The sequence below is a fragment of the Antribacter sp. NEAU-D49 genome (assembly GCF_057158775.1).
This window is the reverse complement of sequence record NZ_JBXTSN010000008.1, coordinates 27,009-82,793: the sequence shown is the minus strand read 5'-3', so window position 1 is coordinate 82,793 and position 55,785 is coordinate 27,009. Positions and strand designations below refer to the sequence as shown.

General features: G+C 72.0%; 59 protein-coding genes, 1 pseudogene and 1 riboswitch (2 of these 61 running past the window's edge). Of the genes and pseudogenes, 20 read left to right on the top strand and 40 right to left on the bottom strand.

From position 1 onward, the window contains the following. A pseudogene (locus tag AC060K_RS08650) lies at nt 1-34 on the top strand (MerR family DNA-binding transcriptional regulator); its annotated part reaches 119 nt to the left of the window's first position; the annotation flags it as partial. Here the strand turns inward: AC060K_RS08650 and AC060K_RS08645 are convergent. Both AC060K_RS08645 and AC060K_RS08640 read right to left on the bottom strand, forming a co-directional pair. After that, a protein-coding gene (locus AC060K_RS08645; protein WP_483765021.1) for a hypothetical protein crosses the window boundary here: on the bottom strand, nt 1-222 show its 5' portion. It extends 3 nt beyond the left edge of the window; 222 of the gene's 225 nt are visible here — the first part of the coding sequence; its start codon is at nt 220-222; its stop codon lies off the left edge, out of view. The pseudogene AC060K_RS08650 and the gene AC060K_RS08645 sit on opposite strands and share 37 nt — an antisense overlap. Next, nucleotides 201-554: a hypothetical protein gene (locus tag AC060K_RS08640; protein ID WP_483765020.1), complete on the bottom strand. Its 354-nt coding sequence runs from the start codon at nt 552-554 to the stop codon at nt 201-203. Before AC060K_RS08640 ends, AC060K_RS08645 begins: the two co-directional genes overlap by 22 nt. Here AC060K_RS08640 and AC060K_RS08635 point away from each other — a divergent pair. Further along, nucleotides 444-938 (top strand): PP2C family protein-serine/threonine phosphatase, encoded by a 495-nt coding sequence (locus AC060K_RS08635; protein ID WP_483765099.1) that lies wholly within the window; start codon nt 444-446, stop codon nt 936-938. The two genes, AC060K_RS08640 and AC060K_RS08635, sit on opposite strands and share 111 nt — an antisense overlap. Nucleotides 939-1,028: 90 nt before the next feature. Here AC060K_RS08635 and AC060K_RS08630 read toward each other — a convergent pair whose 3' ends face one another. Next, entirely contained in the window at nt 1,029-1,505 is a 477-nt protein-coding gene (locus AC060K_RS08630; RefSeq protein ID WP_483765019.1) for a GNAT family N-acetyltransferase, read from the bottom strand. 66 nt (nt 1,506-1,571) lie between these two features. Between AC060K_RS08630 and AC060K_RS08625 the strand changes: the two genes are divergently transcribed. The 3 genes from AC060K_RS08625 (at nt 1,572) to AC060K_RS08615 (ending at nt 4,598) form a co-directional block, all read left to right on the top strand. Further along, nucleotides 1,572-2,027, top strand: a complete 456-nt coding sequence (locus AC060K_RS08625) for a DUF2867 domain-containing protein (protein ID WP_483765018.1) — start codon at nt 1,572-1,574, stop codon at nt 2,025-2,027. Nucleotides 2,028-2,126: 99 nt separating this feature from the next. Further along, nucleotides 2,127-3,518: an NAD-dependent malic enzyme gene (locus AC060K_RS08620; RefSeq protein ID WP_483765017.1), complete on the top strand. Its 1,392-nt coding sequence runs from the start codon at nt 2,127-2,129 to the stop codon at nt 3,516-3,518. Nucleotides 3,519-3,578: 60 nt separating this feature from the next. Continuing rightward, nucleotides 3,579-4,598, top strand: a complete 1,020-nt coding sequence (locus tag AC060K_RS08615) for an LLM class flavin-dependent oxidoreductase (protein ID WP_483765016.1) — start codon at nt 3,579-3,581, stop codon at nt 4,596-4,598. 51 nt (nt 4,599-4,649) lie between these two features. On the opposite strand, the gene chrA is transcribed toward AC060K_RS08615, so the two are convergent. The 3 genes from chrA to AC060K_RS08600 all read right to left on the bottom strand — a co-directional run bounded on the left by chrA (nt 4,650) and on the right by AC060K_RS08600 (nt 6,965). Then, nucleotides 4,650-6,011, bottom strand: a complete 1,362-nt coding sequence (gene chrA, locus AC060K_RS08610) for a chromate efflux transporter (protein WP_483765015.1) — start codon at nt 6,009-6,011, stop codon at nt 4,650-4,652. A gap of 61 nt (nt 6,012-6,072) precedes the next feature. Beyond that, nucleotides 6,073-6,258 (bottom strand): hypothetical protein, encoded by a 186-nt coding sequence (locus tag AC060K_RS08605; protein WP_483765014.1) that lies wholly within the window; start codon nt 6,256-6,258, stop codon nt 6,073-6,075. Nucleotides 6,259-6,314: 56 nt separating this feature from the next. Further along, the gene (locus AC060K_RS08600; protein ID WP_483765013.1) at nt 6,315-6,965 is read right to left on the bottom strand and encodes an AAA family ATPase; all 651 of its coding nucleotides are present in this window, start codon (nt 6,963-6,965) and stop codon (nt 6,315-6,317) included. Between the two features lie 197 nt (nt 6,966-7,162). Here AC060K_RS08600 and AC060K_RS08595 point away from each other — a divergent pair, with 197 nt between their 5' ends. From AC060K_RS08595 to AC060K_RS08580, 4 genes are all read left to right on the top strand, one after another. Next, nucleotides 7,163-7,603, top strand: coding sequence for a helix-turn-helix transcriptional regulator (locus tag AC060K_RS08595; RefSeq protein ID WP_483765012.1), 441 nt, complete (start codon nt 7,163-7,165; stop codon nt 7,601-7,603). A gap of 10 nt (nt 7,604-7,613) precedes the next feature. Then, nucleotides 7,614-8,021 (top strand): VOC family protein, encoded by a 408-nt coding sequence (locus tag AC060K_RS08590; RefSeq protein ID WP_483765011.1) that lies wholly within the window; start codon nt 7,614-7,616, stop codon nt 8,019-8,021. Nucleotides 8,022-8,084: 63 nt separating this feature from the next. Then, the gene (locus tag AC060K_RS08585; RefSeq protein ID WP_483765010.1) at nt 8,085-10,472 is read left to right on the top strand and encodes an ATP-binding cassette domain-containing protein; all 2,388 of its coding nucleotides are present in this window, start codon (nt 8,085-8,087) and stop codon (nt 10,470-10,472) included. Nucleotides 10,473-10,491: 19 nt separating this feature from the next. Continuing rightward, nucleotides 10,492-10,932, top strand: a complete 441-nt coding sequence (locus AC060K_RS08580; RefSeq protein ID WP_483765009.1) for an SRPBCC family protein — start codon at nt 10,492-10,494, stop codon at nt 10,930-10,932. Nucleotides 10,933-11,018: 86 nt separating this feature from the next. On the opposite strand, the gene AC060K_RS08575 is transcribed toward AC060K_RS08580, so the two are convergent. Together AC060K_RS08575 and AC060K_RS08570 are read right to left on the bottom strand one after the other, a co-directional pair. Further along, nucleotides 11,019-11,405, bottom strand: a complete 387-nt coding sequence (locus tag AC060K_RS08575) for a DUF1304 domain-containing protein (protein WP_483765008.1) — start codon at nt 11,403-11,405, stop codon at nt 11,019-11,021. Further along, entirely contained in the window at nt 11,402-11,629 is a 228-nt protein-coding gene (locus AC060K_RS08570; RefSeq protein WP_483765007.1) for a hypothetical protein, read from the bottom strand. Before AC060K_RS08570 ends, AC060K_RS08575 begins: the two co-directional genes overlap by 4 nt. Before the next feature lie 260 nt (nt 11,630-11,889). On the opposite strand from AC060K_RS08570, the gene AC060K_RS08565 reads away from it, so the two are divergent. Both AC060K_RS08565 and AC060K_RS08560 read left to right on the top strand, forming a co-directional pair. After that, nucleotides 11,890-13,053 carry a tyrosine-type recombinase/integrase gene (locus AC060K_RS08565; protein WP_483765006.1) on the top strand — a complete coding sequence of 388 codons (1,164 nt, stop codon included), beginning with the start codon at nt 11,890-11,892 and terminating at the stop codon, nt 13,051-13,053. A 5-nt stretch (nt 13,054-13,058) separates the two neighbouring features. Continuing rightward, a complete protein-coding gene (locus AC060K_RS08560; protein WP_483765005.1) occupies nt 13,059-14,339 on the top strand; it encodes a phospholipase D-like domain-containing protein in 1,281 nt (426 codons plus the stop codon). Between the two features lie 31 nt (nt 14,340-14,370). Here the strand turns inward: AC060K_RS08560 and AC060K_RS08555 are convergent, their stop codons facing one another. The 9 genes from AC060K_RS08555 to clsA form a co-directional block, all read right to left on the bottom strand. Continuing rightward, the gene (locus tag AC060K_RS08555) at nt 14,371-15,039 is read right to left on the bottom strand and encodes an MBL fold metallo-hydrolase (protein ID WP_483765004.1); all 669 of its coding nucleotides are present in this window, start codon (nt 15,037-15,039) and stop codon (nt 14,371-14,373) included. 62 nt (nt 15,040-15,101) lie between these two features. Then, complete coding sequence (locus AC060K_RS08550; RefSeq protein ID WP_125775910.1) at nt 15,102-15,692, bottom strand: MerR family transcriptional regulator; 591 nt, start codon at nt 15,690-15,692, stop codon at nt 15,102-15,104. 149 nt (nt 15,693-15,841) lie between these two features. Continuing rightward, nucleotides 15,842-16,348 (bottom strand): bifunctional nuclease family protein, encoded by a 507-nt coding sequence (locus AC060K_RS08545; RefSeq protein WP_483765098.1) that lies wholly within the window; start codon nt 16,346-16,348, stop codon nt 15,842-15,844. 101 nt (nt 16,349-16,449) lie between these two features. Continuing rightward, nucleotides 16,450-17,211 (bottom strand): transcriptional regulator FtsR, encoded by a 762-nt coding sequence (ftsR, locus tag AC060K_RS08540; protein ID WP_483765003.1) that lies wholly within the window; start codon nt 17,209-17,211, stop codon nt 16,450-16,452. Further along, on the bottom strand, nt 17,208-17,687 hold the full coding sequence (locus tag AC060K_RS08535; RefSeq protein WP_483765002.1) for an FHA domain-containing protein: 480 nt from the start codon (nt 17,685-17,687) through the stop codon (nt 17,208-17,210). The genes ftsR and AC060K_RS08535 overlap by 4 nt, the downstream gene beginning before the upstream one ends. A 125-nt stretch (nt 17,688-17,812) precedes the next feature. Continuing rightward, nucleotides 17,813-18,676: a DUF881 domain-containing protein gene (locus AC060K_RS08530; protein ID WP_483765001.1), complete on the bottom strand. Its 864-nt coding sequence runs from the start codon at nt 18,674-18,676 to the stop codon at nt 17,813-17,815. 2 nt (nt 18,677-18,678) lie between these two features. Then, nucleotides 18,679-19,011: a small basic family protein gene (locus AC060K_RS08525; RefSeq protein WP_125775901.1), complete on the bottom strand. Its 333-nt coding sequence runs from the start codon at nt 19,009-19,011 to the stop codon at nt 18,679-18,681. Beyond that, on the bottom strand, nt 19,008-19,967 hold the full coding sequence (locus AC060K_RS08520; protein WP_483765000.1) for a DUF881 domain-containing protein: 960 nt from the start codon (nt 19,965-19,967) through the stop codon (nt 19,008-19,010). The genes AC060K_RS08525 and AC060K_RS08520 overlap by 4 nt, the downstream gene beginning before the upstream one ends. Before the next feature lie 7 nt (nt 19,968-19,974). After that, nucleotides 19,975-20,550: a cardiolipin synthase ClsA gene (gene clsA, locus AC060K_RS08515; protein WP_483764999.1), complete on the bottom strand. Its 576-nt coding sequence runs from the start codon at nt 20,548-20,550 to the stop codon at nt 19,975-19,977. A gap of 374 nt (nt 20,551-20,924) precedes the next feature. On the opposite strand from clsA, the gene AC060K_RS08510 reads away from it, so the two are divergent. After that, entirely contained in the window at nt 20,925-22,826 is a 1,902-nt protein-coding gene (locus tag AC060K_RS08510; RefSeq protein ID WP_483764998.1) for a DEAD/DEAH box helicase, read from the top strand. A gap of 107 nt (nt 22,827-22,933) precedes the next feature. Here the strand turns inward: AC060K_RS08510 and AC060K_RS08505 are convergent, their stop codons facing one another. From AC060K_RS08505 to AC060K_RS08460, 10 genes are all read right to left on the bottom strand, one after another. Then, nucleotides 22,934-23,389, bottom strand: a complete 456-nt coding sequence (locus AC060K_RS08505; protein WP_483764997.1) for a PH domain-containing protein — start codon at nt 23,387-23,389, stop codon at nt 22,934-22,936. Between the two features lie 17 nt (nt 23,390-23,406). Continuing rightward, nucleotides 23,407-24,255: an ATP phosphoribosyltransferase gene (gene hisG, locus AC060K_RS08500; RefSeq protein WP_483764996.1), complete on the bottom strand. Its 849-nt coding sequence runs from the start codon at nt 24,253-24,255 to the stop codon at nt 23,407-23,409. Nucleotides 24,256-24,308: 53 nt separating this feature from the next. Continuing rightward, nucleotides 24,309-24,572 carry a phosphoribosyl-ATP diphosphatase gene (locus AC060K_RS08495; RefSeq protein ID WP_125775897.1) on the bottom strand — a complete coding sequence of 88 codons (264 nt, stop codon included), beginning with the start codon at nt 24,570-24,572 and terminating at the stop codon, nt 24,309-24,311. A 56-nt stretch (nt 24,573-24,628) separates the two neighbouring features. Then, nucleotides 24,629-25,126: a 6,7-dimethyl-8-ribityllumazine synthase gene (gene ribH, locus AC060K_RS08490; protein ID WP_483764995.1), complete on the bottom strand. Its 498-nt coding sequence runs from the start codon at nt 25,124-25,126 to the stop codon at nt 24,629-24,631. After that, nucleotides 25,123-26,454 carry a 3,4-dihydroxy-2-butanone-4-phosphate synthase gene (ribB, locus tag AC060K_RS08485; protein WP_483764994.1) on the bottom strand — a complete coding sequence of 444 codons (1,332 nt, stop codon included), beginning with the start codon at nt 26,452-26,454 and terminating at the stop codon, nt 25,123-25,125. Before ribB ends, ribH begins: the two co-directional genes overlap by 4 nt. Then, entirely contained in the window at nt 26,451-27,092 is a 642-nt protein-coding gene (locus AC060K_RS08480) for a riboflavin synthase (protein WP_483764993.1), read from the bottom strand. The genes ribB and AC060K_RS08480 overlap by 4 nt, the downstream gene beginning before the upstream one ends. A gap of 203 nt (nt 27,093-27,295) precedes the next feature. Further along, a riboswitch (FMN riboswitch) is annotated at nt 27,296-27,421 on the bottom strand. A 195-nt stretch (nt 27,422-27,616) separates the two neighbouring features. Next, the gene (locus tag AC060K_RS08475; RefSeq protein ID WP_483764992.1) at nt 27,617-28,117 is read right to left on the bottom strand and encodes a hypothetical protein; all 501 of its coding nucleotides are present in this window, start codon (nt 28,115-28,117) and stop codon (nt 27,617-27,619) included. Nucleotides 28,118-28,205: 88 nt separating this feature from the next. Next, on the bottom strand, nt 28,206-28,838 hold the full coding sequence (locus tag AC060K_RS08470) for a DUF2306 domain-containing protein (protein WP_483764991.1): 633 nt from the start codon (nt 28,836-28,838) through the stop codon (nt 28,206-28,208). A 70-nt stretch (nt 28,839-28,908) separates the two neighbouring features. After that, nucleotides 28,909-29,583 carry a response regulator transcription factor gene (locus AC060K_RS08465; RefSeq protein ID WP_483764990.1) on the bottom strand — a complete coding sequence of 225 codons (675 nt, stop codon included), beginning with the start codon at nt 29,581-29,583 and terminating at the stop codon, nt 28,909-28,911. Beyond that, nucleotides 29,580-30,800, bottom strand: a complete 1,221-nt coding sequence (locus tag AC060K_RS08460; protein ID WP_483764989.1) for a sensor histidine kinase — start codon at nt 30,798-30,800, stop codon at nt 29,580-29,582. Before AC060K_RS08460 ends, AC060K_RS08465 begins: the two co-directional genes overlap by 4 nt. Before the next feature lie 404 nt (nt 30,801-31,204). On the opposite strand from AC060K_RS08460, the gene AC060K_RS08455 reads away from it, so the two are divergent. Next, nucleotides 31,205-32,824 carry an HNH endonuclease signature motif containing protein gene (locus AC060K_RS08455; protein ID WP_483764988.1) on the top strand — a complete coding sequence of 540 codons (1,620 nt, stop codon included), beginning with the start codon at nt 31,205-31,207 and terminating at the stop codon, nt 32,822-32,824. Nucleotides 32,825-33,019: 195 nt separating this feature from the next. Here AC060K_RS08455 and AC060K_RS08450 read toward each other — a convergent pair whose 3' ends face one another. Further along, entirely contained in the window at nt 33,020-33,184 is a 165-nt protein-coding gene (locus tag AC060K_RS08450) for a hypothetical protein (protein ID WP_483764987.1), read from the bottom strand. A gap of 456 nt (nt 33,185-33,640) precedes the next feature. Here AC060K_RS08450 and AC060K_RS08445 point away from each other — a divergent pair, with 456 nt between their 5' ends. Further along, on the top strand, nt 33,641-34,114 hold the full coding sequence (locus AC060K_RS08445) for a M15 family metallopeptidase (RefSeq protein WP_483764986.1): 474 nt from the start codon (nt 33,641-33,643) through the stop codon (nt 34,112-34,114). A 52-nt stretch (nt 34,115-34,166) separates the two neighbouring features. Here AC060K_RS08445 and AC060K_RS08440 read toward each other — a convergent pair whose 3' ends face one another. The 9 genes from AC060K_RS08440 to AC060K_RS08400 form a co-directional block, all read right to left on the bottom strand. Beyond that, the gene (locus tag AC060K_RS08440; RefSeq protein ID WP_483764985.1) at nt 34,167-35,423 is read right to left on the bottom strand and encodes an ABC transporter permease; all 1,257 of its coding nucleotides are present in this window, start codon (nt 35,421-35,423) and stop codon (nt 34,167-34,169) included. Next, nucleotides 35,420-36,358: an ABC transporter ATP-binding protein gene (locus AC060K_RS08435; protein ID WP_483764984.1), complete on the bottom strand. Its 939-nt coding sequence runs from the start codon at nt 36,356-36,358 to the stop codon at nt 35,420-35,422. Before AC060K_RS08435 ends, AC060K_RS08440 begins: the two co-directional genes overlap by 4 nt. A 96-nt stretch (nt 36,359-36,454) precedes the next feature. Then, nucleotides 36,455-37,189: a response regulator gene (locus tag AC060K_RS08430; RefSeq protein ID WP_483764983.1), complete on the bottom strand. Its 735-nt coding sequence runs from the start codon at nt 37,187-37,189 to the stop codon at nt 36,455-36,457. Beyond that, on the bottom strand, nt 37,186-38,661 hold the full coding sequence (locus AC060K_RS08425) for a sensor histidine kinase (protein ID WP_483764982.1): 1,476 nt from the start codon (nt 38,659-38,661) through the stop codon (nt 37,186-37,188). The genes AC060K_RS08430 and AC060K_RS08425 overlap by 4 nt, the downstream gene beginning before the upstream one ends. Nucleotides 38,662-38,757: 96 nt before the next feature. Further along, entirely contained in the window at nt 38,758-39,576 is an 819-nt protein-coding gene (locus AC060K_RS08420) for an MBL fold metallo-hydrolase (RefSeq protein WP_483764981.1), read from the bottom strand. 40 nt (nt 39,577-39,616) lie between these two features. After that, a complete protein-coding gene (locus AC060K_RS08415; RefSeq protein WP_483764980.1) occupies nt 39,617-39,805 on the bottom strand; it encodes a YbdD/YjiX family protein in 189 nt (62 codons plus the stop codon). Next, complete coding sequence (locus AC060K_RS08410) at nt 39,802-42,063, bottom strand: carbon starvation CstA family protein (RefSeq protein ID WP_483764979.1); 2,262 nt, start codon at nt 42,061-42,063, stop codon at nt 39,802-39,804. The genes AC060K_RS08415 and AC060K_RS08410 overlap by 4 nt, the downstream gene beginning before the upstream one ends. 145 nt (nt 42,064-42,208) lie before the next feature. Continuing rightward, on the bottom strand, nt 42,209-43,255 hold the full coding sequence (locus AC060K_RS08405) for a S8 family serine peptidase (protein ID WP_483765097.1): 1,047 nt from the start codon (nt 43,253-43,255) through the stop codon (nt 42,209-42,211). Further along, the gene (locus AC060K_RS08400; RefSeq protein ID WP_483764978.1) at nt 43,162-44,412 is read right to left on the bottom strand and encodes a hypothetical protein; all 1,251 of its coding nucleotides are present in this window, start codon (nt 44,410-44,412) and stop codon (nt 43,162-43,164) included. The genes AC060K_RS08405 and AC060K_RS08400 overlap by 94 nt, the downstream gene beginning before the upstream one ends. 139 nt (nt 44,413-44,551) lie before the next feature. On the opposite strand from AC060K_RS08400, the gene AC060K_RS08395 reads away from it, so the two are divergent. Continuing rightward, on the top strand, nt 44,552-45,397 hold the full coding sequence (locus tag AC060K_RS08395; RefSeq protein ID WP_483765096.1) for a CPBP family glutamic-type intramembrane protease: 846 nt from the start codon (nt 44,552-44,554) through the stop codon (nt 45,395-45,397). Between the two features lie 3 nt (nt 45,398-45,400). Here AC060K_RS08395 and AC060K_RS08390 read toward each other — a convergent pair whose 3' ends face one another. Further along, entirely contained in the window at nt 45,401-46,153 is a 753-nt protein-coding gene (locus AC060K_RS08390; protein ID WP_483764977.1) for a DUF305 domain-containing protein, read from the bottom strand. A 102-nt stretch (nt 46,154-46,255) separates the two neighbouring features. Continuing rightward, nucleotides 46,256-47,716, bottom strand: a complete 1,461-nt coding sequence (locus AC060K_RS08385) for an LVIVD repeat-containing protein (RefSeq protein ID WP_483764976.1) — start codon at nt 47,714-47,716, stop codon at nt 46,256-46,258. Between the two features lie 130 nt (nt 47,717-47,846). Here AC060K_RS08385 and AC060K_RS08380 point away from each other — a divergent pair, with 130 nt between their 5' ends. Beyond that, nucleotides 47,847-48,551: a DUF305 domain-containing protein gene (locus AC060K_RS08380; protein ID WP_483764975.1), complete on the top strand. Its 705-nt coding sequence runs from the start codon at nt 47,847-47,849 to the stop codon at nt 48,549-48,551. A 93-nt stretch (nt 48,552-48,644) separates the two neighbouring features. On the opposite strand, the gene AC060K_RS08375 is transcribed toward AC060K_RS08380, so the two are convergent. Next, on the bottom strand, nt 48,645-50,402 hold the full coding sequence (locus tag AC060K_RS08375; RefSeq protein WP_483764974.1) for a hypothetical protein: 1,758 nt from the start codon (nt 50,400-50,402) through the stop codon (nt 48,645-48,647). A gap of 273 nt (nt 50,403-50,675) precedes the next feature. On the opposite strand from AC060K_RS08375, the gene AC060K_RS08370 reads away from it, so the two are divergent. The 4 genes from AC060K_RS08370 (at nt 50,676) to AC060K_RS08355 (ending at nt 55,683) form a co-directional block, all read left to right on the top strand. After that, a complete protein-coding gene (locus tag AC060K_RS08370) occupies nt 50,676-50,945 on the top strand; it encodes a DUF7218 family protein (protein ID WP_483764973.1) in 270 nt (89 codons plus the stop codon). A 334-nt stretch (nt 50,946-51,279) separates the two neighbouring features. Continuing rightward, nucleotides 51,280-53,715 (top strand): transglycosylase domain-containing protein, encoded by a 2,436-nt coding sequence (locus AC060K_RS08365; protein ID WP_483764972.1) that lies wholly within the window; start codon nt 51,280-51,282, stop codon nt 53,713-53,715. A 184-nt stretch (nt 53,716-53,899) separates the two neighbouring features. Continuing rightward, complete coding sequence (locus AC060K_RS08360) at nt 53,900-54,607, top strand: PadR family transcriptional regulator (protein WP_483764971.1); 708 nt, start codon at nt 53,900-53,902, stop codon at nt 54,605-54,607. After that, a complete protein-coding gene (locus AC060K_RS08355; protein WP_483764970.1) occupies nt 54,604-55,683 on the top strand; it encodes an inositol-3-phosphate synthase in 1,080 nt (359 codons plus the stop codon). The genes AC060K_RS08360 and AC060K_RS08355 overlap by 4 nt, the downstream gene beginning before the upstream one ends. The last annotated feature ends 102 nt before the right edge of the window (nt 55,684-55,785 follow it).

The following is a 55,785-nucleotide window of genomic DNA, read 5'->3' as shown; positions in this document are numbered from 1 at the left end:
CCGCTGGTACACGCCCACCCAGCTCGGGCGGGCGGTCCTGGTGGCAAGGCTGCGCCTGGTCGGCATGCCGCTGTCGCGCATCCGCGCCGTCGCGGACCTGCCACCCGGCGCCGCCGCCCGCGAGGTCGAGGCGTACTGGCGCCAGACGGAGGCAGACCTGGCCTCCCGGCGCGCCGTGGTGTCCACCCTCGTCACCGACCTCAGATCGAGGGAGACCACCATGACCACCCCCTACCCAGTCCCTCCGGCTGCGCTCGGCCGTCCGGCTCGGCCAGGGCACCCGCCCCGCCCAGCAGGACGCCGCCTTCGCCGGCACCACGATCCTGGCCGTCGCAGACGGCTTCGGGCCCGACGAAGGCCCGGCTCACCTGGCGCTCGCGGGTCTCGCGGCGCTGGACGCGTCCGCCCGGGACGACCGCACTCCCGGAGCAGGCCTCGACGAGCTGCTCGACGACGCCGTCCGGGCACTCGCGGAGCGTCCCGACGGCACCGACCCGGAGGGCACGACCCTCACCGCCGCGTACCTCGACGGCAACCGCCTGCACACCGCCCACGTGGGCGACTCACGTCTCTGGCTCGTCCGGGACGGGCTCACGCTCCTGACGGCCGACCACACGATGGTCGCCGGGCTCGTCGCGGAGGGCCGGCTCACGGCCGAGGAGGCGCGGTCGCACCCGCACCGGGCGCTCCTGAACCGCGTCCTGGACCGCCGTGGCGCCGAGGCCGACCGCCTCGTCACCGAGGTCCGACCGGGGGACCGCCTGGTCCTGACGACCGACGGCGTCCACGCGGTGCTCGACCCGGCCACCCTCCAGCCGCTGCTGGTGCAGGCGGGCGACCCGGACGCCGTCGGGCAGCGGGTGGCCGACGCCGTGGAAGCCGCGGGAGCGCCCGACAACTACGCGGTCGTGGTGGCGGACCTGGCCGAGGCCTCCTGACCAGCGGCAGCCGGAAGGCCGCCGACCAGGTAGCTGTTCCCCATCTCGCGCGCAGACGGGGAACAGCTACCTGGTCGGCGAGGAGCCCCCTCAGCCCAGCGGGCGCGTCATGAACACGCTGTGCGGGTCCTCCAGGTAGTCGCCGAACGGCCCGCACTCGGTGAACCCGTACCGCGCGTACAGCCGCCGCGCCGGCGCGAAGAAGTCCTGCGACCCCGTCTCCAGGCTCACCCGCCCGTACCCCCGCGCCACCGCCTCCGCCAGGAGCACCTCCAGCACCGCCGACGCCACCCCACGACCCCGGGCGCCCGCGGCCGTCCGCATCGACTTGATCTCCGCCTCCGGCGCCCCGCCGTCGGCCGACGGCAGCTCCTTCAGCGCACCGCAGCCCAGGACCGTGCCGTCGTCGTCCCGCGCCGTCCAGAACGTGATGCCCGGCGCGAGCAGCGCCGAGTGGTCCAGCGCGTGCACGCTCTCCGGCGGGGACGTGGCGTACATGTCCGCGAGGTGCTCGTCGAGGAGGGCGGCGACGTCGTCGCGCACAGGGGAGTCGAGAGAGATCCGCACCCGCGCATTCTCCCGCCCGGTGCCGGCCCCCTGTTCCCGGCGCCCACGGACCGGCACACTCGACCCATGAGGTCCCTCGCGATCGACGCGTGCCCCGACCCGGACGTCATCGACGTCCAGGCGCTGCCCCTCCCGCCCGGCCTGCCCGACGACCCCGCCTGGTGGCTCCGCCAGCTCTTCGCCTTCGAGTCCACCCCCGCCCCCGTCAAGGCGCTCATGGGCGTGCGGCAGCTCGTCGCCGGGATCGTCGGCGCCCACACCGACCGCAGCGGCCCCCAGGTCTTCGCCCAGGACGCCGCCGACCACCGCGAGGTCATGGCTCACGAGAGCGACACCCACCTCGACTTCTGGGCCGGCATCGCCACCGACGACGGCCTGCTCCAGGTGACCACCGTCGTCACGCTCCACGGCTGGCGCGGACGGCTCTACTGGGCCCCCGTCGGAGCCCTCCACGGCCCCATCCTGCGCTCCATGATGCGCCGCACCATCGCCCGGGCCGCCGCCGATACCGCACACCGCTGAACCACAGCTCCACAACCTCACCTGGCGCTCGCGGGCCGGGAGCGGTACTACTGGTCCGCCCGCACGGCCGCGGGTCCCGCAGACGCCCAGGAGTTCCGCATGTCCATGCCCAGCCCGAGCTACACCATCACGCTGCGAGTCGAGGTGCCGGCGTCGCAGAGCGCGACGAGCACGGTCGTGTCGGCGGTGTCCGACACCGGTGCCCAGGTGATGGGCGTGGACATCGCGCACTCGACGTCGCACGGGCTGGTCATGGACGTCACCTGCGACACGGTCGACGCGGAGCACGGCGAGCGGGTGGTCGAGGCGGTCAACGCCATCGAGGGCGCCCGGGTCCACAAGTGGAGCGACTCGACGTTCCTGATGCACCTCGGCGGCAAGATCGAGGTGACGACGAAGGTGCCGCTCAAGACGCGCCGTGACCTGTCGCGTGCGTACACGCCGGGGGTGGCACGGGTGTGCCTGGCGATCGCGGAGAACCCGGAGGACGCGCGCCGCCTGACGATCAAGCGCAACACGGTGGCCGTGGTGACCGACGGGACGGCCGTGCTGGGGCTGGGTGACATCGGCCCGGCGGCGGCCCTGCCCGTGATGGAGGGCAAGGCGGCGCTGTTCAAGGAGTTCGGTGGCGTGGACGCGTGGCCGGTGTGCCTGGACACGAAGGACACGGAGGAGATCATCCGGATCGTGAAGGCGCTGGCGCCCGTGTACGGCGGGGTGAACCTCGAGGACATCTCGGCGCCGCGCTGCTTCGAGATCGAGGCGCGGCTGCGGGAGGAGCTCGACATCCCGGTGTTCCACGACGACCAGCACGGCACGGCGATCGTGGTGCTGGCCGCGCTGATCAACGCGCTGAAGGTGGTGGGCAAGTCGCTCGACGAGGTGCGGATCGTCGTGTCGGGCGTGGGCGCGGCAGGGAACGCGATCATCCGGCTGCTCAAGGCGCAGGGCGCGCGGCACATCGTGGCCTTCGGGCGGGACGGGGCGCTGCACCGCGGCCGCCCGACGGACGACCCCCACCGCGGCTGGATCATCGACAACACCAACGAGGACGGCTTCTCGGGCTCGCTGCAGGACGGGCTGAAGGGCGCTGACGTGTTCGTCGGGGTGTCGTCGGGCGACATCCTCACGGGGGACGACGTGGCGCAGATGGCCGACGGTGCGATCGTGTTCGCGCTGGCGAACCCCACGCCGGAGGTGGACCCGCGGGCGGCCGCGCAGACCGCCGCCGTGGTCGCGACGGGCCGCAGCGACCACCCGAACCAGATCAACAACGTGCTGGCGTTCCCGGGCCTGTTCCGGGGGCTGCTCGACACGGGCGCGACGGACATCACCACGGAGCTGCTGCGCGTGGCCGCGGTGGCGATCGCGGACGTGGTCGGGCCGGACGAGCTGAACAGCGCCTACATCATCCCGGGGGTCTTCGACCACCGGGTCGCCGAGGCGGTCGCGGACGCGGTGCGGGAGCAGGCGCGGCTCGCCCAGGTGTGAGCGGCGGGTGCGAGCGCCCCGGTGTGAGCGCCGGCCGGGTACCGGGTGTTGAATCGTGGTGTGAAACGGATCGGGTTCCTGTCCTTCGGCCACTGGACGCCGTCGCCTGCCTCGCAGGTGCGCACGGCGTCGGACGCGCTGCTGCAGTCGATCGAGCTGGCCGTGGCGGCCGAGGAGCTGGGCGCTGACGGCGCCTACTTCCGCGTGCACCACTTCGCCCGGCAGCTCGCGTCGCCGTTCCCGCTGCTCGCGGCGGTGGCGGCGCGCACGAGCCGCATCGAGATCGGTACCGGCGTGATCGACATGCGCTATGAGAACCCGCTGTACATGGCGGAGGACGCCGGTGCCGCCGACCTGATCTCGGGCGGGCGCCTGCAGCTCGGCATCAGCCGGGGGTCACCCGAGCAGGTCGTGGAGGGCTACCGGTACTTCGGGTACGAGCCGGCGGAGGGGCAGTCCGACGCCGACCTGGCGCGCGACCACACCGCCGTGCTCCTCAAGGTGCTCGAGGGGGAGGGCTTCGCGGAGCCGAACCCGCGCCCCATGTTCCCCAACCCGCCGGGCCTGCTGCGCGTCGAGCCGTGGTCCGAGGGGCTGCGCGACCGCATCTGGTGGGGCGCCGGGACGCGGGCGACGGCGGAGTGGACCGCCCAGCAGGGCATGAACCTGATGAGCTCGACCCTCCTGACGGAGGACACGGGGGTGCCGTTCCACCAGCTCCAGGCGGAGCAGATCCAGCGGTTCCGCGACGCGTGGAAGGCGGCGGGCCACGAGCGGGAGCCGCGCGTCTCGGTCAGCCGGTCCATCTTCCCCATCACGGACGAACGGGACCGAGCGTACTTCGGCCGCGAGGCAGGCGACTCCGACCAGGTCGGCATCATCGACGGGGTCCGCGCCCGGTTCGGCAAGACGTACGCGGGCGAACCGGACCAGGTGGTCCGTGAGCTCGCGCAGGACGAGGCGGTCGCCGCCGCCGACACCGTGCTGCTGACGGTGCCGAACCAGCTCGGCGTGGACTACAACGCGCACGTGCTGGAGAACGTCGTCAAGCACGTCGCACCCGAGCTCGGCTGGCGGTAGCGGCGGGACCGGCGGCCCGGCTCAGGACTGGGCCGCCGGTCCGCCGGGCGGTCAGGGCAGCAGCAGGTACAGCGCCGCCCCGACCGCCCCGCACACGCCGAGCGTGGGCAGCACGCCCCAGCGCCGCCAGAACACGAGCGCGCAGCCGAGGGCGGCGACGAGCAGCGCGGCGGGGGAGAGGGTCGCCAGATCCGGCACGTCGAGCCGGAACGGCCCCCATGTGACCCGGTCGACCTCCCCGAACAGGGTGTGCAGCGTGAAGTACAGGGCCAGGTTCGCGATGACACCGACCACGGCCGCGGTGATGCCGCTCAGCGCCGCCGACAACGACCGGTTCCCGCGCAGCCGCTCCACGTACGGCGCGCCCACGAGGATGAACAGGAACGACGGCACGAACGTCACCCACGTGGTCAGCAGCGCGCCCAGCACGGCGGACACCCACGGGTCGAGGTCGCCCGGCGCGCGGAACGCCCCCAGGAACGCCACGAACTGCAGCACCATGATCAGCGGCCCCGGGGTGGTCTCCGCCAGCGCGAGGCCCCGCACCATCTCCGGCGCCGTCACCCACCCGTACACGCCCACGGCCTGCTGCGCCACGAACGCCAGCACCGCGTACGCGCCGCCGAACGTCACCAGCGCCGTGCCCGAGAAGAACACGCCCTGGTCCACGAGCACCGAGTCCCGCCCCAGCCAGAGAGCCGCCAGCGCCACCGGCGCCAGCCACACCACCACGCCGGCCACCGCCGTCAGCAGCGCCCGGCGGGCCGACGGCGAACGGTGGTGCAGGGCGTCATCCGCGATGAGGGGCGGCGGGCCGTCGTCGGCCGCCTCACGCGTGGCGCCGGTGGCGGCGGAACCCGCAGGCGCCCGGCGCCCCACGAGCCACCCCACCACGCCCGCCGCGACCACCACCACAGGAAACGGCACAGCGAACAGGGCCAACGCCGCGAACGACCCTACCGCGATCCACACGTGGACCCGACGCACCAGAGCCTTGCCGCTCAGGCGGATCACCGCCTGCAGCACGATCGCCACCACCGCAGGAGCGATCCCCGCGAACACCGCGGCCACCGCCGCCGTCTCACCGAACGCCACGTACACCGCCGACAGGACAAGCAGCGCCACCACACCCGGCAGCACGAACAACGAACCCGCGATCAGCGCCCCGCGCGTGCCGTTCAGGAGCCACCCCACATAGGTGGCCAGCTGCTGCGCCTCCGGCCCCGGCAGCAGGGTGCAGTACGACAGAGCGAACAGGAACCGCTGCCGCCCGATCCACCGCTTCTCGTCGACCAGCATCCGCTGCATCACAGCGATCTGGCCCGCCGGGCCACCGAACGTCTGCAAGGACACCGCGAACCAGACCTTCGTCGCGGCACCCAGGGAGATCGCCTCGCCAGGACGTGTCGTCATGCGCACAGTGTGCCGTCCCGGGCGTGGGGCGCGCGCCAGGCGCCCGCCCCACGCCAACAGGTCATCCCAACGTGACGGTCAGGTCCTCCACGACCTGTGCCAGAACCACGGCCACCACGACGAGAAGTCCCAGGATGCTGCCGGTCGCCACCAGGAGCGGCGTCCAGCGCGGCGTCCGCGCCACGGCATCGACCCGACGGGCCGACGTCTCCGCAGCGCTGTCCTCGAACCAGCTCGTGTTACCCATAACCGCTACCACGCACCACACACCAGGAACGTTGCGCCCGATGCGCGATCGTGACCTCACCTCACCCGATCCTCACCCACCGCAACCAGCCCACCCACCAGCTCCCGCACCCGCGGAAGAGCAGACCGCCGCTCCACCACGTGCACGCCCGCCCACCCGCCCACCGGGCCGCCACCCGCCACGCCCGCCAGACCCTCCCGCTGCTCCGACCACCGCTCCCAGTGCCTCGCGAACGACTGCGGGTCCACCACCCGGCCCCGCTCCAGCTGCCCCGCGAGCGCCGCCTCCATCGGCACGTCGATCACCACCAGCACCGGCCGCCACCCCCGCGCCCCCGCCACCCGCGCCAGCACCTCACGCCGCCGCGGCCGCGTCGCCGGATCGTGCACCATCAGCACCCGGCGCTCGCGGCCCGGGCCCCGCACCACCTCCCAGGCCGTCCGCACCGCGTGCATCGAGTGCACCAGGAACCGGTACGACCGGTACGGCACCCATCCCGGCAGCACCGCGGCGAACCACCGCCGGTGCGCGTCCGGGTCGACGACGACCGCCGCCCCCGCACCCGGCTCGTCGGCGATCCGTGCCAGGAGCGTGCTCTTCCCCGCGCCTGGCACGCCACCGACCAGCACGAACAGCGCCCCGGCCGCAGGGGAGCCCTCCTCGGCCACGACAGCGGGCAGCGCCTCAGAGGCGGTGTGTGCGAGCATCCGGTTCCTTCCCTCGGTGTTCCTGGACGAGCAGCATGGCGGGCCCACCTCCGCGCGCACGGGGAGCGGCCTGGGGATCCGCTGTGCGACACGACGACGCCCGAGCCGACGATCCGCTCGTTGCTGACATAACGGGCAAGTGCACGTTCTCGTTCCCGGCCCGCGAACCAGGGGACCCCCTGTGGCACCATCAAGAAGTGACCAGCAGAGACGCACCACAACACTTCCGCGACCTCGCCCTCCTCCGACGAGTCCGCGACCGCATCGACCGCGAGTACGCCCGACCCCTCGACGTCGAAGCCCTCGCCCGCGACATCCACGTCTCCGCCGGCCACCTCAGCCGCCAGTTCAAGGCCGCCTACGGCGAGTCGCCCTACAGCTACCTCATGACCCGCCGCATCGAACGCGCCATGACCCTCCTCCGCCGCGGCGATCTCAGCGTCACCGACGTCTGCTTCGAGGTCGGCTGCTCCTCCCTCGGCACCTTCAGCACCCGCTTCACCGAGCTCGTCGGCGTCCCACCCAGCACCTACAAGCGCGACCAGGCGCTCGCGGCGGCCGGCATCCCGCCGTGCGAGGCGAAGAAGGTCACTCGACCGGTCAGGAATCGAGAAGCACCCGCGGCGAGCCCGGCCTAGCGTTGCGGCCATGGACATCACGCTGCACCACACGTTTCTCCCGCACGACGACGCCGAGGCGGCCCTGGCCTTCTACCGTGACGTGATCGGCTTCGAGGTCCGCAACGACGTGGGCTACGGCGGCATGCGCTGGATCACGGTGGGCCCGGCCGGAGGAGCGGGTACGTCGATCGTGCTGCACCCGCCGGCGGCCGACCCGGGCATCACGGAGGAGGAGCGCCGCACCGTCACGGAGATGATGGCGAAGGGCACGTACGCGAGCGTGGTGCTCTCGACCGACGACCTCGACGGCACCTTCGACCGGATCCAGGCCGCGGGGGCCGACGTCGTCCAGGAGCCGATCGACCAGGACTACGGCGTGCGCGACTGCGCCTTCCGCGACCCTGCGGGCAACATGGTCCGCATCCAGCAGCGGTAGGGCGCGGGAGCGCCGACCGCCATGTGCGTCCGAGGATTCATGCCACCACCCGAGGGATACAGAATGAGCAACGCCACGAGCACCGAGACACCGACGGCCCACGTCGCCGACACCCATGACCTGATCCGTGTGCAGGGCGCGCGGGAGAACAACCTGAAGGACGTCGACGTCGAGATCCCGAAGCGCCGTCTGACGGTGTTCACGGGGGTCTCGGGCTCGGGCAAGAGCTCCCTGGTGTTCGACACGGTCGCCGCGGAGTCGCAGCGGATGATCAACGAGACGTACAGCACGTTCGTCCAGGGCTTCATGCCGACGCTGGCCCGGCCCGACGTCGACCTGCTCGACGGGCTCACCACGGCGATCATCGTGAACCAGGAGCGGATGGGCGCCAACCCCCGCTCGACCGTGGGCACGGTGACGGACGCGAACGCGATGCTCCGCATGCTGTTCAGCCGGCTGGGGCAGCCCCACGTGGGCCCGCCCACAGCGTTCTCGTTCAACATCCCGACGAGCAAGGCGAGCGGGGTGATGAGCACGGAGAAGGGCGGCCGCGTCGAGAAGGCGGTGGTGCGCGACGTCGTCTACCTCGGCGGTATGTGCCCCCGGTGCGAGGGCCGCGGGTCCATCTCCGAGATCGACCTGACGGAAGTGTTCGACGACTCGAAGTCGCTCGTCGAGGGCGCCATCAAGGTGCCCGGGTACACGGCCGACGGCTGGATGGTGCGGGGCTTCGCGGAGTCGGGGTTCCTGGACCCGGACAAGCCGATCCGCGACTACACGAAGAAGGAGCTCGACGACTTCCTGTACAAGGCGCCGACCAAGGTCAAGGTCCAGAACATGAACCTGACCTACGAGGGTCTGATCCCCAAGATCCAGAAGTCGATGTTCGCCAAGGACCTCGACGCGCTCCAGCCGCACATCCGCGCGTTCGTGGAGCGGGCAGCCACGTTCGGCACCTGCCCGGAGTGCGACGGGACGCGCCTGTCGGAGGCGGCGCGCTCGTCGAAGATCGACGGGAAGTCGATCGCGGACGTCTGCGCCATGCAGATCACCGACCTCGCCGAGTGGGTGCGCGGCCTGGACCTGCCCGCCGCGAAGCCGCTGCTCAAGGGGCTGGGGGAGAGCCTCGACTCGTTCGTGGAGCTCGGCCTGGGGTACCTCAGCCTGGACCGCCCGTCCGGCACGCTGTCGGGCGGCGAGTCCCAGCGCATCAAGATGCTGCGGCACCTCGGGTCCTCGCTCACGGACGTCACCTACGTGTTCGACGAGCCGACGATCGGCCTGCACCCGCACGACATCGCCCGCATGAACGACCTGCTCCTACGGCTGCGCGACAAGGGCAACACGGTCCTGGTGGTGGAGCACAAGCCGGAGACCATCGCCATCGCCGACCACGTCGTCGACCTCGGTCCCGGCGCCGGCACGGGCGGCGGCACCATCTGCTTCGAGGGCACCGTCGACGGGCTGCGCGCGAGCGACACGGTCACGGGACGCCACCTCGACGACCGTGCCACGCTCAAGGAGACCGTGCGCACGCCGTCGGGCGCGCTCGAGGTCCGCGGCGCGAGCACGCACAACCTGCAGAGCGTCGACGTCGACATCCCGCTCGGCGTCCTCGTCGTGGTGACCGGCGTGGCCGGCTCCGGCAAGAGCTCCCTGATCCACGGGTCCGTGGCACCGCGCGACGAGGTCATCACCATCGACCAGAGCGCCATCCGGGGCTCCCGGCGCAGCAACCCCGCCACGTACACCGGGCTGCTCGAGCCCATCCGCAAGGCGTTCGCGAAGGCGAACGGGGTCAAGCCCGCGCTCTTCTCGGCCAACTCGGAGGGCGCCTGCCCGTCGTGCAACGGCAACGGCCTGATCTACACCGAGCTGGGCTTCATGGAGACCGTCTCCACGCCGTGCGAGGAGTGTGGCGGCAAGCGGTTCCAGGCGGCGGTCCTGGAGTACCACCTCGGCGGCAAGGACATCAGCGAGGTCCTCGAGATGCCCGTGACCGAGGCCGAGGCGTTCTTCGCGGCCGGCGAGTCCCGCATCCCGGCCGCGCACGCGATCCTGCAGCGCCTGGCCGACGTCGGCCTCGGGTACCTCTCCCTGGGGCAGCCGCTCACGACCCTGTCGGGCGGTGAGCGGCAGCGCCTGAAGCTCGCCTCCCAGATGGGGGAGAAGGGCGACGTCTACGTGCTCGACGAGCCGACGACCGGGCTGCACCTCGCCGACGTCGCGCAGCTGCTGGGGCTCCTCGACCGGCTGGTCGACTCGGGCAAGTCGGTCATCGTGATCGAGCACCACCAGGCGGTCATGGCGCACGCCGACTGGATCATCGACCTGGGTCCGGGAGCCGGCCACGACGGCGGTCGCATCGTCTTCGAGGGCACGCCCGCCGACCTGGTCGCAGGGCGCTCCACGCTGACGGGTGAGCACCTCGCCCAGTACGTCGGCGCCTGACGACCCGGGGCGCCGCACCGTGCGAACCTTCGTGGTCACCGTCGCGGCGCCCCCGGCCCGGCTCTTCGAGTACCTCGGCGATCCGCGTCACCGCGCGCAGTGGCAGTCGAGCCTCCGCTCGGTGCGCCTGCTCGACGACGGCCCGCCGCGCCTGGGCACCCGGTGGGCCGACCGGATGGCGGTCGGCGGAGAGTCCTATATGGAGATTGTCCGGTTTGATCCGCCAAGTGAGGATGGGGGAGCGGGCACCTGGGCGGAGGTCGCTCGGTGGCGTGGGCTCGTGGCGGAGCTCGCCCTGACCTTCGATCCCGTGCCGGGCGACCTGTCCCGCACGGCCCTCGGTGTAGCGGTCGACGTGCAGGGCCGCCCGCGCTGGCTGGCCGCGGTGCTACGGATCCTGGCACCGGCAGCGATCCGTGCGGACCTGCGTCGGGCAGCGCGGGTGGTTGCAGGCCTCTGACGATCCGCACTGGCGGCCGACACCGATAATGTACATTATGTCATTACGGCCGTGGGAACGGCCTGGTGGAGCCGGCGACCCCTCTCCTACAGCAGCAGCCCGATCGCCAGCACGACGACCGCGAGGAGCGGCGGCGTGAGCTGCGTCAGCGCTGCGCGCGCCTTGTCCCGCGACGACAGCAGCAGGACGAGCCCGGCCGCCACCATGGAGCCCGTACCGGTGAAGACCAGCGTCGCGCCCACAGTGTTGTTTCCCAGAGCGACGAAGACGATGCCGATCACCGTGACGACCGCCAGGAACAGGTTGTAGAACCCCTGGTTGTACGCGAGCTCGCGCGTCGCGGCAGCCTCCTCGCGGCTCGTGCCGAAGGTCGTGCGCGCTCGCGGGCTCGTCCAGGCCAGCGACTCCAGCACGAAGATGTACACGTGCAGCAGGGCCGCGAGCCCGGCGAGCACGAGCCCGGCGACGATCACGACGCCTTCCTCTCGGGCTTGTCCCGCGTCGTCAGGTACAGGCCGGTGACCGCCAGCACCACGGCGATGCCGAACACCGACCAGTTCGTCGGGATCCCCACTACGCTCCGCGCGGTCCCGTCATCCCCGGCGAGCAGCGGCGCCGTCAGGACGATCACCACCAGGTTGACTCCCCAGACCAGCAGCCACCTGGCCCGGACCTTCCTCGAACCCGCCTGGCCCATGCTCGTTCCCTCCGTCGAGACCCCACGCCCCCGCCGGTCCTGATGCTCCCAGGTCACGGTGCCCGACGGCGGCACTCGCCACGGCATGTCGCCGCACCACTCGCCGGTCGAACGCCTGTTCTATACCATGGTGTATAGCGCAACACACCGGTACAACCGGGATCTTCTGCACGACACCTCCCGGCATGTCGACGGCGTGTCAGTGGCTCGGCATAGTGTCTGCGCAGGTCAGCGCACGTGCCATAGACGAGGAGGTTCCCATGGTCGCTCCCCCACGCCTGGACCGCATCACGGTCACCGAGGCATCCCGCCGCTACCTCGCGTCCGTCGAGGTCGAGACCGTCCGGGGCGTCCTCTCCCCCGCCACAGCCCGGAGCTACACGCGCGACGTCACGGAGTTCGTCCGCCTCGCCGGCGGCGACCGCGTCCTCGACGACGTCACGGGCGCGGACGTGGACCACCTCCTCGTCCGCTACCAGTCCGCGCCCGACGCCCGCTACTCCGATCCCGGGCGCAAGACGGGCCCCGGCCGGTCCACCGCCACCGTCAACAGGTTCCGGCAGTCCCTCACCCGCTTCTTCTCGCACGCCGTCCGCGAGTGCTGGGTCCAGGCCGACCCGATGCAGTGGGCCTCCCCGCCGGCGAAGGTCCGCGGCGGCCTGCGCACAGCCCGGACCGCCCTCTCCGCCGGAGCGGCCCGCTCCCTGCTCGAGGCGGCCACGACCGAGGTGACCGGGACCGCCCAGGGCGACCGGCCGGCGTCGGGCAACCGCGGGACCCGGCCCGACCAGGACCTCGCCCTGCGCGACCGCCTCGTCGTCGCGCTGCTCCTCGTGCTCGGGCCCCGCGTGTCCGAGCTCGCCCGGGCCGACGTCGCAGACGTCGCCCGCGAGCCCGACCACACACGCTGGCGCATCCACGGAAAGGGGGGCCACGTCCGCACCGTCACCCTCAGCCCGCCGCTCGCCCGAGCACTCGACGACTATCTCGAGCACCTGCGACCCGTGCTCGCCTCCCGCCGGCCCCACGACACCGACGCCCAGCGCGCCCTCCTGCTGTCCTGGCGCGGCCGACGCATCGACACCCAGGCCGTCCGCGACCTCCTCCGCCGAGCCGTCGACAAGATGCCCCCCGCCTACCGTCGCGAAGCCACCCCCCACGCCCTGCGCCACACCACCGCGACCCTCCTCGTCGCCGACGGGTGGGACGTCAAGGTCGTCGCCGAGCTCCTCGGCCACGCGTCCATCGCCACCACCGGCGTCTACCTCGACCGCATCGAGGGCGAGCTCACCGCAGCCATCCGCTCCCACCCCCTGAGCGGCGCGCTCGACTCCCCCCTCGGCGCCCAACCCCGAGAACCCCGGAAAACACCCCCAGAAGCACCCTTACCTGCCCGACCGGCCCCCGCTCAGCGGGTACCGTGAGTCCCGTGCAGACGCGACTGATCCCCGGTCTCACCCTCAACGTGCCACCTGAGACCCTCAGATCCCTCCGGACCCTGGCCACCCGGACAGCGATCGTCGCCGCGGCAGCACCCCTCGCCGCCGCCGTCGCGCTGACCGTCGTCGACAAGGTGCGACGGCGTCTCCACCCGCTCACCGCGAGCTTCCCCACGGAGAAGCCCCTCACCGAGCAGGTCGGCGACACCGAGACCACCGTCTACACCTACGGGGCCGACCTCTACGCCGCCATGCTCGAGGCCGTCCGCGGCGCACGCCACACCGTCATGCTCGAGACGTACATCTGGAAGGACGACGAGGTCGGGCAGGAGTTCAAGCAAGCCCTCGTCGACGCCGCCAACCGCGGCGTCCACGTCTACGTCACCTACGACGGCTTCGCGAACCTCGTGGTCCCCTTCTCGTTCTTCCGGTTCCCGCCCAACCTCCACGTGCTCCGCTTCCCCGCGATGCGACCCGGCCTCCTCATGCTCGACGTCCGCCGCTCCGGCCGAGACCACCGCAAGATCCTCGTCGTCGACGACGAGATCGGCTTCGTCGGCGGGTACAACCTCGGCAGCCTCTACGCCACCCAGTGGCGAGACACCCACCTGCGCCTCCGCGGGCCCGCCGTCTGGGAGCTGCGCAACGCCTTCGTCGACTTCTGGAACCGGCACCGCACCGCCAAGCTGCCCGTCCTGCGCGACCACGGCTCCCACGACTGGCTCCCCCACCTCAAGGCCGCCCGCAACGCCCCCTCCGAGCTCGTCTTCCCGATCCGCGGCCTCTACCTCGACGCCATCGACCGGGCCGTCTCCCACGTCTCCATCACGCAGGCCTACTTCATCCCCGACCACGACATCCTCGCGGCGCTCCTCGCCGCCTCCCGGCGAGGGGTGGACGTCCGCGTCGTCGTCCCCGAACGCTCCAACCACGTCGTCGCCGACTGGCTTGCCCGAGGCCACTACGCCACCCTCCTGCGCGGTGGCGTGCGGATCTTCCTCTACGAGGGCGCCATGGTCCACGCCAAGACCGCCACGATCGACGGCCGCTGGACCACCGTCGGCACCGCGAACATCGACCGCCTCAGCCTCACCGGCAACTACGAGGTCAACCTCGAGATCATCGACCCCGCTCTCGCCGCCCGCATGGAGGACATCTTCCGTATGGACCTCTCCAACGCGCGCGAGCTCACGCTCGACGAGTGGGAGCGGCGCTCGCGGCTGGCCAAGGTAGGAGAGGCGCTCATCGCGCCGCTGCGCCCGCTCCTCTGACCCGCCCCCTGCGACCCACAGCGTCCAGGCGTCAGGAGTGCCAGGTCTCACCGCGGGCGAGGCGGACGTAGGCGTGCGTCCCGCCGAGGCGGTTCGTGTCGAGCCAGCGCGCCACGAGCGTGTGCCCCGCCTCGGAGAGCAGGGCGTCGTGCACGGGGACGACCACGCGGGCAGGGGTCTCGCGGGTGAGGTCGATGGCCTCTGCGAGCCGGAGCCACGGTCCCGACACGGGGGTGAGCAGCACGTCGAGGCCACCGTCGACCGGTGCCGGGACGTCGAACGAGTCGCCCGGGTGGTAGACGCTCGTGCCGCCGCGCTGCACGAGGTAGGTGACGTTGACCGCGCGGGGCACGTCGGGGTGGATCTCGGCGTGCTGCCCGCCGCCGGCCGTCACCGTCGCATCGCCGACGCGGAACACCTGCCCGGGCGTGGCCTCGTGCACCCGGTCGGCGGCGGCGCCCGCGCGGAGGAGGACCTCGCGGGCGGGTCCGGTGGCCCACACCTCCAGCCCGGGCGACTGGCCCAGCGCTGCGACCACAGGTGCGGCATCGACGTGGTCGGGGTGGTCGTGGGTGAGGAGGACGGCGGTCGCACCGGCGAGGGCTGCGGCGGAGTCAGCCAGGGTACCGGGGTCGACGACGATGCGCGTGCCCTCGTCGGTGAGGGTGACGCAGGCGTGTCCGTAGAAGGTGAGCTGCACGGTCCCAGGCTAACCCCGGCCCTCCCGGCTCGGCGGTGGGCCGGGCCAGGGGTCGGTGATGCTCAGACGGCCGCGCGGGCCTTGGTGCGGCGCCGCTCAGCGAGCTCGTCGCCCTCGACCTCGGGGACGTCGTCACCGTCGAGGGACTCGGTGGGCATCTCGGCGAGGGTGCCCTCGATCTCGCGCCAGACCCGGCCGACGGCGATGCCGAACACGCCCTGCCCGCCCTGGACCAGGTCCACGACCTCGTCGGGCGACGTGCACTCGTACACGCTCGCGCCGTCGGACATCAGCGTGATCTGTGCCAGGTCGTCCACGCCGCGCTCCCGCAGGTGCGTCACCGCGCTGCGGATCTGCTGGAGGGAGACGCCGGTGTCGAGGAGGCGCTTGACGACCTTGAGGACGAGGATGTCCCGGAAGCTGTAGAGCCGGTGCGTGCCCGAGCCGGTGGCCGGCTTGATGCTCGGCTCGACGAGACCCGTGCGCGCCCAGTAGTCGAGCTGCCGGTACGTGATGCCCGCGACGCGGCACGCTGTGGTGCCGCGGTAGCCCGTCGACGAGTCCTGCTCCGTCAGGTCCTCACCGAAGAGGAGACCCTGGGCGCCGTGCGGGACCGCACCGTGCTCGGCTCTGACCTCACCGCTGGTGTTCACTGTGCCTCCTGGGGTGTCGTGTCCACGCTAGGTGCCGTCCCCGGGGAGGTCAACGACGCTGCCCCTGAACGGCTCCCGGCGTGTCGCGCCGTGGCGCGGCCTTGCACCGCCGTCTCCCTCAACTTCGTGCCGAACCTTCACCCTCAACCTCAGGTCGAGGTTGAACCTTCCCCGCCCTCCTGGCCGGTGTGCCCCGAGAAGTCCTCCGGGGTGACGTGGTCGAGGAAGTCGCGGAACTTCTCGACCTCCCGCTGCTGGTCGACGTCGACCACCTCGACGCCCGCCAGGGCGACGATCTCCGCCGAGCAGAGCACGGGGCTGTCGGTCCGCACGGCCAGCGCGATCGCGTCGGAGGCGCGCGAGTCGAGCCGCACGCCGTTGCTGAGCACGAGCTCGGCGAAGTAGATGCCGCCCTCGAGAGCGACGATCTCGACCCGCTGCAGCTCGACGCCGACCGCGGACAGCAGGTCGCGCAGCAGGTCGTGGGTCATGGGGCGGGGCGTGTTGAGGCCTGCCTGCGCCATCGCGATGGCGCTCGCCTCGCGCGACCCGATGACGATCGGCACCGCCAGGTCGGCGGCAGCGTCGAGCAGCAGGACCACGATCTCGCGGTCCCGCTGCTGCTGGCGTACACCGAGCACCTCCATGGGCACCATCGGCACGTCGTCCGGGGTCACTTCTTCACGGTACGACGCGCGCGGGTGCACGGCGCGCCCACGGCTCAGGATCGGCAGGGAGCGGCCGCGGAGGGCAGGGCTCAGGCGAGCTCGTCGACGCCCTGGCGCACCCAGGCGGCGTGCAGCCGGGTGAACAGCTCGCCGATCTCGGAGGCCATGGTCGCGGCCTGTCCGCGGGCCGCGGACGACTGCTGGCTGCGCCAGGGGGCGACGACCTGGTCGACGAGGGCGACCTGCCGGTCGGCCGCCGTGCGGAAGGTCCGCAGGTGACGTGGCTCGATGCCGTACTCGGCGAGGGCCCCCGCGATCCGGACCACGTCGACGGACCCGGGCGCGAGCCGGTCGCCGCCCTCGGTCTGGAGCACGCCCGCGCGCACGAGGTCCTCGACGAAGGCCGGCTCGACGCCGGTGACGTCGGCGACCGACGCGACAGTCCAGCGGCGGCGGGCGGGCGCGGCGGCACCACCGGCGGCGAGCCGCGGCGCGGGGTGCTCGGACTCCTCCCCCGCGTCCATCGCGGCGAGCCGTTCCTTGATGACCTTGAGCGGCAGGTACGAGTCACGCTGCTCGGTCAGCACGAAGCGCAGCCGCTCGACGTCGGCGGGGCTGTACTGGCGGTAGCCGGAGGGCGTGCGGACGGGGTCGATGAGGCCCTGCTCCTCGAGGAAGCGCAGCTTCGAGTGGCTGATCGACCCGAACTCCGCGCCCAGGACGCGCAGCACGTCGCTGATCCGCATGGTGGCCTGACGGGAGATGCCCCGGGGCCAGGGCTCGACCGCCGGCTCCAGGCCCGCGTCGAGCTCGTGCCGGCTGCCGCGGTCGCGCGCGGCGCCTGTGGTCACGACGCCGGCGTCCCCGCGCCCCACTGGACCGGCGCCTGCGGGCTCGCGTGGAACGTCAGCCGGAACTTGCCGATCTGCACCTCGTCCCCCGTGGTGAGCTTCGCCGCGTCGATGCGCGTGCGGTTCACGTAGGTGCCGTTCAGCGATCCGATGTCGCGCACGGCGAACGTGTCGCCGTCACGGACGAACTCCGCGTGCTTGCGAGACACCGTCACGTCGTCGAGGAAGATGTCCGCCTGCTCGCTGCGACCCGCGACCGAGCGGTCGGAGTCGAGGAGGAACCGTGCACCGAAACCGGGACCGCGCTGCACGATGAGCAGCGCGGAGTGGCGGGGCAGCGCGGCGACCGCCGCGGCCTCCTCCGGGCTCAGCGCGGTGCGGGGCGCCTGGTCGTCCGACGTGGGGAAGGCGATACGTCCCAGGTTGGCCGTCGTGTCGGCGCTGACCGGATGAGGGTGGGCGCTGGGGTCCGTCATCTGGTCTCCTCGGTTGGTTTCATCACTGCTGGGGGTCCACTCAACCTACCCCGACGCAGCGGTGTGCGTGAAGCGCACGGGGGAAAACTACCCACGTCAGAGCCCGTTCGCATGCCGGTCTCAGGTCAGCCGCCCGATCCGTCCTGGAGCGCGGGGCGCGCGTACTCGGGCTCCTCCGGCTGCCTCACGGCGTCGACCTCGACGTGGTCGAGCTGGGTGGTCGTGGTGCGGGCGCCCGCCGTCCGCAGGCTGGGCAGCGCACCGCCGGGGATCTCCAGCGCCCGGTCGATCGTCTCCGGGTCACCGATGACCATCCACCGGTACGGACGGGTGAGCACCTCACCGTCGAGCACGATCTCGCCGTCGGCGACCTCGAAGTAGGAGCTCGTGACGATCCGCACGTCGTTGAGCTCCATGGCCTCGGCCCCTGCGTTGCGCAGCTCCTCCAGCATGTTGAACATCTGCGACGCCTTCAGCTGGCCGCGCTGCGCCTCCACGTCGACCTGGACCCCGGGGCCCTCCGCCGGGAGCCGGCCCGACAGGATGCCTTCCTGCTCGGCCCGCTGCTGCGCCAGCTCCAGGGCGGCCTGGTCCTGCCCGCCCTCCGACTGGAGGTCGGCCCGCGCCTCCTCCAGCGTCGCCACCTCCGCGTCGAGCTGCTCCGCCCGCTGCGTCACCTCGTCGAGGAGCCGTACCAGCTCGTCCTGGCGGAGCGACGACAGCTGGTCCGTGCCCGACTGCCGCACCTGGACCGCGAGAGCGAACCCCAGCGCCAGGCACAGCACCCCGGCGAGAAGCTCCGACCGCGTACCGCGCGGGCGGAGCATTCCCCACAGGACACGCCACGACCGGGGCTGCGGCTCCGGCTCGGGTGCCGGCTCCGCTGCCGGCTCCGCTGCCGGCGCCTCCGCGGCCACGTTCTCGCCGATCTCCTCGACGTCGTCGGCCGGCGTCTCGTCCGGCCGGTCACCCGGCTGCGTCGTCGTCATCGTCACGCCTTGAAGATGTGCCGGCGGATCGAGGCCGCGTTCGAGAAGATCCGGATACCCAGGACCACGACGACCGCCGTCGAGAGCTGGCTCCCCACCCCCAGCTGGTCACCCAGGAACACGATGAACGCCGCCACCAGGATGTTCGACAGGAACGACACGAGGAACACCTTGTCGTCGAACACCCCGTCGAACCGGGCACGCAGGCCACCGAACAACGCGTCGAGCGCGGCGACCACCGCGATCGGCAGGTACGGCTGCAGCACCACCGGCACCGTGGGCTGCAGCACCAGCCCGGCGATCACCCCGATGGCGAGGCCTACGACTGCGATCATCCCTGCTCCTCCTGGCCTGCTCCGGTGGGCGACGGCGTCGCCGACGGCCCGGTCGTGGTCATGGTCGTCGTGGTCGATGGTGAGGCGGATGCCGACGCCGAGACGTCCGGGCTCGGGGTGGTGCTGCCGGCGGCCTGCGCCACCCGCAAGGGCCGCGTCCCCGCCCCCGGCAGCTCCAGCGCGCTCTGCGTGATGACGCTCTGCTTGATGCCGTACCGGGACCCCAGCATCTGCAGATACCCCGTCGCGCTCGAGCGCGCGAACTCCACCTGCAGGTGGTCCGGGTCCCCGACCGCCTCGATCACGTACGTGGGACCGTTCAGCGGCTGCAGGTCCACCAGAATGGCCTGGCCGGCGTTCCGGATCGCCGACAGCGCCGTCAACCGCTGCCCGTTCACCGCGATCGCCTCCGCCCCCGCCGCCCACAACGCGTTCACGACCTCCTGGACGTCCACGTCACGCACCTGCGCGTCCGGGTCGACGTCCTCCTGGTCGACGAGACCGCCACCACCGTCCGTCAGAGACACCACCAGGCCCGGACCGCGCACCGGGGCCGAACCGTTCACGATCCGGTCCAGCCGGGCACGCTCCCCCACCCGCGACGGCACCCCCACCGCCTGCTGCAGCGCGTCGACCTCCTCGCCCAGCGCCACCGACCGCACCCTCAGCGCCTCGGCCTCCGCCGTACGATCGGTGATCTGCTCCGCCAGCAGCTCCCGGGCCTCCTCGACCTCCGTCCGCGGCGCTCGCAGCTCTCGCGTCGCGGTCGCCGTCACCAGGCCCAGCACCGCCGCCAGGACGAACAAGGCCGCCAGGTACGGCCTGCTGCGCGAGCGGCCCCCACCCGCCGCACGACGCGCCGCCGCCTCCGCGTACCCCGGGTCCAGCGGACGCTCCATCACCTCCGTGATGAGCGTCATCGAGGCGTCAGGGCGCACCCGCCACTGCGTCGTCACGTCCGCCTCACCCCGCCGCAACCGCGATCCGGCGCGTCTGCGACACGTACTGCAGGCCCGCCAGCCAGTACAGGCCCACGCCCCACCACGTGAACGCCCAGCCCACCACGTGCGCCACCTGACCCACCACGCCCGGCACCTCCGCCAGGAGCAGCAGCGGGAACGCGTACAGCAGCGCGAACGTCGCCGCCTTGCCCACCAGGCTCACGTTCAGCGTCCCGTACCCGTGCCGCGCCAGCACCGGCACCGTGCACGCCAGCATCACGTCACGCACCACGACCACCACGACCAGCCACAGCGGCACCACGTCACGCCACGCCAGGCCCAGCAAGGTCACGAAGATGAAGAGGCGGTCCGCCGCAGGGTCGAGCATCTGCCCCAGCCGGCTCACCTGGTGCAGACGGCGCGCCAGCACACCGTCCAGCCAGTCGGACGCCCCCGACACCGCCAGCACCACCAGCGCCCACACGTCCTGCCCGGCGACGATCAGCACCGCGAACACCGGCACCAGCGCCAGACGCAGCAGACTGATCACGTTGGGCACCGTCAGGACCCGGGAGCTGACCTCCTGTCCTGTGGACACGCACACCGCCTCACGTCGCTCTTCCGTGCGCGCCATACTACGGCGGACCCGTTGCGTATCCGCACGGCGCGCCGCCGTCCACGACACGCGCACACCACACCCACACACCACGGCGTAGCAGGTCACGACACGCACCGCAGTGCTGCACGTCACCCCGGCCCGGCCTGTCCCCCAGGCGCTCGCGGCCGTAGGATGGGCGGCAACCCCTTGTGGAGTTCGTCGTCTTCCCGCGTGTTCGTGCGTGAAAAGCCCGCAGCATCAAGTCTGCGGGGCAGGTGTGTTCGGGAGCGTACGACCGGTAGGGCCGGCCTGGAGATCACCGGGCGGTGCCACCTGGACTCCCAAACGCCTCCGACGAAACGGTGCACCTCTTCATGCCCAGCAACACCCCTGTCCAGACGTCTGCCACCGCCACCCTCGAGCCGACCGCCCCCGTGGCGGCCACCTCCCCGGTCGCGCCCGACGCCGTGACGTTCGCCGACCTCGGCCTGCCGGCCCCGCTCCTCGCGGCCGTGACCGACCTCGGCTTCACCATCCCCTCCGCGATCCAGGAGCAGGCGGTCCCCGCCCTGCTCGCCGGGCGCGACATCACGGGCGTCGCCCAGACCGGCACCGGCAAGACCGCCGCGTTCGGCCTGCCGCTGCTCGCCGCTGTCGACCCGTCGCTGCGTCAGGTCCAGGCCCTCGTCCTGACCCCGACCCGCGAGCTCGCGATCCAGGTCGCCGAGGCGATCGAGTCGTTCGCGACGCACCTGCCGGGCGTCCGCGTCCTGTCGGTCTACGGCGGCTCCCCCTACATCCCGCAGCAGCGCGCGCTCCGTGAGGGCGTCCAGGTCGTCGTCGGCACCCCCGGCCGCGTCAAGGACCACCTGGAGCGCGGCGCGCTGATCCTGGACGACATCCGCTTCCTCGTGCTCGACGAGGCCGACGAGATGCTCCGCATGGGCTTCGCCGAGGACGTCGAGGAGATCTTCGGCCAGGCGCCCCGCAAGCGTCAGGTCGCGCTGTTCTCCGCGACGATGCCGCCCGCGATCCGCCGCGTCGCCGACCAGCACCTGGTCGACCCGGTGGGGATTGCTGTGGACCGCCAGTCGTCGACCGTCACCTCAGTCCGCCAGACGTACGCGATCGTGCCGTTCCGGCACAAGATCGGTGCGCTGACGCGTGTCCTGGCCACCTCCGACGCCGACGCCGCGATCGTGTTCACGCGGACCCGTGGCGCGGCCGAGGACGTGGGCTCGGCCCTGGTCGAGAAGGGCATCTCCGCCGCCACCATCTCCGGTGACGTGGCGCAGAAGGAGCGCGAGAAGATCGTCGAGCGCCTCCGCGCCGGCAACCTCGACGTGCTCGTCGCCACCGACGTCGCGGCCCGCGGCCTGGACGTCGACCGCATCGGCCTCGTCGTGAACTTCGACGTGCCGGGTGAGCCCGAGGCGTACGTGCACCGCATCGGCCGCACCGGCCGGGCCGGCCGCACCGGTGAGGCGCTGACGTTCGTCACGCCCCACGAGCGCGGCAAGCTCAAGAGCATCGAGCGCACGATCCGCGCCACGCTCGAGGAGGTGGAGATCCCCTCGCCCCGCGACGTCTCCGCCCACAAGGTCTCCCACCTGCTCGGTTCGGTCGCCGGCCGCATCGAGGCCGGTCGTCTCGACCTGTACGCCGACCTGATCCGCACGTACCTCGCGGAGAACACGGCCGGGCCCGACGACGTCATTCAGTTCGCCGCCGCCCTCGCCGCCCTCTCCGTCGGTGACGACGGCCCTCGTGCCCGCGAGGAGCAGGAGGAGTTCGAGCGTGAGCGCGCCGAGAGCCGTGCGAACGCCGCCCGCCGCGAGACCCGTGGCGCCGAGCGCCACGACCGGACCGGTGACCGTCCGCACCGCGCCGAGCGCGGCGACCGTGCCAACGGCACGCGCTACCGCATCGCTGTGGGGCACACGCACGGCGTCCAGCCCGGCGGCATCGTCGGTGCCCTCACGAACGAGGGCGGCCTGACCGGCGCCGACGTCGGCAAGATCGACATCTTCGGCACGTTCTCGATCGTGGACATCTCGGCGAACCTCGACGAGGCCACGCTGGACCGCCTGTCCCGGGCCCGCGTCGCCGGCAAGCCGCTGCGCATCACCGTCGACCGTGGCGCCCCGGCCCGTTCGAGCGGCGGCTACGCCCGCGAGTCGCGTGACAACGACCGCCCGCGCAGCCCGCGCGGCCCGTCGCACTACGAGTCGCGCTCCTCGTCGGAGCGTCGCCCGGCGCGCACCCGCTCGTACTGAGCACGTACCGCCCGCCCCGGGGCGTGACCCCGGGCTGAGCACACGACTGTGGCCGGTCCTGATCCCAGGACCGGCCACAGTCGTCTGCACGCCCGGGACGCGACGGGTCAGCGGTCCGGTTCCGCCGCCTCACCGTGCTCGGAGACGAGCTCCGCGAGGCGGCGTGCCTCGCCCATGCCGTGCTCGCCGTCGGACCGCTGGATCCCCATGACGGCGAGCACGGACCCGTCGGCGAGGTCGAGGTGGACCCAGGGGTCCCCCGACCCGAAGCGCACGGTGACGATCTCCGCCCAGGCGAGCCTCCGACGTCGGACGTAGTTGATCACCGTGAGGCCCTGCGGGTCCGGGACTGCGCGGAGCGCGCCGAAACGCCAGGCGATCACCGCGCAGAAGAGCCCGAACACGATGAACGAGGCGCGGTTGACCGGGTCGGTGCCGAGGCCCCGCGCGGACAGGGCGAGGACGGTGCTGCCGCCCACGAGAGCGACCGCCAGGGCGTACGCGACGGGCGTGGTCCACCTGCCGCGAAACACGCGGTACCGGTCCCCTGCTCCCGTCGGCACGCCCTCGCCCTCCTCGGCTAGAGCCGGCTCGCGTGGATCGAGGTGACGATGATGGCGCGCGCACCCACGTCGTACAGGGCGTCCATCACCCGGTTGGTCTGCGACCGGGGCACCATGACGCGGACGGCGGCCCACTCGCGGTCGTGCAGCGGCGAGACCGTGGGCGACTCCAGACCCGGGGTGACCGCGACGGCGGCGTCCACGAGCGACACCGGGACGTCGTAGTCCATGAGGACGTACTCGCGGGCCGTGATAACACCCTGGAGCCGGCGCGTGAGGATCTCGAGCCCGGCCGGCATCTCCGCGTCCGCCCGGCGGATGAGCACGGCCTCCGACCGGAGGATCGGCTCGCCGAACACCTCCAGCCCCGCGGCGCGGAGCGTGGTGCCCGTCTCGACCACGTCGGCGATCACGTCGGCCACCCCGAGCTGGACCGACGACTCCACGGCTCCGTCCAGGTGGACGATCGCCGCAGGCTCGACGCCCTGCTTCGCGAGGTGGTCACGCACCAGCGTGGTGTACGACGACGCCACCCGCAGCCCCGCGACCTGCTCCACCGAGGTGACCGTGCCCGCCGGCGCGGCGAACCGGAACGTGGACCGGGCGAAGCCCAGACCGAGGTGCTCCACGGCCGAGGAGCCGGAGTCGAGCATGAGGTCGCGGCCGGTGATGCCGACGTCGACCGTGCCGGTCCCGACGTACACCGCGACGTCGCGCGGGCGCAGGAAGAAGAACTCTGCGTCGTTGTCGGGGTCGGCGAGCACCAGCTCACGGGTGTCACGGCGCTGGCGGTAGCCCGCCTCACGCAGCATCTGGGCAGCGGGCTCGGACAGGGAGCCCTTGTTGGGGACAGCGATTCGCAGCACGGGGTTGATTCCTCTCAGGGGTACGTGGACGAGCGGGTGAGCGTCAGCGACGCTCACAGATGCGCGTACACGTCCTCCAGGGTCAGACCCTTCGCCAGCATGAGGACCTGCAGGTGGTACAGCAGCTGGGAGATCTCCTCGGCGGTCTCCGCGTCGCTCTGGTACTCGGCGGCCATCCACACCTCGGCGGCCTCCTCCACGACCTTCTTGCCGATCGCATGCACGCCGGCGTCCAGCTGTGCCACGGTGCCCGAGCCCTCGGGGCGGGATGCGGCCTTGTCGGACAGCTCGGCGAACAGGGAGTCGAAGGTCTTCACAGAACCAGCGTAGTCGGGACGGACGCCCGCGCCGCGGGCGTCCGCTGTGCGGGCAGTCACACGGACCGCTCCGCAACCTCCCCCGGGACCAGCTCACCCCGCAGCGTGACCGCCGTGGCCACCGCCGCCAGGGCCGCCTCCGCGCCCTTGTCCTCGCGCGACCCCTCCAGACCCGCCCGGTCCAGGGCCTGCTGGTCGTCGTCGCACGTCAGCACCCCGAATCCCACCGGAACACCCGTGCGCACGCTCACCTCCGTCAGGCCCGACGTCGCCGCCGAGCACACGTACTCGAAGTGCGGCGTACCGCCACGGATCACGACCCCCAGCGCCACCACGGCGTCTGCCCCCGCGGCCGCCGCCCGGGCCGCGGCCACCGGCAGCTCGAACGACCCCGGCACCCGCACCTCCGTCCACTCCGCCCCCGACTCCGCCAGCGCCCGCCGCGCACCCGCCAGCAGGCCGTCCATCACCTGCTCGTGCCAGCTCGCCGCGACCACCGTCACGCGCAGCCCCGTCCCGTCCACCGTGACCACCGGTGCTCCAGCTCCGCTCATCGTCCGCCTCCCAGCGCGGGCACCAGCTCCAGCAGGTGCCCCATCCGTTCCTTCTTGGTCTCCAGATACCCGCGGTTGTACGCCCCGAGCCCCACCTCCAGCCGCCGCGAGCCGACGACGTCCGCCCCCGCCTCGCGCAGCCCCCGCACCTTCTCCGGGTTGTTCGTCAGCAGGGTCACCGGACCCAGCCCGAGATCCGCCAGGATCGCCGCGGCCGCCCCATACTCCCGGGCGTCCGCCGGCAACCCCAGCGCAACGTTCGCCTCCACCGTGTCCAGGCCGCCGTCCTGCAGCGCGTACGCCGCGACCTTCTGCGCCAGCCCGATCCCCCGGCCCTCGTGGCCCCGCACGTACACCACCGCACCGCCCTCGCGGGCGACCAGCGCCAGCGACTCCCGCAGCTGCGGGCCGCAGTCGCAGCGCAGCGACCCCAAGGCGTCACCCGTGAGGCACTCCGAGTGCACCCGCACCAGCACCCCACCCGAGTTGTCAGAAGCTCCCCCGTCTATACGCCGGGGAGCTTCTGACAACCCGGACGACACGGGAACCAGCGCCACGTGCTCCACGCCCGTCACCAGGTCCCGGTAACCGATCATCCGCAGCTCCCCGTGCTCCGACGGGAGCGACGCCTCGGCGACCCGGCGCACCCGGGCGCCACGGACGTCGTCGGGCACCGGAGCCGGAGCCTCGGCCGGGGCCGGCTCCTCCGGGTCATGCACACGCCGCCACGCCACGAGGTCCGCGATCGACAGGACCACCAGCCCCTCCCGTGCGGCCAGCTCCTCCGCCTCCGGCAGACGCACCATGCCACCGTCGTCCCGGACCAGCTCCGCGATCACCCCCACCTCGCCCGCACCCGCGAGCCGAGCCAGGTCCACCGCCGCCTCCGTGTGCCCCGGACGCTCCAGCACCCCGCCCGGCACCGCGCGCAACGGCAGCACGTGCCCCGGCCGGATCAGGTCCGACGGACCCGACCCCGGATCCGCCAGCACCCGCACCGTCCGCGCCCGGTCCGACGCACTGATCCCCGTCGTCACCCCCGTCGCCGCGTCCACCGCCACCGCGTAGGCCGTCCGCCGCGGGTCCTCACTGTCCGCCACCATCAACGGCAGCCCCAGCTCGTCCGCCCGGCCGGCTGGCAACGGCGCGCACAGGTACCCCGACGAGTGCCGAACCGTCCACGCCACCCACTCGGTCGTCGCGGCGCTCGCGGCGAGGACCACGTCCACCTCGTTCTCGCGGCCGGCGTCGTCGGCGACGAGGACCGGGCGGCCCGCGCGCAGGTCGACCAGGGCCCGCTCGAGCAGGGCCTCGAAGGCGGCCGTCACGACCTGGCCCCCGCCTGGAGGAGGCGTTCCACGTACTTGGCCAGCACGTCCACCTCGACGTTGACGGTGCTGCCCGGCGCGAGAGCGCCCAGGGTCGTCGCCTCGAGGGTGGTGGGGATCAGGGAGACGCCGAAGCCGTCGTCGGTCACCCAGGTCACCGTCAGCGAGACGCCGCCGAGGGCGATCGAGCCCTTCTCCGCGACGTACCGGGTGAGCTCAGGCGGCGCGGCGAAGGCCAGGTCGTCCCAGCGTGGCCCGGGGTCCCGGGACACGAGAGTCGCGGTGCCGTCCACGTGACCCTGGACCACGTGTCCGCCGAGACGGCCGTGCGCGGGCAGCGCACGCTCGAGGTTGACCCGGGAGCCCGCGGCGAGCGTGCCCAGGGTGCTGCGGCTGAGGGTCTCCGGCATGACGTCGGCGGTGAAGCGGCCGTCATCTACCGTGCGGACCGTGAGGCAGACGCCGTCGACGGCGATCGAGTCGCCCGGCCGGGCGTCGCCCGCCACGAGCGGACCTTCGACCGTGAGGGCCGCGTCCTCCCCCGGGCCCGCGTTCGGACCGGGACTCGAACCTGGGCCGGACCCGGGGAAGCCGATCGCGGTGACGGTGCCGAGCTCTTCGACGATTCCGGTGAACATCAGGACTCCTCCGCAGGGATCGTGGGCTGCACCGCGGAGGGCCGTCCGTCAGCGCGCTCGACGAGTGCGCGTGGGGCCGGGCTGGGGTGGTCGTCATGTCGTCCTCCGGGCGTCGGTGCTCCGGGGTACGACGACGGGAGGCAGGGACGCGAAGTCCCCGCCGCACGACGCCACGGCGCGCACCGCCCAGGGCGGTGCGCGCCGCACGTGCTTCCTCCCATCCGGACTTTCACCGTCGGTCCTGGAGTTCCACCAGGTCAACCGCACCGAAGTGCGGGTCGCGGACTGTCACCGCCGGCTCGGAATTACACCGACCCCGGAGCACGTGTGCTGTGTGCTTGCCGGGCCAGGATGCCACATCCGCCGGTCCCTGAGGCCCGGGTGTGTCACGACGCACACTCGTTTGGCCCCCTCCTGGGTTTCCGGGCTGGTGGCGAGGTGGTGTGCGTTGCGGTGGGCGTGTTTCTTGGCGCTTGGCACACTATTTACTCTGAAGGGTTCGACTCCGGTCAGGACAGGGGTCCTCAGAAGGTGTGCTGGCCGCTGGGCCAGACCGTCGGCAGCCCGCCGTCCGGGGCCGGCTCCACGACGCCGTCGTACGGCGTGAGCGTGCGTACCACGTCGAAATGCGGGTCGTCCTCGACCAGGAGGATCACCTCGTCCTCGGTGTCCAGCGGGTCCCCCGAGGGGTACGTCTCGTTGCCGGCGTGGCAGGTGCGCGGCGTCGAGACGACCGTGAGCTCCTCCCCCGCCTCGACGTCGGCCATGTCTCCCTGGATGACCTCGTCGACCTCGACCACCCAGCGGTTGGCACGGACCCCCCAGAGGCGCTCGGTGCCGTCGTCGCGCACCACGCTGGCCCGGACCACCACCGTCGCACCCTCCGCGGCCTCGTCCGGCGTGTTGTAGACGGCCCAGTCGACACAGGTGGTCCCGGAGTCCAGACTGCAGCCGCCGAGCGTCAGTACCGTCCCCGCGAGGGCAGGCAGGGTCGCTGCCGCCCACTGTCCGCTGCGCCGTCGCATGGGCAGATCGTCCTCGGATCCGTGCGACACCTCAAGACTCCATGCGCGTTTCACCGGCGTGTCGCAGTATGAAATTTTGCGACATGGGTCAATGGCGCCGTCGGATGACCCACTCCGCCACCAGCACGTTGATCGCCCAGCCCCCGCCCATCACGAACGTGTTGGCAACCGGGTCGAGGCTCGTGGCGCCCGTCGTCAGCGCCACCGTGATACCGAGCACGCCCTGGGTCCCGGCGCCCATCGCGAGGGCGTAGGCCCGCATCATCCATGCCGGGTGGCTGACGAAGTCCTTCCGCACGGCAGCCAGGACGCCGAGGATGACGAACACCGCCATAGCCACACCCACCACGTACCGCATGGCGTTGACGACCTCCAGGCCGTCCGGCAGGTCGTAGGCCGCGGTCATCCAGAGGCCGCTGAGCGCGACGGCGAAACCCGCCGGCGCGAGGACCCGGCCCGCCCTGCGGTGCCAGGACCGCCGCCGCAGGGCGGGTGCGAACTGCAGCGCACCGCCCACGCCGTAGATCACGGCGGCCACGATGTGCACGACGACGGGCAGCGGGTCACCGACGAAGCGCGCGTTCTCCGGGGTGACGGCCGGGCTCGAGGCGAGGTCGCCGAGGCGGACCGCTCCCCCGAGCATCGGGATCACGGTGAGCAGGAGCAGCCCGGCGGGAACGAGCCACTCGCGGCGGGAGGTGCTGGCTGTGGTGGTGGTCATGACAGGAGCCTCGCGCGGCGGACCGTGGCGGGGCATCGGCCTATGGGCCGGTCCCCGGCGGCCGAAAGTACTAGCCGCGCCGCAGCCGGCCCGTGTCGTACGCCCAGAGCGCTATCTCCACCCGGTTCCGCACCCCGAGCTTGGTCATCAGGCGTGCCACGTGCGACTTCACGGTGCTGAGCGTGATGAAGAGCTCCTGCGCGATCTCCGTGTTGGTTCGCCCGCGCGCGACGGCCAGCAGGACCTCCTCCTCGCGCCGGGTCAGCGGTTCGAGGGGTTGCTCGGGGGGCTGTCCGCGCCCGGGCGCCCCGGGGGCGCCGTCGGCGAAGGCTCGCAGCAGGCGTGAGGTGACGCTGGGGGCGATCAGGGCGTCGCCCGCAGCCGCGGCGTGGACCGCCTGGGTGAGCAGCGCCGCCCCGGCGTCCTTGAGGAGAAACCCGCGCGCACCGGCGCGCAGCGCCGCGTACACGTACTCGTCCAGGTCGAACGTGGTGATGACGACGACGGCGAGCGGGTCGACGACGTCCGGTCCCGCCAGGCGGCGCGTCACCTCCAGCCCGTCGAGGCCGGGCATCCGCACGTCGAGGAGGCACACATCGGGCCGGAGCCTGCGGGCGAGCTCCACCGCCTCCAGGCCGTCAGCTGCCTGCGCCACGACCTCGATACCCTCCTGCGCGTCGAGGATCATCGCGAGCCCGGTCCGGACGATCTCCTGGTCGTCCGCGACCAGCACGGTCACCGTCACGTGTGGCCTACCCGGGGCAGGACAGCCTCGACCAGCCAGCCGCGGCCGTGCGGGCGAGGCTCAGCCGGATCGGCCTGGGTGGAAGCCGAGGCGGGGCCGGCCGCGAAGGTGCCACCCAGGAGGGAGACGCGCTCCCGCATCCCAGCCAGCCCGAGGCCCTCGCGGGCCTGGTGCGGAGGCGCGGTACCGTCGTCGGACACCCTCAGGCGGATGTGGGGGCCGTCCGCGGTCACGCCCACGACCACCCTTGTGGCGTCTCTCGCATGCCGCCTCGCGTTCGTGACCGACTCCTGGGCGAGGCGGTACACGGCCGCCCCGACGGCGGCAGGGAGGTCGTCGAGGCCGTCGGCGACCTGGACGTCGACCTGCGGCGGCGGCCCGCCCGCGAGCGACGCGAGCTGAGCGATCGAGGGGCCGGGCGCGAGCAGGTCGGCTCCGGCGGGTGCGTCGGTGCGGGCGGAGCCTTTAGGCTCGCCGGACTCACCGGGCGTTGCGAGCTCGTCGGCCCGCAAGATGCGCACCATCGTGCGCATCTCGGCCAGGGCCTGGGTGGCGGCGTCCTCGATGACGTGGAGCGCCTCGGTCGCGGCCTCCGGCCGCGTGGCGGACGCAGCCAGACCGGCCTGCGCCCGGACGGCCACGGCGGACATGTGGTGCCCGACGACGTCGTGCAGGTCCCGGGCGATGCGCTCCCGCTCGGCGAGCCTCGCCTGGGCGAGCTCCCGCGACCGGAGGCCCGTGCGGAACCGGGCGGCTGTCCCCGCCGAGCAGACCGCGGCGACGACGACGAGCCCGCCGACGGCGTCGGCCGGGCTGGTGAGGCCCGCCGCAGCGGTGAGGCCGAAGTTGCCGAGCAGGACCGCGCTGCCCAGGACGACCTCCCGGCCGCTTCCCCACCGGTAGAGGGCGTAGGGCAGCATGAGCATGAAGACGGTGGTGTACAGGTCGCCGTCCCGGCCCATGATCACGGACACCACGCCCGATGCTGTGAAGGCGATCGCGACGGTCCGGAGGGGATGCGTGCGACGCCAGAGAAGGAGCGGCGCGAGCAGCACGACCGTCACGACCTCGAGCCAGCGCCACGACGCGCCCGGGCGGAGCACCCCCTCGAGCACGGCGGCAGCTGGGAGCCCGCAGACCAGGACCCAGTCGCGCCAGACCCTGGAGGGTGCGCCCGGGGGACGCGGCTCGTCCCAGAGGGACCGGAGGGCGGACACGGGCTCATGCTAGGCCGCTCCCGTGACACGGGGACCGGCCGAAAGGAGGAGATCCGGCGGGGTCTCGATGGGGGCCGGGCCTCGACGGACTCCGGGCCCGCCGGGAATGGCGCTCGTGACTCGGGTTCGTGACTCGGGTTCGTGGCTCGTGGCTCGTGGCTCGTGGCAGGTGGCGTCGCTCGCCGGCGGGTTGCGCCTGCGGCGCTTGGCACACTTTTATTACCCCGACCACAAGTCCGACTGTCGCTCGTGATGGTGGTGTGCGGGTGGGAGGTCGACCACAGGTCGTGGTTTCGGGGTCTTGTGCACAGATTGGCTGGTCAGCGGGCCGTCAGAACGCTTGTTCGATAGGATGGGGAGGGTCAGGAACGGCCGGATCATGCGGGTTTCGAGGGGGTGTGGGGATGGTGATCGGAGCGATCGGTACGCGGCCCTCCGCGCCCGCCGCGGTGCCCTCGGGCGTCACCGCCATGCCCTCGGGCGTCGTCGGCGGGCACGCCACGGTGCCCCGTGCGACGCCCGCACCCGCGGGCCTGTCCTCTGCCGGGCCTGTCGCTGGGCGTTCGTTGGAGGTCGTGCTCGCGGAGCTGGAAGCGGTCGCGGATGAGTTGGTCGCGGTGGCAGGGCCCGCCGGGCTGGACGCCCTGGAGGTGGCGGGCGGGTTGGTGGTCGCGCGGCTGGTCGAGGCGGGGACCCGGGTCCGGGCCGTGACGAGCCGGTTGGACGCGTTGCGCCTGTCGTTCCTGCCCCGGGTCGAGGCCGACGGGCGGTGGGGCACCGGGTCGGGGGCCGGGGCGAGGTCGTTCGCGACCTGGCACGCGACCACCGCGAACCTGAGCGTGGCGACCGCCCGCCGGGAGGTGCGTGCCGCCCGGGTCCTGGACCAGGACCTGCCCGCCACGAGGGCCGCTGCCCTGGCCGGGACCCTCGGCCCCGACCACCTGACCATCCTGGTCAACGGGGCCCCCACCAGCCCGGCCCGCAAGGCGGCACTGGCAGCCCCCCTGCCCGGCACCGGGCCCGTGCCCGGCCCCGACGGCCCCTTCGGCCCGGACGGTCCGGCGGACGGCCCCGACGACCCGGCGGGCGGTCCGGGCGCGGACGGCGTGGAGGCGGTCTCGGGTGAGGTGTTCCTCCTGGCCCAGGCCCGCGCGTACCGGCCCGCGCAGTTCCGGCGGCTGGTGGCCCGGTTCGCGACCGTGACCGACCCGGACGCGGACGAACGCGGCTACACCACCGCCAAGGACCGTGAGCACCTGGAGCTGTCCAAGACGTTCGGCGGGTACCACCTGAGCGGGTTCCTGACCGACGAGCACGGCCTGACCCTGACAACAGCCCTGAACTCCGTCATGGGACCCCCGGCCCCCGGCACCGGCCGCACCACGACCCAGCGACGCGCCCAAGCCCTGGCAGACCTGGCCCGCATCGTCCTGGACAACGGCCACACCGGCACCGGCGCCGCAGTACGCCCCCACCTGACCGTCACCGTCTCCTGGACCGAGCTCACCACCCTGGCCACCCGCACCGGCAACACCCTCACCACAACCACACCAACCACAACCGGGACCGCCGCCACCCCGGGCGGGCTCACTGCGGGCGGGCTCACCCCCACGGGCGGGGCGGTGTTCACCGAGACCGGCACCCCCGTCCCCCCAGCCCTGCTCGCCAAGATCGCCTGCGACAGTCAGGTCACCCGGGTCGTGTTCGGCCCCGAGTCACAGGTCCTGGACGTGGGCCGCACCCGCAGAACCATCACCGGCGAGCTCCGCCGCGCCGTCATCGCCCGCGACCGGCACTGCACCTGGCCCGGCTGTGACGAACCACCCTCCCGCTGCGAAGTCCACCACGCCACCCACCACTGGGCCGCCGGCGGCCACACCAGCGTCCCCAACAGCGCCCTGCTCTGCTGGCACCACCACAACCACGTCGACACCAACCACATCACCATGACCCACCACAACGGCACCTGGAACTTCACCGACCATCACGGCAAACCCATCACCGAGCCCCGACCCTGGCAATGACTGGCGACGACTGGCGATAGCCGGTGATGACGGGCCCCGCGCTGCCGTCGGTCCCCGGCAACCCCTCCGTCAGCTCCGGCTCGGAGGCGGCATCGGCTGGGTGCGGGCGTCCTCGAGGGAGTCGCCGGACACCCGGACCGAGGCGTGCGAGTGTGCCGTGCTGTACCCGTACACGCCTCCGGGTGATCCGGCGGCTCAGCCGGCGCGACGGGCAGCCCGCTCGATGGCGAGCTCCAGGAGGGCCGCCGTCGCTCTGCGCTTGCGGTCCACGGGGTCGACGGTCAGCTCGTCGCCGGGGTTCCCGCGCGGCTCGGCCGGAGTCGCGGCGGCCGTCGCGGCGTACGCAGAGTGGTTCTCCATGTCGTCCTCCTGCTGACGGGGCGCTCGGGGTGGGCACCTCGTTGTCTCATGGTGCGATGCCGTCGTTTCCCCGGTGTTGCCGCCGTGGGACACGGACGTGACCGCTTCCCGGAGCAGGCAATCCGCGGACGCCCTGCGACGACCGCGTACCGCGCCTATCCAGGTCAGACTGACCGGGTGCCCGCCACCCGCCCCGCAAGACTCACCACTGTCCTCGCCACAGCGCTCGTCGCGACGGTGACGTGCGTCGGCTGTACGACGCCACAGAGCGGCACCGCCCCGTCCAGCGCCCCGCCGAGCAGCCCGAGCAGCCCGAGCAGCCCGGACAACCCGAGCCGCCCCGCGACGCCCGCGCCGGCGCCGCCCTCAAGCCCTCCACCGGCTCCCGCACCGTCACCTACCGCACCTGCTTTCGAGGCGACCGTCTCCACCCTGCCGCCCGAGGTGATCGACCGGATGACCGGGGTGTCCTGGCGGGAGGGCTGCCCCGTCCCGCTGGGCGACCTCCGGTACCTCACGCTCACGCACCACACGTTCGACGGCGGGACGGCGCAGGGCGAGCTAGTGGTCCATGCCGACGTCGCGGAAGGGCTGGTCGGGGTCTTCCGCGAGCTGTTCGAGGCCGGCTACCCCCTCCGGTCGGCGCGCCTGGTCGACGACTTCGGGGGGGGCGACGACGCCTCGATGGCCGCGGACAACACGTCGGCGTTCAACTGCCGCCCCGTAGCGGGCACCGGCCGGTGGAGCGAGCACGCGTACGGCCGGGCGATCGACGTCAACCCTGTGGAGAACCCGTGGGTCCGGGGCGACGCGGTGGAACCGCCGGCGGGGCGTCCCTTCGTGGGACGCCCCGCCGAACCGGGAGTGATCCTGCCCGGCGACCCCGTCGTGCAGGCCTTCGAGGCTGCCGGCTGGCACTGGGGCGGGTAGTGGGACTCGCCCCTGGACTACCAGCACTTCTCGACGACGGGCAGGTGAGCCGTCAGCCCTCCGCGGCCAGCGCCTTGCGCCAGGTGATCCTGCCGCCGGTCTGCAGCAGCGCACCCCGGTAGGCCCGCTCGCAGAGCAGCACCGCGCCCACCGTGAACAGCGCCATGACCACCAGCGACACTACGGGCTCCCACCACATCGCCTCGCCGGCGAGGACCCGGATCGGCATCGACACGATGGACGCGAGCGGCACGTACGACAGCACGACCTCCAGCACGCCGCTCGCGGAGAACGTCGCGACGTAGATGCCGATCAGGAGGAACGTGATCGGACCGGTCGTGTTCTGGAGGTCCTCCGTGCGGGAGGCGAGCGCGCCCGCCACGGCGAACAGGGCCGCGACGGCGATGAAGCCGACCGTGAAGAACGCGACGAACCAGATCAGCGTCGCCGAGATGGACGGCAGCATCGTGGAGAGGTCGGTGAACGAGACCCCGATCAGGCCCACCGCGGCGAACAAGAGGTTCTGCGCGAGGGCGATGACCGAGCTGCCGAGGATCTTGCCGGCGAGCACGTGGCGCAGGGGCACGGCTGTCGCGATGATCTCCGCGAGCCGTGACTGCTTCTCCTCGATGACGCTGCCCGCGATCATCACGCCGGACCCGAGCGTGCCCAGGTAGAACAGGAAGGCCAGGATGAAGCCCGCGAGGAACACCACCTGCGGGTCGATCGCGTTGCCGTCGAGGCGCTCCGTCTCCAGGGTGGCCCCCGCGGACAGCTCGGCGATCGTGGTCCCGGCGTCGGCCGCGTTGGCGGCGATGGTCTGCTCCTCGACGGTGGCCGTCAGCAGGGCGGACAGGTCACCCTCCGGCTCACGCCACCCGGACAGGGTCCAGCCGTCCGCGCCACTGGTCAGCCAGACGTCGGCGTCCTCCTCCTCGAGAGCGGTCCGCGCCGCGTCGGCGTCGGCCACCTCGACCGTCTTCAGGACGATCTTCCCGTCGTCGTCCTCGGCTGCCTCGCGGGCGGCGTCGAGCACGGTCGCGGCGTCGGCGTCCTGCGCCTCGACCGCCACCGTGTAGGTCTCGACCTTGCTGCCCTGCCAGGCGAAGAACCCCGTCAGGCCAGCGATCATGACCAGCGAGATCACCAGGCCGAACAGGAACGACTTGTTGAGCGCCCGCACCACGATCTCGCGGTTCATGACGATCAGCCAGGCGCCACGGTGGCCCTGCCCGACCCGTGCGGTGGGGGTGGCGCTCGCCTCGGGCGTGCCGGTCGCCTTCGGGGCCGGGCCGGTCGTGGCGGTCATGCGGTCACCTCGCGGTAGATCTGGGCCAGCGTCGGGCGGACGGGCGTGAACTCGTGGACGGGGCCGCGTCGGACGGCCTCCGTGAGGAGGAGCTGGCCGGCCGCGTCGTCGGTGAGCTCGACGAGCGCCTCGGGGCCGTCGACGTCGATCGCGTGGACTCCCGCCACGCCGCGGACCCAGCCGGCGTCACCGCCGACGACCAGGCGGTGCCGCACCGCCCCGACCCGCTGCAGGTCGGCGGGCGTGCCGGAGGCGACGACCTGCCCCTGCTTGAGGATGACGAGGCGCTCGCACAGCCGCTCCACCAGGTCGAGCTGGTGTGAGCTGAAGAGCACGGGCACGCCTCGGGACGTGTGCTCGCGCAGCAGCTCCACCATGCTCTCGACGGCTGCCGGGTCGAGGCCGCTGAACGGCTCGTCGAGGATCAGCGCCCGCGGGGAGCCCATGAGCGCGGCGATGACCTGCACGCGCTGCTGGTTGCCGAGGGAAAGCTTCTCGACGTGGTCCTTGGCTCGGCCCGCGAGGCCCAGCCGGTCGAGGTGCTCCAGCACCTCGGTCCGCGCGGCTGTGGCGGAGATCCCGCGGAGCCGCGCCAGGTAGACGAGCTGGTCGAGCACCGGCTGCTTCGGGTAGAGGCCGCGCTCCTCGGGCATGTAGCCGAACGCCCGGCGGTCCTCCTGGGTGACGGGCCGGCCGTCGAAGCGCACCTCGCCGCTGGTGATGGCCAGGACGCCCATCATCATCCGCATTGTGGTGGTCTTGCCGGCGCCGTTCCCGCCCACGAAACCCGTGAGCACGCCGGAGGGAGCAGTGAACGAGACGCGGTCGACGGCCCGCACCGGTGCGTCCGACGGGGAGCCGGCCGGCGCGCCGAAGACCCGGGTGAGGTCCACGACCTCGAGGTCGGCACCGTGCCTGCTGGGTGGTGTGGTCATGTGGCCCACGCTAGGCGGGGCGGGTGGCGGGCGGATCCGCCGCGGGGCGGAACCGCCGAGCTCCCCCTCTGGACGGAGCGACGACCTCAGCAGGGGTCAGACGAGACCGCAGCGGTGGGCGAGGACCACCGCCTGCACCCGGTCGCGCAGCTGCAGCTTGGCGAGGAGGTTCGAGACGTGCGTCTTGACCGTCGCCTCCCCGAGGAACAGCGTGGTGGCGATCTCCGCGTTGGACAGGCCGGTGCCGATCAGGACGAGCACCTCGCGCTCACGCGGCGTCAGGTCGGCGACCCGCGGGTCCACGTCGCGCGGTGACCGGGGGGCACCGGTGGCGGCCTGTCCGCCGTCGGCCACGGCGGGACCCTCGCCCGAGGCGACCAGCTGCTGGATCACGCGGCGCGTGACCTGGGGCGCGAGCAGGGCGTGCCCGGCCGCGACCGTCCGGACCGCCTCGACGAGGTGGTCCGCGTCCGAGTTCTTGAGCAGGAATCCCGAAGCGCCCGCCGCCAGGCCGTCGAAGACGTACTCGTCGTGGTCGAACGTGGTCAGGACCAGCACCTTCGCCAGGTTCTCGGCGACGATCCGGCGGGTCGCCTCGATCCCGTCCATGACAGGCATCTGCACGTCCATCAGCACCACGTCCGGGCGTAGCGACCGGGCGAGCTCGATGGCGGCACCGCCGTCGGCCGCCTCCCCCACCACCTCGATGTCGTCCTCCACCGAGAGGATGAGGGCGAACCCCGAACGGACGAGGTGCTGGTCGTCGACAAGCAGCACACGGACTGCAGGAGCAGGAGACGCGGCAGCGTGGTGAGCGTCAGTCCTGGTCACGGGCAGTCCTCAGGCAGGGGAAGGCGCACCCGGACACGGTAGCCGCCCGTGACGCGAGGACCGATCTCGGCGACCCCGCCGTGCGTCGCCACCCGCTCCCGGATCCCGAGCATCCCGAGTCCCGAGCCGGAGGTGCCCGAGCGGGCCCGGCCCGCGTCGAGCACCTCGACCTCCGCGAAACCGTGCGGGAACCGTTCTGTGCCCGCGGCGCCCGAACGCCGGTCCACCCGGACCACGACGCTCGCGCTCCTGGCCGTGGAGTGGCGCCGCACGTTGGCGAGCGCCTCCTGCGTGGTGCGGTACAGGCTGAGGCCCACGGCGGTGGGGACCGTCTTGGCCGCCTTCTCCGGCTCCTCGACGAGCCGGTACGTGACCTCCAGGCCGCCGTCGGCGTCCGCGAGGCGCGCGATGTCGTCGAGGCCCGGCTCGGGGGCGCGGCTCTCCGTCCGCGGCCGCGCGACGCCCGGGTCGCCCGGCGCCACCCCCGTCCCGACGGGGCCCTGGCCAGGGGCCGACGACGTCGCGGCGCCCGCGGGCGTCGGCGCCGGGACCGCCCAGTCCATCTCCCGCAACGTGCCGAGCAGCCCCCGCATCTGGCTGACGGCGTCCCGCGACGCCACCTCGATCGTGGCGAGGGGGGCCGCGGCTGCGTCCGGGTCCCTCGCCAGGAGCCGGCGGGCGGCGGCGGCCTGGATGCCGATGACCGACACGTGGTGCGCGACGACGTCGTGCAGCTCGCGGGCTATCCGCAGCCGCTCGGCGACGACCGCCTGCTGCTGGAGCTTGACGGTCTGCCGCTCGATCGTCTCCGCCTGCTCCGCGAGCTGCTCGCGGCGGCGCGCGGCGTGCCACATGTGCTGACCTGCCGCGAACGCCCCGCCGAAGTACGCCACGTTGGTGAGCCCCATATAGATCGTGTACGCGACGAACGGGCTGAAGAGGCCCGGCTGCGCCGGGCCCACCTCGTCGAGCCACGCGGTCAGTCCGGCGTCCACCGCGAACTGCCAGGCGAGCCACCCCAGCATCGCCAGGATCGCACCGGTGACCACCACCAGCATGGCGCGCCGGTCACGGGCCCAGGCCACGGCGGTGTACAGGGCGACGAAGTACACGACCTGCAGCGGCATCAGGGCCGGCACCATCGGCACGGTGAGGCCCACGCCGAGGAAATGGGCGTAGACGACCATCAGCACGACGAGCGGGAACCGGCGACGCCACGCGAGCGGCAGGGCGCCCGCGGCCGCCAGCAGGTAGATCAGCCAGGGAGGTTCGCCCGACTCCTCGAAGTAGCCGAAGCTACGGCCCAGCTCGGCGCCGAACACCGCCAGCGCCGTGAGGACGCCCGCCAGGTACAGGTCGTTGCGGTAGGCCCCGGGGGGCGGCACGCGCTCCCAGCCGACGTCCACGCCGAACCACTCGAGCGCGCGCTCGGTGCGGCGGGGTCGGCTGACGGGGGCGGTCGGACGGTCCACCCCGCCACCCTAGGTTCGGACGGCGGGGGACCGCCTCCCCCGGAAGACGGAGTCGCGGACCGAGACCGAGACCCACACCGAGACCCAGACCCAGGGCTACGTCAGGTGGTCGAAGTCACCACGGGTCCACGCCGCGTGCCGTTCGGCCGAGCGCAGGACCACGTCGCGGGCGTCGCGCGCGATGACGCCCTCGAAGTTGTTGTACAGGCGGTCGAAGCCGAACCGTGCCACGTGGTGGGCGACGCGCTGCGCCACGGCCCCCGACAGCGGCAGGCGGTTCGGGTACGACCGCATGAAGCTGACGGACTTCCGGTCCGGGTTCGGGAAGATCGCGTCACCCGCGAGGATGACGCCGCGGCCCTCGGCACCGTCGGCCCAGTGCACCACGGCGCTGCCCGGGAAGTGCCCGCCCGGCTGGGTCAGGGTGACCCCCGGCAGGATCTCCCGGTCCTCCTTCCAGGTCTCCACCACCGGCGCGGTGCGGGCGAGCCAGCCCGCGTCCGCCTCGCTGACCAGGACGGGGACGTCGCCGAGCCGTCGGCTCCACTCCACCTGGACGCCATACATGTGGGGGTGGCTCGCCACGATCGCCACGACGGGGCCCAGCGCCTGCACGGCGGCGACCGCCGCGTCGTCGAGGAAGCCCGTCGGGTCCCAGAGGAGGTTGCCCTCGCCGGTGCGCAGCAGCTTCGCCTGCTGCCCGATCCCCACCACGGGCGGCTGCACCGTCAGCGCCGTCAGGTTCGGCTCCAGCTCGGTGACGTCCACCCGGGCCCCCGCGGCGGCGAGCTCGTCGAGCGTGGTCCAGAGCTGACCCTCGGCCGGCACCCACTGCCGCTCGTCGGCACAGATGGCGCAGACCTGCGGCCGCTCGTCGTGCTCCACGCCGCAGGTGCGGCAGATCCAGAACGTCATGCACTCTCCTCTTCTCGCGGACCGCGGGGTGCGCGGTCCTTCAGCAGCAGCGCGCGCCCGGGTGGGCGTCCTGCTCGGCGTACCTCGCCCGCCAGTACGAGCCCACGTCGGGAACGGGTTCCCCCGGGTGGGCGCGGCGCAGGTGGGCCACGTACCGCTGGTAGTCACTCTCGCCCAGGACGCCCTTGACGTACCAGGTCAGGGCGTCCCAGGCGCGGCGAAGCGTCATACGTGCGTCCCGGTCCGGGCCGCCTCGGGGTTGTCGTCGTAGTAGGCGGCCCACTCGGCGGCGACCTCCTTCTCGGCGTCGGTCGCGACCAGCCCGGACGGTGCGAAGAGCGCCGACGGCACGGCGGGTTCCTCCGTGGTGGGCAGGCCACCCGCCCGGATCGCCTTGACCCACACCACCACCGCGGCGAGGACCACCACGACCACGAGCAGCGCGAACACGATCGACAGCGTGCCCTGGACGAACGTGTTCCGGATGACGGCGTCCATCGCCTCCGGCGTGGTGGCGGTGCCGAAACTCGTCTCGCCGGCGTCCCGGGCCTCGCGGAAGGCGGTGTGCTGTGCCCAGTACCCGATCGCCGGCACGTCGGAGAAGATCTTCTGCCACGAGGCGGTCAGCGTGACGGCGAGGTCCCAGAGCAGGGGCACGCCGGGGATCCACGCCCAACGGAGCAGGCCCTTCTTGATGAGCACCGTGGTGACGAGGGCCAGGGCCATGGCGGCGAGCAGCTGGTTGGCGATGCCGAACAGCGGGAACAGCGTGTTGATCCCGCCGAGCGGGTCGGTGACGCCCATCAGCAGGATCGCGCCCCACAGGCCGCAGACGACGACCGAGCAGACCCAGGCCCCCACGCGCCATGACGGGTCGCGGAACCGGCGCAGCGGCCCGCCGACGTTGCCGAGCGTGTCGGACAGCATGAACCGGGCCACCCGCGTGCCGGCGTCGACGGTGGTGAGGATGAACAGGGCCTCGAACATGATCGCGAAGTGGTACCAGAACGCGATCATCCCGGAGCCGCCCAGGAACGAGCCGAGGATCTGCGCCATGCCGAACGCGAGGGTCGGCGCGCCACCCGTACGGGAGACGATCGACTCCTCGTCCACGCTGTCGGCGGCGCCCTGGATGTCCGCGGCGGTGGCGGGAGGCCCGGAGAGCCCGAGCCCGTTCACGTACTCGGCGGCCGACGCTGCCTCCCCGCCCGTGAGCCCGGCGGGCGCGTTCATCGTGAAGTACAGGTGCTGGTCGATGGACACGGCGGTGACCAGCGCCATGATCGCCACGAACGACTCGGTGAGCATGCCGCCGTAGCCGATGAGCCGGAGCTGACTCTCCTTCTCCACCAGCTTGGGCGACGTGCCGGACGAGATGAGCGCATGGAACCCGGACAGCGCACCGCACGCGATGGTGATGAAGAGGAACGGGAACAGCGCACCGGCAAAGGCGGGGCCGTTGCCTTCCAGGGCGAACGACGAGACCGCGGGCGCCTGGACCGCCGGCTGGGCGACGAGCACGCCGACCGCGAGGAGCACGATGGTGCCCACCTTCATGAAGGTGGACAGGTAGTCGCGCGGAGCCAGCAGGAGCCACACCGGCAGCACCGAGGCGAGGAAGCCGTAGCCCGTGATCAGCCAGGCGAGCGTGACCTTGTCGAGCGTGAAGAGCGCCACGCCCCAGTCGGTCGACGCCACCCAGCCGCCCGCGACGATCGCGAGGATGAGCAGCGCGACGCCGATCAGCGACACCTCAGCCACCCTGCCAGGTCGCCAGAACCGCAGGTAGACACCCATGAACAGGGCGATCGGGATGGTGCAGCCCACGGAGAAGACGCCCCAGGGGGACTCGGCGAGCGCGTTGACCACCACGAGGGCGAGCACCGCGATGAGGATGATCATGATGACGAAGACGCCGATCAGGCCTGCGACGCCGCCCACGGTGCCGATCTCGTCGCGGATCATCTGTCCGAGGGACCGTCCCCGGCGACGGGTCGAGAGCCACAGGACGAGGTAGTCCTGTACGCAGCCGGCGAGCACGCCGCCGATGATGATCCACAGGGTCCCGGGGAGGTAGCCCATCTGGGCCGCGAGCACGGGCCCCACGAGCGGCCCCGCACCGGCGATCGCGGCGAAGTGGTGCCCGAAGAGCACCCGCCGGTCGGTAGGCGCGAAGTCGCGCCCGTTCTCGTGCTGCTCGGCGGGTGTGGCGCGGGAGTCGTCCGGGCGCACCACCTTGTACTCGATGAGGCGCGCGTAGAAGCGGTACGCGATGACGTAGGTGCCCACGGCCGCGAGCACGAAGTAGGCGGCGTTGACGTCCTCGCCGCGCAGGATCGCGACGAGCGCCCAGGCGATCGCGGCGACCAGCCCGATGACCGCGAACACGATCTTCTTGCCGGGGGTCATGGGCCGTCGGTCGACGATCGCGACCGGGGGCAGACCGGGGTCGGTCCGGACCTTGTCAACAAGCTCGGGTGAGCGCACTGCGGCCTCCTTGCCGGGTGGACCACTGGGTGAATTGTTCCGTCCACACCCTAGGTCGGGGCCACGTCCCGGTAAAGCGCTGACCACGCCAGGGTGGTCGCCTTCCGGGAAGGCGACCACCCGGCGTGGGGCACCTAGGGGCGGGTCAGCGCACCGACGCCGTCAGCGTGAACCCGCTCCAGAGCTCGGGCGTCGTGCGACGGCCCTCCACGACGAGCTCCCACACGCCCGGGACGACCGGCTTGTTCGGCAGCCCGTAGGTGCGCGCGAACGGGTCGCAGACCGTCGCGTCGGAGTAGCTCGTGTAGCAGTCGAGCGTGCCCTGCGTCGCGGACTCCGCCGAGACTCCGGTGGGCGAGAAGGCCCACCAGCGCACCTGGTCGCCCTCGGCGACCCCGCTCAGCGCCACGTCGAGGTACGTCGCCCCCTCGGGGACCACGACCGTGTAGTGGGTGGTGCCGTTGCGGCTCACCGTGCCCGAGACCACGTACGGCTCGGCCAGGTCCGCCCCGGCCTCGACCGCGAGCATCGTGTGGTTGTCGACGGCCGGGGTCTTCGGGTCGTCGATGGTCAGCACGGCCGACGAGACGCCGACGGGCACCGCGGTGGCGTCCACCTCGATCGTCGTCGGCACTCCCTTGGCGAGGAACACCAGGCGCGGCGCGGAGAACACGTCGTCGCCCGCGAGTCGGACCTGGACCGGCGTCCTGCCCTCGTCGCCGCCCGTGCGGGTCACGGTCAGCTCGTAGGTGCGGGACTCGCCCGGGGCGAGGCCACCGGCCGACGGCGCGCACGAGGAGAACACGCCCGGGCCGCGGAACGGCACGAGGAGCTGCCCCGCGAGCGGCGTGCACACGTCGGTCTCGATGATGATCCCCGAGGTGCCGAGGCCCTTCGAGGAGATGTACTCCCACGCCATGGGCACGTCGAACAGGCCGCGGCCCTGGGCCACGGCGTCCACGCCCTTGATCGGGGCGGCGGACGAGTAGATCGCGGTGCGCAGCTCGGCGGCCGAGAGCTCGGTGCCGTTCGCGCGGGCCGCGCCCACGAGGAGCGCCGCGGCGCCCGCTGCCTGCGGTGCCGCCATCGACGTGCCGTTCAGCAGCGAGTACCCGGCGGGCAGCGAGTAGCCGATCGCGGACGTCGGGAGGTACGCCGGGTACGACGCGATCGCGCCGCCGGGGGCGACGATGTCGGGTAGTTCAGGTTCGCGAGCGTGTAGTTGATGACGCCCGCGAGACGCACGGTGTCGACCTGGACGGTGTACGGGATCGCCTCGGACACCGCGGTCGCCGGGTCGTCCTCGGTCCGGTGGCCGACGTCGCCCGAGACGTCGAACTCCTGCATTCCCGGCGCGTCGGTGAAGTCGAGGTCGTGGTCCGTGTCGACCCAGACCGTCTCGGTGACCGGGTCGATCAGGGTCGCGAGAGGGGTCTCGGAGCCGTCCGGCAGGGTCTGCAGCTTGCGACCGAACTTGAAGCCCGACCCGGAGTCGTCCGGCAGCGTGTAGACCTCGGTGTGCCGCTGCCCCTGGTAGGTGAAGCTGTACGAGTGGGTCTCGCGCCCCGTCGGGACGTTGTTCGTGGTGAGCTGCCACGTGCCGTCCAGGATGAGCGACAGGAAGTCGGTCGGGTCCACGGCCACGCTCGAGCCGACGAGCTTGGGCTCCCCGGTCGACGTCGTCGCCAGCGCCGGGTGTGTCGGGTCCACGCCGGAGTCGAGGATGCCGATCGTGGTGCCGCGGCCGTCGTACGCCGGGTGCTCGGCCTTGAACCGGGTGGACCCCGTGTCCTGCGTCGGCAGGTACGGGTTCGCGTCCGGCGTCGTCGCGCCCGGAGCCGGAGCCGGCACGGGGGCCGCCGCGGCGGCGGCCGCCGCGATGCTCTCCGGCGACACGGAGACGTCCTCGAGCGCGAGGATCTCCTCCGCGTCGACGGCCAGGACGGCGTCGAGGGCGAGCACGTCCTCGACCGCCGTGAACGGCACGCTCGCCTTGACGTAGCCCAGGGCGTCGTCGGTCCTCGTGACGAACGCGCCGAGCGCCTCGATCTGGGCCGCTGCCTCCGCGGTGCGGCCCGGGTCGGTCGCGATCACGACGGTGTGCGCGGCCGGCATCACGATGTCCGTGTCGGGAAGGGTCTCGAGCGAGCGGGTGCGCGCCTGGCGCTGGTACTCGCGCTGGGCCTGGGCGATGACGGCCCGGTCGTGCGCCCCGAGCTTGTCGGTGCCCGACGACGCCGTGGTCGCCTCGACGTCGGCCGTCGCCGGCAGTCCGGGGAGAAGGAGGGCGCCGACCGTCACGACGGCGGCGCAGGCCGCCGACGCGGCCTTGCGGACGGGTGGTTGCACGTTGAACCTCACAGGTGTCTGTCCTGCCGCGCTCCACGGCAGTGTGGTGTCGCACACCGTGGCACCGCCGTGTAACGAGCGATAGCACGACGACCCCCTCCGGGGTGGCGGAAATCCGTCATCACACATGCTCGCCACCATGTGGGAGGGTGCTCCCGTGACCGACGCGACGACGCTCCGCCATCCGGCAGTGCCCGCCCTGCGCCTGACCGCCGCCGTGCTCGTCTCGGCGTCGGCGGTGCTCCTCTTCGCGGTGCACGTGCGCCCGGTCGCCTACGTGCCGCTGGTGGCCGGGATCCTGCTGGGCCTGGTGGTGGACCGAGCGCTCGGGCGGGACCTGGCGCTGATCGGCGTGGGTCTGGGGATCATCTCCACGATCTCCCTGGAGGCGGACCTCTCCGACGAGGGCATCCGCCGGTTCGCCGTGGTGCTCATCGCGTCCGTGGTGGTCCCCTGGGCCCTGTCCCGGTACGTGTTCCACCAGGACACGATCCAGTTCCCGCTGATCACGGGTCGTCGGTGGGGCCGCGGGCAGTGGACCTACCTGCTGATCGTGGTGGCGGTGGGCTACCTGATCCTGCCGTTCTACTTCCTCGGCTCGGGCGCCTACCTGAACTGGCCGGACCTCGACGGCTCGCAGGACATCTGGCGGCTGCTGGTCGGCGTCAACGCCGTCGGGATCTGGGACGAGCTGTTCTTCGTCTGCGTCGCCTTCGCGCTCTTCCGCAAGCACTTCGGTCTGTGGACGGCGAACTTCCTCCAGGCGGCGATCTTCGTGTCGTTCTTGTGGGAGCTCGGCTACCGCGAGTGGGGACCGCTCCTCACGATCCCCTTCGCGCTGGTCCAGGGCTGGATCTTCGCGAAGTTCAAGGACCTGGCGTACGTCGTGACGGTTCACCTGCTGTTCGACGTCGTCGTGTTCATGGTGCTGGTGCACGGGCACCACCCGCACCTCTTCGACATCTTCGTCACCGCGCCGAGGTAGCGGCTACGGGTTCGTCTTGGCGAACATCTTGGGCCCGAGCAGCTCACGCAGCGTCTCCAGCTGCGCCTCGGTCTCGGTCTTCTCGGCCTCGGCCAGCGCGACCAGCTCGTCGTCCTCGCCCGCGTAGATCTCGTCCCCCGCCAGGGTCACCGCCCCGTCGTGGTGCCGGATCAGCCCATCGAGCAGGTGCAGCTCGAACAGCGTGCCCTCCAGCCCGGCGATGACCTCGACCTGCTCGGGCGTCAGCATGCCGTGCGGCGGGGCGTTCGCCCCGTGCTCGTGCCCGCCCTCGCCGGCCGCGCGGGGTCCGGAGCCATCCTCGGGCGCCTCTTCGGCGGCGAGCGCGAGGGCCGACGACGCGGCGTCGGGCACCGGGATGCCGCGCTCCCGCATCCAGGCGCCCAGCTCCTCGATCCGGGCCGACGACACCTCGGTGATCTCGTCGGCCGTCGCCAGGATCTCGCCGTCCTCGGTGCGGCCGGGGGCCAGGGAGGCGAGCTCGATGGCCTGCGCATGGTGCACCAGCATGACGTCTGCGTAGATGGCGTCCGACTCCGAGTAGCCCGCTGCCTCCTGGCGAGCCGGGACGCTCACGCCGAGCCAGAGGTAGAGCCCGGCGTTCAGCGCCACGCCGAGGGCGAGGACGATCAGGACGGCCTTGAGCCGGCGCCGCCAGAGCGGTGCGGGCGGCGGCTCGGGCTGCGGCTCCGGCTGCGGCTCGGGCGCCTCGACGTCCAGGTCCGGGTGAGTGGTCACGTGCGGAAGCGTCGCACAACGGTCAAGCCGAGGGAAGACACCGGGCAAGAAGTACGGGAAACCCCGTGCCCGGCGCCGTCCCTCGGCTCGTCGGTCCGCAGGTCAGGAGTGGAACTTCTCCTGCAGCTGCGGGTTGAACTCGCGGTTCCACATGTTCGGCTTCTGCTTCGGCACGATCTCGTCGGAGATCTCGAGGACGTCGAAGCCCTTCTGGATGTCGTTCGAGAACACGTAGCCGTTGTAGTAGTACGCCGACCAGCTGCCGCCGAGGATCAGCCGCTCGGTGGACAGCGGGCCGCGGTCGAACCACGCCAGCTCGACCGGGTTCTCCGAGTCGGTGAAGTCGTACACCGAGATGCCGCCCTGGTACCAGGCCTGCACCATGATGTCGCGACCCTTGACCGGGATCAGCGAGCCGTTGTGGGCCACGCAGTTCTCGGTGTTCGTGTTGGTGCGCGGGATCTTGTAGTAGCTCTTGAACTCGAGCTGGCCGCCGGTGAGGTCGTAGATGCCGTTGGCCCCGCGCGTGGACCCGACGGTCGGGTTGCAGGTGGCACCGCCGCCTCCGCCCAGCTCGTCGGTGAAGACCACCTTGGTGGCGTCGTTGTTGAACGTCGCCGAGTGCCAGAACGCGAAGTTCGTGGTGTCGCGGACGGAGTCGATCACCACGGGGTTCTCCCGGTCGGAGATGTCCATGATGATGCCGTCGCCCATGCACGCGCCGGCGGCGATGTCCTTCTCCGGGTACGCGGTGATGTCGTGGCAGCCGCTCGTCGCGGACGTGTTGAAACCCTGCTCGTTGGGGCCGCCCGGGTGGCCGCCGTCCGGGAAGAGCACCGGGGTGGCGACGACCGACGCCGAGGCGGGGTCCTTCACCGGGATCTTCACGATCGAGATGAGGTCGTGCGGCGGCTGGCAGTCGGGCGCGGCGGCGCTCGGGCTGTACGAGGACACGTACGCGTAAAGCGTCTGGCCGTTGCGGGTCGGGGCCAGCGTGTGGGTGTGCGAGCCGCACGCGGTCTCGACGGCCGACACGTAGACCGGGTTGAGCGGGTCGGAGATGTCGAAGATCTTCAGGCCCTCCCACGAGTCCTTGATCGCGGCGCTCTGCGAGGTGCTTGCGCACGAGTCGTCGGACCGGGAGGAGTCCGTGGACAGGACCAGCAGGTCCTTGTAGACCGAGATGTCGTTCTGCGAGCCCGGGCACACGACCTGGACCGCCTGGACCGGCGCGGTGGGGTCGCTGATGTCGTAGACGGTGAACCCGCCGTAGTTGCCGGCGTAGGCGTAGTCGCCGGAGAAGGCGAGGTCGGAGCTGTACTGCCCCTCGGGGGCGAACGCCCCGTTCTTCGGAATGGTGGCGAGCAGCTCGATGTTCGCCGAGGCGACGTCGCCCGGCTGGTCGAGGAGCGGCAGGACCGCCGAGTCGTCGAGGGCTGCGATGGCCTCGGCGGCTGAGCCGTCCGAGCTGTCGCCGGGCTCGGCGAAGCCCGGGGCGGCGACGGCGAAGGACCCGACGAGCAGGGCAGCGGTCAGCGTCCCCCCGGCGACTCCGGATCTCATGGTTGAACGACGCACAGGCGTCACACCTCCTTGGTAGTGTCCGGCGAGTCTCGTCTGCGAGTTGCCTGAGGAAAAGAGCTTTAGGCGATATTTAACACAGTAGTGACATTCAATCCGGAAGGATGGATTCGTGCGCTCCCCTGTGGCCCGACGCCGGCGGCTCGTCCCGGCCCTGTCCCTCACTCTGCTGGGCACCGTCGCCCTGACCGGGGCGTGCACCGCCCAGGGTGACGTGACCTCGGAGCCGAGCTCCGTCGTCGTGCAGCCGGGGAGACCCGGCGAGGCCGCCAGGACCGTGGCGCCCGAGGACTTCGACGGTGTGGACGACCCGTACAGCGAGTGGAACGACGCGGACGTCGACTTCGTGACGGTCATGATCGACCACCACGCGCAGGCCCTGGAGATGGCGGCGCTGGCGCCCGACCGGGCGGCGTCGGAGCAGGTGCGGACGTTCGCCGAGCGCATCGAGGGCGCCCAGGCGGGCGAGATCCACGCTCTTGCCGCCTGGCTCGAGGCCCGCGGCCTGCCCGTCCCCGTCTCCGCGGAGGTGGCCGACGGGACCGGGCCGCGGACGCCGTCGGACGGGCACGGCCACGCGGAGATGCCCGGCGCGGTGTCCCCGGAGGAGCTGGACGACCTGGCCGCGGCGACCGGCGCCGCGTTCGACCGGGCGTTCCTCGAGCTGATGATCCGCCACCACCGCGGGGCCGTCGAGATGGCGCACACGGTGATCGCCGAAGGGGCCGACCTCTACGCCGGGGAGATGGCGGACGAGACCGCGGCGGGGCAGGCGGCGGAGATCGCCCGCATGGAGGACCTCCTCGCGGGGATGTGAGGGCGCCGCCGGCCGAGCACGGACGTCACGCCGAGACAGTGCCTTCGTCCGACGAAGGCACTGTCTCGGCGGGTGCGGGTGGTGCTGGGAAGCTCAGGCCCGGCGGCGGAGCGCGAGGCCCAGACCGGCCGCCAGCAGGCCGATGACGGCGAGCGCGCCGCCCGCCGGCGGCACGACCCCCGCCGCGCCGGTCCCGGCCGAGGCCCTCAGGGTGCCCGTCCCGTCGACGAGCGTGCCCGTCCCCGCAGCCAGCGTGACCGCGCCCTCGGCGAGGTCGCCGCTCCCGTCGGCGAGGTCGCCGGCGCCGTCGGCCAGGTCGCCCGCTCCGGCCGACAGCTTCTGCGCGCCGGCGTCGAGCGTCACGACACCCTCCGCCAGGGTGCCGGTCCCCTCGGCGAGCGTGCTCAGCCCGGTGCTGAGCTGGAGAGCGCCCGCCTCGGCCTCGCCGAGCTTCACGGCGAGGGTGTCCGCTCCGTCGGCCAGCTGCTGCGACCTGCCCACCTTGGGGACGACCCGGTCGCGGATCTCGACGGCCCCGGCGTCTACCTGGCCTAGTCCGCCCTGCAGGGTGACCAGACCACCGGCGACCTGCTGGGCACCGGCCTGCAGCCGCGGCGCGCCGGCCGCCAGCTCGGCGGCCCCCGCGTCGAGCTGGGCCGAGCCGTTCTTGAGGCGAACCGCCCCGGCGCGCGCCTCAGCGGCCCCTGCCCGAGCCTCGGCCGAGCCGACGACGAGCTTGTCCAGGCCGACGGCAAACGTGTCGGCCCCGGCCGCGAGGCCGTGCGCACTCGTACGCAGCGTGGCCGCACCGACGACGAGGCCCTGCTTCTCGTCACGGATCCCGGCGAGCAGGCCGTTCGCTCCTGCCTGAACGCGCGTCGCCCCGGCCGCCGTCACTGCGGCGGCCTGCGCGAGGTTCGCGGCCTGGTCCGCGAGCGTCTGGAGCTGGACCTTCAGCTCGCCGTCCGGCGTGGCCGCGGCGAGCTCCGAGAGGTTCGCGGCCAGTGCAGCGTTGCCGTCGGCCACGCCGGCCGTTCCCGGGGCGACCTGGTTCGCGCCCGCAGCGACGAGCGCGAGGCCCTCATCAACCACATCCACCCCGGCCACGATCTTGTCCGCGCCTTCGGCGACGCCGTGCGCACCGGCCGCGAGCTCGCCGGCCTTCGCGTCGGCGTTCGCGGCCCCCTCGGCGACGGCAGCCGTCCCGGCCGCCAGGCGGTCGAGCCCGCCGGCGAGCTGCACCGCTCCTGCGGCGAGGGCGTCCGCTCCCGCGGCGAGCTCCGGCCCCTTGGCCGCGAGGCGGTCCACCCCGCCCTGGAGCTCTACCGCGCCGCCGTAGAGCTGGCCTGCTCCGGCGACGAGCGTCTCCGTCCCGTCAGCGAGGCGGGTCGACCCGTCGGCGAGGTCGCGGACGTCGGCGGCTGTCTCGGCGGTGCCGTCGGCGATCTTGAGGGCGCCTGCCCGGAGCTGTGCGGTGCCGTCCGCGAGCTGCTGGGAGCCGGCGAGCGCCGTCTGGGCGCCCCCGTCGAGCTCCCAGGCTCCTGTGCTGAGCTTCGCCGTCCCTGCGGTGAGGTCACCGGCTCCCTCGGCCAGCGTGCCGGCGCCGTCGGCGAGCCGGCCGGCGCCGTCGGACACCTCGTCGGCGCCGTCGGCGACCTTGGCCGCCCCCGCGTCGAGGTCGCCCGCCCCGGAGTCGAGCCGGGCGGCCCCGGAGGCGAGCTGCCCGTTGTAGATCAGGAGAAAGCCCACGAGCACGACCATGGCGAGGGTCAGGAGCGCGAGCCCGGCGATGCTCAGGGCGGTCGCCGCGGGTCTCGGGCGGTATGTGGCTGCGTTGGCGTGGTACGCCATCTTTCCGTCCTCTCGTCGCGGCGCCATCGCCGCGGTGCAGGTACGTCCGGCGCGAGGAGGCGCCGGAGCCCGCCGACTCTGGCGGGACTCCTGATACCCGGGGTACCGGGAATCTCTGAGGACCGAACGTACTCACCACGCCCCGGGAAGGGAACGGCTCCAGGGCCTCTTATTGATCACATTTCAGTAATGCGCCGGAGTTCACCCGGTAGTTGCGACCACGCGGGCCGGGAGCGACCGTGGAAGCACCTGCCCTCACGGAAGGAGACCACGATGCCGCGACGTTCACCGGGACCGAGCGTGAAGGACCCCGAGCTCTACGAAGAGCTCCGCGAGGAGGGAAACAGCAAGGAGAAGTCCGCACGGATCGCGAACGCGGCCGCAGCACGAGGCCGCAGCAGCGTCGGGAAGAAGGGCGGCAAGTCGCCGGCCTACGAGGACTGGAGCGTGGCCGACCTCCGCAAGAAGGCCGCCGAGGTGGGCGTGGAGGGCCGTTCGCGCATGAAGAAGGACGACCTCGTCGACGCGCTCCGGAACCACTGACGCGGCCCGCCGGGCTGTGTGGATTGTGTGAAGCAGGGGGCAGGGGCCTGAGCGGACCTGGCAGGAACCGCGCAGACGGCCCTCTTCTTCGCCGCCAGGATGCCTCTCCCACAGACGGACCCCCTATTGTTTCGGATGGTCCGCTGTACCTTGAGCGCGCTCTTCGAGCCGTCGCCTCGGCTGCGGACCCGAAGAGACCGACGAAGAGGAGAAGCAGGACGTGGCGAACTGGAGCATTCCTCCGCAGGTCCCGCGCCGGCGTCAGAGGTTCTGGAATTACCCCCGCCCCTACCGGCGGGGATGGCGCGCGTGGGTACCCTCCTGGCGAATCGTCGTGGGCACCATCCTCACGGGGGTGTCGCTGGCCACCGGCGTGCTGTTCATGGGCTACACGAGCACGGTGATCCCCGAGCAGGGTGAGGACGTGGGTAACCAGACCACGACCGTCTATTACGCGGACAACTCCGTGATGGGCGAGTTCGCGGCGCTCGACCGCATCATCCTCACCAAGGAACAGCTTCCGAACTGGGACCTCATCACCAGCACGCTCGTCGCGTCCGAGGACCAGACGTTCTGGACGAACAGCGGCGTGGACCCGATGGGTATCGTGCGCGCCTTCCTCAACAACGTCACGGGCGGAGCGCAGCAGGGCGGGTCGACGCTCACGCAGCAGTACGTCGAGGCGTACTACGGCAGCGGTCCCACCTACAAGGACAAGGTCCGCGAGGTGATCCTGGCCTACAAGGTGACACAGGCGCAGGACAAGGAAGAGATCATCGAGCGGTACATCAACTCGATCTACTTCGGCCGCAAGGCGTACGGCATCCAGGCTGCCTCGCAGGCGTACTTCGGGATCGACGCGGCTGCCCTCAACTACAACCAGGTCGCTTTCCTCATCGGCATCATCCCGTCCCCCAACCAGTGGGACGGCAAGAACGACCCCGAGTTCAGCCGCGCCTGGGGGATCGAACGCTGGGAACGCTCGATCCGGTTCATGGCCGAGCAGGGCGTCATCACGCCGGAGGAGAAGGCCGCGGCGGTCTTCCCCGAGCCGCAGCCCCTCCAGAATGCCAACAGCAAGTCCGGCTACACCGGTTACCTGCTGGACATGGTCGAGGCGGAGCTCGCGTCCAGGGCACAGGTCTCGCAGGACAAGCTGATGACCAACGGGTACAAGGTCTACACCACGATCGACAAGCGCCTCATGGACGCGGCGATGGCGACGATGGCCCTGCCTGCCGACGCGAACCCCCTCACCCGCGCGTCCCTGACGTCGATCGACCCGGCCACAGGGGCGATCAGGTCGATCTACGGCGGCCCGGACTACCTGTCTCATCCCACCAACGCCGCGACGGTCACGCTCGCGCAGGGTGGCTCCACGTTCAAGCCGTTCACCCTCATCGGCGGTCTCGAGGAGGGCATCTCGATCCGCAAGCAGTACGACGGCAACGACGACATCGTGATCAAGGGCTACAACAACGGACCGGGAGACCCCGACCGGGCGGTCACGAACTTCGCGGACGCGGACTACGGGCAGGTCGACCTCATCAAGGCGACGCAGGACTCGATCAACACCGCCTACGTGGCGCTCAACGTCGAGATCGGGGCAGAGAAGACCGCCGAGGTGGGCTACCGTCTCGGCATCCCGGAGGAGACGTGCATCGCCGGCACGTGCGCGGAGACGATCCAGCCGGTCCTCTCCAACGTGCTGGGCTCGGCGGCGGTACGCAACATCGACCTCACCCACGCCTACGCGACGATCGCCGCGAGCGGCGTGGAGCGCGACCCGTACATCATCCAGAAGGTGACCGACCTCCGCGACACTCCCGTGTACGACGTCACGGTGGAGAACAACCCTGTGGTGAACCCCGAGATCGCCAACGCCACGACCTACGCCATGACCCAGGTCGTGGAGAAGGGCTCGGGCAAGCCGGCGCGCGACCTCGGCCGGCCCGCGGCCGGCAAGACCGGTACCGCGAGCGAGAACAAGTCGGCCTGGTTCGCCGGCTACACGCCCCAGCTCGTGACGGTCGTGGGTCTGTCCCAGTACAACCCGGACAACCCCGAGGAGAAGAACGAGGACATCACCCCGTTCGGCAAGTGGGCCGGCAAGGCGATCACCGGTGGTACGTGGCCGGTGGAGGCGTGGACCGCCTACATGAAGATCGCCATGGAGGGCCAGGAGATCAAGGAGTTCCCGGAGTACAAGCTCCCCAAGCCCTCCGCCTCCCCGAGCCCGACGCCCTCGCCGACCCCGACGCAGGAAGGGGTCCAAGTCCCGGGCGACCTCGTGGGCAAGCCGATCGAGGAGGTCCGTGAGCGCCTCCAGCAGCTGGGCCTGCGCGCGCAGGAGCGACTCCAGGAGTCGAACGAGCCCAAGGGCACCGTGATCCAGGTCGACAACGCCGGCCAGATGGTGGGCCCGGGTGCGAACATCCCGGTGACGGTCTCCAGCGGCCCGGCCACCCAGAACAAGGTCCGGGTCCCGAACGTGGTGGGGATGACCCAGCGGGACGCCACCAACAGGCTCACGAGCCGCGAGTACCAGCTGACGCCGGCCTTCTCGACCGTGCCGAGCTCCGAGGCGGACAAGGGCAAGGTCATGTCCATGCAACCGGGCGCCGACACCGAGGTGGACCGGAACAGCATCGTGACGCTGGTGGTCGGTGCCGGACCAGGCGAGGAGCCGCAACCGTCTCCGAGCCCGACCGTCTCCCTGCCGGGTGGCGGGAACGGCGGCGGCAACGGCGGCGGCGGAATCCTCCCGTAGCAGGCCGCCCGCAGTACCCAGGAGCCCGGTTCACCTTCGTGAACCGGGCTCCTCTCGTTCATCCCGCGTTCACTCCGCGTTGCGTCCTGTTCATGCCCGTCCTATCCTCACGATGTATCGACTCGATAGGTCATTCCCGCAGAGTTCGCGCGATGGCCCCGGGCACCGAGGGGAAGGAGTCGTCGTGCGCAGCAGGTCGGACGTGCTCGAGACCGCCATCCTCGGGCTGCTCAGCGAGGCGCCGCTCCACGGCTACGAGCTGCGCAAGCGGCTCAACCTCCTCCTCGGCTCGTTCCGCGCGTTCTCCTACGGCAGCCTCTACCCGGCCCTCAAGAGCCTGGTGACGCGCCGCCTCATCGTCACGACGGAGGGCGAGAGCCCGGCGTCGGGCAGGACGACGCCGCCACCCCCGCCCCTGGCCGGCCGGCGCGGCCGGATCGTGTACGAGCTGACCGCCGAGGGCAAGGAGCACCTCCAGACCGTCCTGGCCACCTCCGGCCCCGCGGCCTGGGAGGACGAGAACTTCGACGTCCGGTTCGCGCTCTTCGCGCAGACCGACGCCGAGACCCGCCTCCGCATCCTGGAGGGCCGGCGCACCCGGCTCACGGAGCGGCTGGAAGCGGTCAAGGAGTCCGCGACGCGCACGCGTGCGCGTCTCGACGAGTACACGCTCGAGCTGCAGCGCTACGGACTCGAGAAGGTCGAGCGCGAGGTGCGCTGGCTCGACAGCCTCATCACCACCGAGCGGGGACGCGTCGGAGCACGCGCCCGCGCACGGGCCAGCAGCACCACACCCACGTCCGGGCCGTCACGCACGGCCGGCGGGGACCACGAAACACACCCCGCCGAGGGTGCTCCTCACCCCGGCACGAACGAGAAGGAGCGAGGATGACCTCCATCCGCGTCGCCATCGTCGGCGTAGGCAACTGCGCGTCGTCCCTGGTGCAGGGCGTGCACTACTACCGTGACGCCGACCCCGCCGGTACCGTCCCGGGCCTCATGCACGTGCAGTTCGGCGACTACCACGTGTCGAGCCTGGAGTTCGTCGCGGCGTTCGACGTCGACGCGAAGAAGGTCGGCTTCGACCTCTCCGACGCGATCAACGCGTCCGAGAACAACACCATCAAGATCGCGGACGTGCCGCCGCTCGGCGTGACCGTCCAGCGCGGCGTCACCCACGACGGCCTGGGCAAGTACTACCGCGAGACCATCGAGGAGTCCGACGCGGAGCCGGTCGACATCGTCGCCGCCCTCCGCGAGGCTCGTGCGGACGTGCTCGTCTGCTACCTGCCCGTGGGTTCCGAGGTCGCCGCGAAGTTCTACGCGCAGTGCGCCATCGACGCCGGCGTGGCGTTCGTCAACGCCCTGCCGGTCTTCATCGCGTCAGACCCCGAGTGGGCCAAGAAGTTCGAGGACGCCGGCGTGCCGATCGTCGGCGACGACATCAAGTCCCAGGTGGGCGCCACGATCACGCACCGCGTGCTGGCCAAGCTCTTCGAGGACCGCGGCGTGGTGCTGGACCGCACCTACCAGCTCAACGTCGGCGGCAACATGGACTTCAAGAACATGCTGGAGCGGGACCGCCTCGAGTCGAAGAAGATCTCCAAGACGCAGGCTGTCACGTCGAACCTCGAGCACGACCTGGGCGCGCGCAACGTGCACATCGGGCCGTCCGACTACGTCGCCTGGCTGGACGACCGCAAGTGGGCCTACGTGCGCCTCGAGGGCCGCGCGTTCGGCGAGGTGCCGCTGAACCTGGAGTACAAGCTCGAGGTGTGGGACTCGCCCAACTCGGCCGGCATCATCATCGACGCCGTGCGTGCCGCGAAGATCGCGAAGGACCGCGGCGCGGGCGGCCCCATCCTGTCCGCGTCGACATACTTCATGAAGTCGCCGCCCGTGCAGATGGAGGACACCGCCGGCCGCGCCCAGCTGGAGGCCTTCATCCGCGGGGACGTGGAGCGGTAGACCGTAGATCCTCCGGTAGACTGGTGCGTCGCTGTGCCTTTCTGGGCACAGCGACCCCCCCCCCTCACCCACCCGCCACCCGCCCCCCCCGGGCCCCGCCCC

What these genes read in the sequence shown, in the direction of transcription:
- AC060K_RS08355 (WP_483764970.1), top strand. Translation starts at nt 54,604, where the DNA reads ATGACCTCCATCCGCGTCGCCATCGTCGGCGTAGGCAACTGCGCGTCG.
- AC060K_RS08510 (WP_483764998.1), top strand. Translation starts at nt 20,925, where the DNA reads ATGCCCAGCAACACCCCTGTCCAGACGTCTGCCACCGCCACCCTCGAG.
- AC060K_RS08605 (WP_483765014.1), bottom strand. Translation starts at nt 6,258, where the DNA reads ATGGGTAACACGAGCTGGTTCGAGGACAGCGCTGCGGAGACGTCGGCC.
- AC060K_RS08530 (WP_483765001.1), bottom strand. Translation starts at nt 18,676, where the DNA reads ATGACGACGACGCAGCCGGGTGACCGGCCGGACGAGACGCCGGCCGAC.
- ribH (WP_483764995.1), bottom strand. Translation starts at nt 25,126, where the DNA reads ATGAGCGGAGCTGGAGCACCGGTGGTCACGGTGGACGGGACGGGGCTG.
- AC060K_RS08570 (WP_483765007.1), bottom strand. Translation starts at nt 11,629, where the DNA reads ATGGGCCAGGCGGGTTCGAGGAAGGTCCGGGCCAGGTGGCTGCTGGTC.
- AC060K_RS08415 (WP_483764980.1), bottom strand. Translation starts at nt 39,805, where the DNA reads ATGACGCTTCGCCGCGCCTGGGACGCCCTGACCTGGTACGTCAAGGGC.
- AC060K_RS08435 (WP_483764984.1), bottom strand. Translation starts at nt 36,358, where the DNA reads ATGACCACACCACCCAGCAGGCACGGTGCCGACCTCGAGGTCGTGGAC.
- AC060K_RS08565 (WP_483765006.1), top strand. Translation starts at nt 11,890, where the DNA reads ATGGTCGCTCCCCCACGCCTGGACCGCATCACGGTCACCGAGGCATCC.
- AC060K_RS08585 (WP_483765010.1), top strand. Translation starts at nt 8,085, where the DNA reads ATGAGCAACGCCACGAGCACCGAGACACCGACGGCCCACGTCGCCGAC.
- AC060K_RS08475 (WP_483764992.1), bottom strand. Translation starts at nt 28,117, where the DNA reads ATGCGACGGCGCAGCGGACAGTGGGCGGCAGCGACCCTGCCTGCCCTC.
- AC060K_RS08455 (WP_483764988.1), top strand. Translation starts at nt 31,205, where the DNA reads ATGGTGATCGGAGCGATCGGTACGCGGCCCTCCGCGCCCGCCGCGGTG.
- AC060K_RS08545 (WP_483765098.1), bottom strand. Translation starts at nt 16,348, where the DNA reads ATGGTGCCCATGGAGGTGCTCGGTGTACGCCAGCAGCAGCGGGACCGC.
- AC060K_RS08590 (WP_483765011.1), top strand. Translation starts at nt 7,614, where the DNA reads ATGGACATCACGCTGCACCACACGTTTCTCCCGCACGACGACGCCGAG.
- AC060K_RS08420 (WP_483764981.1), bottom strand. Translation starts at nt 39,576, where the DNA reads ATGACGTTCTGGATCTGCCGCACCTGCGGCGTGGAGCACGACGAGCGG.
- AC060K_RS08385 (WP_483764976.1), bottom strand. Translation starts at nt 47,716, where the DNA reads ATGAGATCCGGAGTCGCCGGGGGGACGCTGACCGCTGCCCTGCTCGTC.
- AC060K_RS08535 (WP_483765002.1), bottom strand. Translation starts at nt 17,687, where the DNA reads ATGACGGACCCCAGCGCCCACCCTCATCCGGTCAGCGCCGACACGACG.
- AC060K_RS08525 (WP_125775901.1), bottom strand. Translation starts at nt 19,011, where the DNA reads ATGATCGCAGTCGTAGGCCTCGCCATCGGGGTGATCGCCGGGCTGGTG.
- chrA (WP_483765015.1), bottom strand. Translation starts at nt 6,011, where the DNA reads ATGACGACACGTCCTGGCGAGGCGATCTCCCTGGGTGCCGCGACGAAG.
- AC060K_RS08395 (WP_483765096.1), top strand. Translation starts at nt 44,552, where the DNA reads ATGTGGGAGGGTGCTCCCGTGACCGACGCGACGACGCTCCGCCATCCG.
- AC060K_RS08480 (WP_483764993.1), bottom strand. Translation starts at nt 27,092, where the DNA reads ATGTTCACCGGAATCGTCGAAGAGCTCGGCACCGTCACCGCGATCGGC.
- AC060K_RS08625 (WP_483765018.1), top strand. Translation starts at nt 1,572, where the DNA reads ATGAGGTCCCTCGCGATCGACGCGTGCCCCGACCCGGACGTCATCGAC.
- AC060K_RS08450 (WP_483764987.1), bottom strand. Translation starts at nt 33,184, where the DNA reads ATGGAGAACCACTCTGCGTACGCCGCGACGGCCGCCGCGACTCCGGCC.
- AC060K_RS08600 (WP_483765013.1), bottom strand. Translation starts at nt 6,965, where the DNA reads ATGCTCGCACACACCGCCTCTGAGGCGCTGCCCGCTGTCGTGGCCGAG.
- AC060K_RS08440 (WP_483764985.1), bottom strand. Translation starts at nt 35,423, where the DNA reads ATGACCGCCACGACCGGCCCGGCCCCGAAGGCGACCGGCACGCCCGAG.
- AC060K_RS08445 (WP_483764986.1), top strand. Translation starts at nt 33,641, where the DNA reads ATGACCGGGGTGTCCTGGCGGGAGGGCTGCCCCGTCCCGCTGGGCGAC.
- AC060K_RS08470 (WP_483764991.1), bottom strand. Translation starts at nt 28,838, where the DNA reads ATGACCACCACCACAGCCAGCACCTCCCGCCGCGAGTGGCTCGTTCCC.
- AC060K_RS08370 (WP_483764973.1), top strand. Translation starts at nt 50,676, where the DNA reads ATGCCGCGACGTTCACCGGGACCGAGCGTGAAGGACCCCGAGCTCTAC.
- AC060K_RS08620 (WP_483765017.1), top strand. Translation starts at nt 2,127, where the DNA reads ATGTCCATGCCCAGCCCGAGCTACACCATCACGCTGCGAGTCGAGGTG.
- AC060K_RS08375 (WP_483764974.1), bottom strand. Translation starts at nt 50,402, where the DNA reads ATGGCGTACCACGCCAACGCAGCCACATACCGCCCGAGACCCGCGGCG.